We start from the raw sequence: 55,162 nt of genomic DNA, 5'->3' as shown, positions 1-55,162 counted from the left end.
CTTCCTGCTGGTGTTCGCCGTGCCGGCCGCGGTGGCCGGCCTGGTGTGTTGGAAATTCGGGCGCTGAGCGCCTGAGGGGGGTGGGGTGCCGGGCCGCGTGCCCGGATGCCCCCACGCCCCCGGCCGCGTCATGCGGCGCGGGCACAATCCGCGGATGCTCATGTATCCGCAGATCAATCCCATCGCCCTGCAGCTCGGGCCGATCGCCATCCACTGGTACGGCCTGACCTACCTGGCGGCCTTCGCGCTGTTCTATTTCCTCGGCACGCTGCGGCTGAAGCACGAGCCCTACCGCAGCCTCGTGGGTGCCGGGGCCTGGCAGCGCAAGGACATCGAGGACATCCTGTTCCTCGGCGTGGTCGGCGTCATCGTCGGCGGGCGGCTCGGCTACTGCCTGTTCTACCGGCCCGAGTTCTACCTGTTCAATCCGCTCGAGATCTTCAAGGTCTGGGAGGGCGGCATGAGCTTCCATGGCGGCATGCTCGGCGTGATCGCGGCCATGGTCTGGTTCGCGCGTTCGCGCGCGCGGCCGTTCTGGCAGGTGATGGACTTCGTCGCGCCCTGCGTGCCCACCGGCCTCGCGGCGGGGCGCGTGGGCAACTTCATCAACGGCGAACTCTGGGGCCGCTTCAGCAGCCCCGACCTGCCCTGGGGCATGGTGTTCCCGCAGAGCGGCTCGATGCTGCCGCGCCATCCCTCGCAGGTCTACCAGTTCCTGCTCGAGGGGCTGCTGCTGTTCGTGCTGCTGTGGCTCTACGCGCGCAAGCCGCGCAAGCAGGCCCAGGTGTCGGCCGCCTTCCTGGTCGGCTACGGCATCTTCCGTTTCATCGCCGAGTTCTTCCGCGAGCCCGACAAGATCTTTGCCCACCCGGGCAACGAGCTGGGCCTGCGCGCCCTCGACCTGAGCCAGGGCCAATGGCTCTGCGTGCCGATGATCCTGGGCGGCATCGCGCTGTGGGTCTGGGCCTCGCGCCGCGAGCAGGCCGTGCCGGTTTCGAGCAAGGCCTGACGCCGCACCGGGCGCCGGGGAGGGCGGGGCACCACCGTCCGGTCCCTCACCCGCTGCTCCCCCTGCGTGCCGCACTGCCGGCCACGCAACCTATCGTCTGACCAGGGTAAGTCCGGAGCCCCGCGTTTCGCGCGCGGCCCTTGCGCTGCTTCGCTTCCAGGCTCAGAATTACGCGTAATTACAGGAAATTACGCGTTCGAACCCGCCATGCGCCTGGTCCACAACTCCCTGCACGACGAAGTCGCCACCACGCTGCGCGAGCAGATCTTCGACGGCACCCTGGCGCCCGGCAGCTTCGTCGACGAGGTCGCGCTGTGCGAGCGGCTGTCGATCTCGCGCACGCCGCTGCGCGAGGCGCTCAAGGTGCTCACGGCCGAAGGCCTGCTGCGCCATGAGCCGCGCCGCGGCTGCTTCGTGCGCGAGGTGACCGAGCGCGACCTCGACGAGATCTTCCCGGTCATCGCGCTGCTCGAGGGCCGCTGCGCCTTCGAGGCGGCGCGCAACGCCAGCGATGCCGAGCTGCACGAGCTCGACGCCCTGCACGAGCGCTTGGTGCGCCACGCCAAGGCCAAGCGCATCAACGACTACTACGCCACCAACCACCTGATCCACGAGGCCATCATCCAGCTGGCCGACAACAAGTGGCTGGCCCAGGTGATCGGCGACCTGCGCAAGATCCTCAAGCTCGCGCGCCAGCAGCAGCTGCATGCGCCGGGGCGGCTCGAGCAGAGCCTGTCGGAGCATCTCGCGGTGTTCGCGGCGCTCAAGGCGCGCGACAGCGAAGGCGCCGACGCCGCGATGCGCACCCACATGACGCGCCAGCGCGAGGCGCTGCGCGAGGTGATGCGCAACCAGCAGAAATCGCGGGTCATGCCATGAAGCGCGCCGCCACCTCTTTCTCGTCTTTTTCTTTCTGCATGGGAGTGCATCCACGATGAGTGCGACCGAATGGTTCCAGGCGCGATTGCGCACGGGCGACAAGAACGAACGCAAGGTGCCGGTGGCCTCCGACGCGCCGGCCAAGGGCGCCGCCAAGTCCGCGCCCAAGCCCAGCGCCCGCACCACCGCCGAACGGCTCGAGGCCACCCTGCGCAAGGCCGACGAGGCACTGTCGCCGCGCGCGCTGCGCCGCGTATTGGCCGCGATGCAGTCGGTGATCGACCCGCGCGTGAGCGAGGTCGAGGGCGGCCGCCGCGCCCATGCCATCGCGGTCGAATACGCGGCAGCCACGCCCGAGGAACGGCGCGATTTCTGGGCCCTGATGAGCGAGCATTTCGCCGCCGACGCACAGAAGCTCAAGACCGCGCGCGACCAGCACCAGGCCGCCGTCGGCACGCCCGACGAGGGCCAGGCCGAGCTCAAGCTGCGCCGCGCGCTGGTGTCGCCGCGCATGCGCCTCCTGCAGCGCTTCGCGGTCGAGCCCGCGGGCATGCGCTTTCTGGTCGACCTGCGCGCCGAGCTGCTGCCCGGCCTCAAGGGCGACCGCCGCCTGCTCGCGCTCGACGCCGAGCTCGAGCAGTTGTTCTCGACCTGGTTCGACGTCGCCTTCCTCGAGCTGCGCCGCATCGACTGGAACTCGCCGGCCTCGCTGATCGAGAAGCTGATCCGCTACGAGGCGGTGCACGACATCAAGAGCTGGAACGACGTGAAGAACCGGCTCGACGACAGCGACCGCCGCTGCTACGGCTTCTTCCATCCGCGGCTGCCCAACGAGCCGCTGATCTTCGTCGAGGTGGCGCTGGTCGACCGCGTCAGCGACGGCATCACGCCGCTGCTCGACGAGGCCGCCGTGCCGGTGCCGCCGGCGCGCGCCACCACCGCGATCTTCTATTCGATCAGCAACACGCAGAACGGCCTGCGCGGCGTGAGCTTCGGCGACTCGCTGATCAAGCGCGTGGTCGAAACCCTGCAGGACGAATTGCCGCGGCTCAAGACCTTCGCCACGCTGTCGCCGATCCCGGGCTTTCGCACCTGGCTCGCGAAGAACGCGCCCGACATGGTCGCGCGCCTCGACGAGAAGCGCGCCGCCGAGATCGGCCGGCTCGTGGGCTCGCTGCCGCCCACGGCCGACCGGCTGCTGGCCGCGGTCGATGCCGCCGCGAGCCTGGACCCCAAGTCGCCGCTGCGCCATTGGCTGCTGCAGTGTGCGGCCGAATACCTGGGCCGCTCGCTGGTCGACGGCACGCCGGCCGACCCGGTCGCGCGCTTCCACCTGGGCAACGGCGCGCGCGTCGAGCGCCTCAACTGGGCCGGCGATCCGTCGCCCAAGGGACAGAAGCAGTCCTATGGCCTCATGGTGAACTACCTATACGATCTCAAGCGTCTCGACCGGCACCGCGACTGGCTCGCGCAAGGCAAGGTGGCCGTGTCGGGGGACGTCGAAAGTCTGTTTTTCAAAAAAGGCTGATCGGGCCTCAAGCCCGGCGCACACAGCGCCGGCCGTCGCATCCGCGGCGATCCACAACGACAGGAGATGAGACAGATGAACCAGAGTTTTCAGCGGCGCGACGTGTTGCGCCTGGCGGCTGCGGGCGCGGCGGTTCTTTGCGGCGGCGCCGCGACCGCGCAGAGCAACTGGCCGACCAAGCCGGTCAACATGATCGTGCCGTTCCCGGCCGGCGGCGGCACCGACGCCTTCGCGCGCCCGCTGTCGGGCCAGTTCTCCAAGCTCACGAGCCAGACCCTGGTGATCGACAACCGCGGCGGCGCGGGCGGCACGCTGGGCGCGAGCATCGCGTCCAAGGCGCCGGCCGACGGCTACACGCTGTTCATGGGCGCGGTGCACCATGCGATCGCGCCCTCGATCTATCCCAAGCTCGACTACGACATCGAGAAGGACTTCGTGCCGCTGATGCTGCTGGCCAACGTGCCGCAGGTGGTGGTGGTCAATCCCAAGCGCGTGCCCGCCACGACCATCCAGGAATTCATCGCGCTGGTGAAGCGCAGCCCCGGCAAGTTCAACTACGGCTCGGCCGGCGCGGGCACCTCGCACCACCTGGCGGGCGAGCTGTTCAAGATCCAGACCGGCACCTTCATCACCCACATCCCGTACCGCGGCGCGGGCCCGGCGCTGGCCGACCTGATCTCGGGCAACGTCGACCTGATGTTCGACGGCCTCGGCTCCTCGGCGCAGCACATCAAGAGCGGCCGCATCAAGGCGCTGATGGTCGCGGGCGCCAAGCGCAACCCGGCCTTCCCCGACGTGCCCTGCGCGGCCGAGGTGGGCCTGCCCGACTACACCGTGACCACCTGGTACGGCCTCTGGACGCCCAAGGGCACGCCGGCCGACGTGCAGGCCAAGGTGGTCGAGGACATGAAGAAATCGCTCGCGAGCGACGAGCTCAAGGCCATCTGGGCGCAGAACGGCTCCGAAATTCCGAACCTGACCATGGCCGCGTACGGCGGCTTCGTCAATTCGGAGATCAAGCGCTGGGCCGCCGTGGTCAAGGCCTCGGGCGCCAAGCTCGAATGAGCGCGGGCAGCGTCAGCCTGCGCCGCGAGGGCGCGCTCGCGTTCCTCACGCTGTCGAACCCGGCGCGCCTGAACGCGATGACGCGCGCGATGTGGCGCGAGCTGCGCGCGCTGGTGGCCGGCCTCGGCGCCGACCCGGCGCTGCGCTGCGTGATCGTGCGCGGGGAGGGCGGCGCCTTCTGCGCGGGCGGCGACATCTCCGAATACCCGTCGTTCCGCTTCGAGGCCGCGAGCCTGCGCGAATTCCACGAGAACGAGGTCTGGGCCGCGCTGCAGGCGCTGCTCGACTGCCCGCTGCCGCTGGTCGCGCAGATCGAGGGCGCCTGCATGGGCGCGGGCATCGAGATCGCGAGCTGCTGCGACATCCGCCTCGCGGGCGCGTCGTCGAAGTTCGGCGCGCCGATCGCGAAGCTCGGCTTTCCGATGGCGCCGCGCGAGGCCGCGCTGGTGCATGGCGCCATCGGCGACACGCTGGCGCGCGACATGCTGCTGGCCGCCGGCGTGCACGACGCCACGCGGCTCTACCAAGCGGGCTTCCTGCTGTCGGTGCTGCCCGATGCCGAGGTGGCCGTCGCGGCCGAAGCGCATGCGGCGCGCATCGCGCGGCTCGCGCCGCAGACCGCGCGCATGCACAAGCGCACCTTCGCCGTGCTGCACCATGCCGTCACCGGCGCCAACACCGCGCCGCCCGAGGTGGAGCCGGTCGCCGCGCTGGTCGCCACCGCCTACGACTACGCCGACTCGGCCGAGCACCGCGAAGGTATCGCCGCCTTCCTCGCCAAGCGCGCGCCCGATTTCTGACCCGCCATTCGTTTTCCGCCTCCTGTGAAGTCCGACCGATGAAGAAGACCGCCAACGCCAACCTGTTCGCCGCCCTGCGCGCGGCCTTTCCCTCCGACCTCGATGCCATCGCGGTCGAGACCGACAACGGCCTCGCGTACTCGTGGCGCGACCTCGACCGCGCGAGCGCGATGATCGCCAACCTGCTCGATGCGCTGAAGCTCGAGAAGGGCGCGCGCATCGCGGTGCAGGTCGAGAAGTCGGTCGAGGCGATGCTGCTGTACCTCGCGACCCTGCGCGCGGGCTATGTGTTCCTGCCGCTCAACACCGCCTACCAGAGCGCCGAGATCGAGTACTTCATCGGCAACGCCGAGCCCGCCGTGGTGGTCTGCACCAGCCGCAACGCGGCCTGGGTGGCGCCGCTGGCCACGGCCGCCGGCACCCGCCACGTGTTCACGCTCGACGACGACCGCAGCGGCACCCTGCTCGAGGTCGCGGCCAGCTGCAGCGACGTGCACAAGCCGGCCACGAAGTCGGCCGACGACCTGGCCGCGATCCTCTACACCAGCGGCACCACCGGCCGCAGCAAGGGCGCGATGCTCACGCACGGCAACCTGCTGTCGAATGCCGAGGTGCTCAAGGACTACTGGGGCTGGACCGAGGGCGATGTGCTGATCCACGCGCTGCCGATCTTCCACGTGCACGGCCTGTTCGTGGCGCTGCACGGCGCGCTGCTCAACGGCAGCAAGATCCTCTGGTTCTCCAAGTTCGATCCCAAGCGCATCGCCGCGAAGCTGCCCGAGGCCACCGTGTTCATGGGCGTGCCCACGCTCTACGTGCGCCTGCTGGCCGAGCCTGGCCTCACGCGCGAGGCGGTGCGCAACATGCGGCTGTTCGTCGCGGGTTCGGCGCCGCTGCTGATCGAGACCTTCGACGAGTGGCGCGAGCGCACCGGCCACACCATCCTCGAGCGCTACGGCATGAGCGAGACCATCATGCTGACCTCGAACCCCTACCGTCCCGAGCAGGGCGAGCGCCGCGGCGGCACCGTCGGCTTCGCGCTGCCGGGCGTGCAGCTGCGCGTGCGCGACGACCAGGGCCGCGACTGCACCACCGACGAGATCGGCGGCATCGAGGTCAGCGGTCCCAACGTGTTCGCGGGCTACTGGCGCATGCCCGAGAAGACCAAGGAGGAGTTCACGGCCGACGGTTTCTTCAAGACCGGCGACGTCGGCAAGATCGACGGCCGTGGCTACATCACCATCGTCGGGCGCAGCAAGGACCTGATCATCAGCGGCGGCTACAACGTCTATCCGGCCGAGATCGAGGGCTACATCAACGAGATGGCCGGCGTGGCCGAGAGCGCGGTGGTCGGCGTGCCGCACCCCGACTTCGGCGAGGTCGGCGTGGCGATCGTCATCGCCAAGCCCGGCGCCACGCTCGATGGCGACGCGATCGTGGCCGAGCTCAAGGCGAAGCTCGCGAACTTCAAGATCCCCAAGCGCTGCTTCATCGTGCCGGAGCTGCCGCGCAACACCATGGGCAAGGTGCAGAAGGCGCTGCTGCGCGGCGAGCACAAGGGCTTGTTCGCCTAGTTCTTCTAGGCTTCGGGCGCGTCCTTCGCGCGCCTGAACACGATGTCCTCCACCATCGGCTCGAAGGGCACCGCGATGCGGTCGATGCGGCCCGCGCGGTCGTAGAGAAAGCTCAGCGCGAGGTTGTCGGGGTGGAACACCGTCGGCCGGTCCGGCGTGACGAACATGTCGTAGTGCCAGTGCGTGAGCGCGCCGGCGGCGCCGCGCCAGTGCCAGGCGAGGTGGTCGCCCTCGTGCGCGATCTCGATGCAGCCGTAGGCCGGATGCTCGTAGCGGCCCGCGTATTCCTCGAGTGCATGGCTGGGCTGCGTGCCGGCGCGGCGCCGGTCCGTGCGCGCCTTCTCGTCGACCCGCTGCTGCACCAGGTCGGCGCGGCGCTTCGTGAGCAGCCGCTGGAACCAGTCGACCGGCTCGCGGCCCGCGATGCGGTCGAGCGCCGCGAAGGTGAGGATCGAGGGCACGGCGCCCGGCGCGCGGTTGGTCAGCACCGCCACGCCTGCGCGGCGCGAGGGCACCACGGTCATCAGCGTGGCCCAACCGAACCACGAGCCCGAATGCGCGAGCGTGCGGTCGCCGCGGTAGTTCTCGCAGAACAGGCCCAGGCCGTAGTGCGAATCGCCGATCTCCGCATGCTCGGAGCGCGACATCCAGGCGCGCGGCATGCCCATCTCGCGCACCGTCTTGGCCGACAGCAGCGGTGTGTCGCCCACGCGGCCTTCGTCGAGCAGGCAGCGCATCCACTTCGCGAGATCGGCGGCGCTGGCATTGAGCCCGCCGCCCGCGGCCGTCGGCACCGGCCACAGCTGCGCCGGCACGGGATCGCCCTCGACCATGGTGTGCGGGCGGGCCGCATCGGCGGCCGCCACCAGCGCGTCGATGCCGAAGCCATAGTGCGTGAAGCCCAGCGGTTTGAGCAGCCGCTCGGTGACGAAGTCCTGCCAGCCCTGTCCGCTGAGGCGCTCGATCACGATGCCCGCGACCATGTAGCCGAGGTTCGAGTACTGGAAGGCCTCGCGCAGTTCGCGGCTCGGCACCAGGTGGCGCAGCAGCGGCAGCATCTGCGCGCTCGTCAGGTCGGCCGGCATGTGCAGCCAGTCGTGGCGCGGCAGGCCGCTGAGGTGGCTCAGCAGGTCGCGCACCGTGAGCTGCGCGGTCGCCACCGCATCGTGCAGCCGGAACTCAGGGATGACCTCGCGCACCGGCCGGCTCCAGGCGAGCCGGCCCTCGTCGACCAGCAGGCCGAGTCCGGCCGCGGTGAACGACTTGGTGATCGAGCACAGCAGGAATTGCGTGTCGGCGGTCACGGGCTCGTTGCCGCGCAGGTCGCGCACGCCATAGCCCTTCAGCAGCGAGACCTCGCCATCTTCGATCACCGCGAGCGCGAGCCCCGGGATCTTCCATTCCTTCATCGAGCTTTCGACGAGGCTTTCGAATTCGCGCCACATGATCGGGGTCCTAGGGTTCGGGGCGCGAATCCTAAGGCATCCGTCATGCGGCGCTCTCAACCCATGCCGTTCATCAGTCCCGTGCGCGCATGGCAGTTGATGTATTCGTAGCGCTGTTCGTCGGCCTTGAGCACCGACACCTCGTGGTACACGCGCAGTTGCAGCTGGAAGTTCAGCGCCTGCACGTAACGCATGAAGCTGCCGAAGATCGCCACGTGGGTCGGATGCGATTCGGCCCAGCGCTCCATGTCGGCCAGCGAGCGCCAGAAGCTCAGTCCGAAGGACTTCTGCAGCGGCGCGCCGCGCGCATCGAGATGCTGCATGTAGCGGTTGCTGTAGCAGCCGATCGCCAGGCCCTGGTCGCGCAGGAAGTCCATGCCTTCGCGCAGCACCGGCTCCATCTCCTCGAGATAGAGCGTGCGCTCCTGGCCGGTGGTGTCGGTCCATTCCTGGCCCGAGCGGATCATCGCGACGTGTTCATGGCCCGCGATGCGCACGCGCCGGCCCGGCGCGGGCGCGTCGCCGATCGCCGCGCGCGTGCCCGAGGGCGACATCGCATCGGTCTGCGACAGCGGGATGCGGTCGCGCATCGATCCCCAGTAGCCATGCTCCTGCAGCTCGCCGCTCACGCCGCCCATGGCCACGCCGATGCCCTCGAGCCGGTCGGGCGTGTTGAACATGGTCTCGAAGTGCTGCACGCGCGGCGACACGATCTCGCGGAAGTAGCCCAGGCCCTCTTGCAGCCGCTCGTCCGACTGCCACCAGTCGTCGATCTCGGGCGTGGCGCTCCAGCGCGCGAAGGCCGCCGGATCGGTCCAGTAGGCGATCGCGATCATGTTGTCGTGCCCGTCGGCATCGACATAGTGCGTGAGGTCGTGGTGCAGCGGGCCGTCGGGCCGCGCGAAGTCGCGCGCGATGCGCATCAGCGCGGCGCAGGCGCGGCCCTGCTGCTCCGCGCCGAGCGACTGCACGCCGAAGTAGCCCATCACCACCTGCGTGACCGCGCGGTCGGCGCGCGCCGACCAGACGGGGTAGGGCGGTGTGTAGTCGTCCTCCACGCGGCGGGTGCGCGTGCGCGGGCACTTCAGGTGCTCGTCGATGGCGGATTCCATGGCGCGGCTCCTTCGTGCGCGCTCAGGCCTCGACCGGCTCGGCCGCGTTGCCTTCGGGCACGGGCGTGAGCTGCACCACCACGGGCTCGCGGCGCGTCTTGTTGAGCAGCAGCTGCGTGACGTCGGGCCGCGAGTAGTGGCCGCTCGGATCGGCCGCGGCCTTCGCGAGCGAGATCATCCCGAGGTCGATGTCGGCGATCACCAGGCCTTCCTCGGTTTCGGGCAGCGGCGTGCCGAGCGCGGAGCCGTCGGGTCCGTAGATGCGCGCATGGCCGCCGCCCACGCCCAGCATCTGCTGCTTGCCGGCGTCGGTGCACATCAGCTCGCTCATCGCCTTCGACACCGTGGCGCAGGGCGCGAGCACGAAGCAGCCGCCCTCGACCGCATAGACTTGGCTCGCGGCATTGTTGACCTCGGCACCCAGCGCGTTGGCCGCGCCGCGGTAGAGCGAGAAGCTGGGCCAGGCCGCGCAGTGGATCTGCTCGTTCTGCGAGTACATCGCGTACTTGCTCAGCGGCTGCAGGTGCTCCCAGCAGCACAGCGAGCCGATGTTGCCGATGGCGGTCGGCACCACGTGCAGGTCGGCGCCGTCGCCTTCGCCGAACACCGTGCGCTCCACGTGCGTGGGCTTGAGCTTGCGGCGCGTCTGCGCCACCTGGCCCTGGTCGTCGATCAGCGCCTGCGCGATGTAGAGGCTGCCCGCGGCCTTCTCGCTGAAGCCGAACGAGAGCCAGATCGAATGCTGGCGCGCGGCCGCCTGCAGGCGCTCGAACTCCACCGAGCCGATCACCAGCGAGTTGTCGTGGTAGCGCTGCACGAACTGCATGCCCCAGGCCGGCGAGTCGAGCCAGATCCACCAGGGGTAGCCGGGGATCCAGGTCTCGGGAAAGGCAATCAGCTTCACGCCCTGCGCGGCGGCCTGCGCCATCAGGGCGATGGTCTTGTCGATGGTGCCGTCGAGGTCGAGGAACACGGGCGCGGCCTGCACGGCGGCGACGCGGAGCTTGGGATGAACGGTGGTGGGCATGGCGGGGCCTTTCGGTGGAGAACGTGGATTCGCCGCGGGGCCGTGGCGCGGGTTTGCGCGGTGGCATGCGGGTTGCTTGAAGCGTAAATTCGCCGCCTGCGAACGCCTTGACCGCAACTTGCACCGTTCTTGTTCCTGTGTCGCATGCCCCGCCGTCTCCCTCCCTCGAGGTCCCACCGATGAACACGCTGCTCAGCACCGATGCCGTTGCGCGCTCGCAGCGGCTGGCCTATTGGACCGACATGATCTGCAACGTCTATGTGCAGCTCGGTTGCGATCCGGTGCGGCCCGACGAGTCCGAGGACTTCGAGGGCAGCATCCGCCAGCACACGCTGCCGGGCCTCGACGTGTCGGTGGTGCGCTCGGGCCCGCAGAAAGTGCTGCGCACCTCGGGCCACATCGCGCGCTCGGGCGACGACTACTTCCTCGTGAGCATCCAGGCCCAGGGCCGCGGCGTGGTGCGCCAGGACGGGCGCGACGCGGTGCTCGAGGCCGGCGACTTCGCGCTCTACGACAGCACGCGGCCCTACCAGCTGCTGTTCGACGACCGCTTCGAGCAGATCGTGCTCAAGCTGCCCGGCGACCGGCTGCGCAGCGAGCTGCGCGAGACGCAGGCGCTCACGGCCACCACCGTGTCGGGCCGCCAGGGCGCGGGCCACCTGCTGCTGGGCATGATCCGCACCCTGCGCGAGGACATCGAGACGCTGCAGCCGGCCTCGGCGCTCGCGGTGGCCAATGGCGTGCAGAACATCCTGGTGGCGGGGCTGCAGACCCTGCCGGCGGCCAGCGCGCCCTCGCTCAGCAGCCTCACGGCCTACCACCTCGCGCGCGTGAAGCGGCGCATCGAGGAACAGCTCGGCGATCCCGCGCTGTCGGTGGGCAGCCTCGCGGCCGAGCTCGGCGTGTCGGCCAGCCAGATCCACCGCGTCTTCAAGAGCGAGCCGCTGACGCCCGCGCAGTACATCTGGGAGCGGCGGCTCGAGGCCTGCAGCCGCGACCTGCTCGAGCCGCGTCTCGCGGGCCGGCCCGTGGCCGAGATCGCCTATGGCCGCGGCTTCAACGACGCGGCGCATTTCAGCCGCGCGTTCAAGGAGCGCTTCGGCTGCTCGCCGCGCGAGTGGCGGCAGCAGCGCGTGCAGTAGACCCTACTGCTGGACCAGCAGCACCGAGATGTCGGTCTCGGCCACCACCTTGGTCGCCACCGAACCCATCAGCGCGCGGCCGAACAGGCCATGGCCGTGCGTGCCGAGCACGATCAGCTCGGCCTGCGCGGCAGCGGCCGCCTTCAGGATCTCCTCGGCCACGTGGCCGTGGCGCGCGTCGATGCGGAAGTTCGACACGCCGTTGTCGGCGAAGTATTGCTTCACCGGGTCGACCACCTTGGCGCTTTCCTCGGCGTAGTAGTCGGCGACCGCCTCCTTGCTGAGGTGGCGCGCCACGTTGGCCGAGATGCCGGTGCAGACATGGACCACCACGAGCTCGTGGCCATCCACGAACATGTTGCGATGGGCGATCAGGTAGGCGAGGGCCTTCTGGGTGAAGGCGCTGCCGTCGGCGGCGATGAGGATTTTCATGCGTCCGTTATAGGACCCGCACCGGGCCGCCGCAACGAAGTCAACACCGTTTGCGGGTGCTTGCGGCTCAGGCCGCCTGCCGCGCGCGCCGCAGGTGGGCGCGCAGCGCGGCATCGAAGCGCTCGGGCTGGTCGATGTTCGGCAGGTGGCCCGCGTCGGGAACGATCTCCAGAGAGGCGCCGGGAATCTCGGCCTGCAGCTCGCGCATCGCATCGGGCAGGCCGCCGTCGTTGGCGCCCGCGATCAAGGTCGTGGGCATGCGGATGCCGCGCGCGGCCGCGCGGTGGTCGAGTTGCTGGATCGCGCGCGCGCAGCCGACCATGCCCTCGCGCGACGTGCCGGCCGCGGCCGCATGCAGGGCCTGCGCCTCGGCGGGATGGGCCTCGATGAAGCCGCGGCCCAGCCAGCGCTCGATGGTCGGGCCCGCGAGCGCTTCGCAGCCCTGGGCCTCGACGAGCGCGATGCGTTCGTCCCAGGGCTGCGCGAAGGCCGCGGGCGCGTCGGCGCGGCAGTCGCACAGGCACAGGCTGGCCAGGCGCTCGGGATGCCGTTCGGCCAGCGCGAAGCCGCACATGCCGCCGAGCGAGAGCCCGATGTAGTGCGCCGCGCGGATGTCGAGCGCATCGAGGACCTCGACCACGTCGCGCGCCAGGTCGCCCATGCGCCAGGGCAGTGATGGCGGTGAGGGCGCCTCCGACCGGCCATGGCCGCGCGTGTCGGGCCGCAGCACGCGCCAGCCCTCGGCGGCCAGCCACCCGGCCTGGCGGTGCCACAGCACCGACGAAGACAGGATCGCGTGCGCGAGCAGCACCACGGGGCCGTCCGCGGGGCCGTCGATATGGACCGCGACACGGCAGGCCGCGCTCGGCAGGAAGAGGTGCTGGGTGGTCGTCATGAGGGCGCCAGTCTCGGCGCTTTCCCCAGGCTCCACCACCGAGTAAAACTGAAGCCCGTTGAGAAAAACGCAACCCGCTTGCACCCATCGCGGCCTACAGTCGCCCCGCCATGTCGAGAAAACTTCCACCCCTGAACGCGATCCGCGCCTTCGAGGCCGCGGGCCGGCACGTGAGCTTCACGCGCGCCGCGGAAGAGCTGAGCGTGACCAACGGCGCCATCAGCCGCCAGGTCGCGCTGCTCGAGGAATGGCTGGGCGTGCCGCTGTTCCGGCGCACCTCCTCGCAGCTTGCGCTGACCGAGGCCGGGCGCCTCTACCTCGCGGAGTTGACGGCCACGCTCGACCGCGTGGCGGTGGCCTCGATGCAGCTGCGCGAGCAGGCGGTGCCGACGGCGCTGCGCATCAACGCGCCGCCGACCTTCACCATGCGCTGGCTGCTCTCGCGCCTGCCGGCCTTCCAGCGCAGACGGCCCGAGGTCGACCTGCGGCTCACCACCTTGCTGGCGCCGGTCAACTTCGACGAGGGCCGCTACGACATCGCGATCGCGGGCGCGCTCGAGCCGCCGCCGCATTGCGTGTCGCGGCCCTTCATGAGCGAGCTGATCCTGCCGGTGTGCCATGTCGACCTGCTCGACGGTGGCCGGCTGCGCGAGCCGCGCGACCTGGCCGCGCACACGCTCGTGAGCTTCGCCACCGAGCCCTATGCCTGGGAGGACTGGCTCGCGGCGGCCGGCGTGGCCGGGCTCAAGCCCGGCGGCGCGATCCGCTTCGAGCAGATGTACTTCGCGCTGCAGGCCGCGATCGACGGGTTGGGCCTGGCGCTGGTGCCGCTGTTCCTCGCCTTCGACGACATCATCGCGGGCCGGCTGTGCGCGCCTTTCGGCGTGCTGGCCGCCAAGCAGCGGCGCTACTTCGCGAGCACGGCCCATGCCGACCCGGTGACCGAGAGCTTCTGCGAATGGCTGGTGCGCGAGGGCAGCGACACCGAGGCCTCGATGCAGCAATGGCTGCGCTCGCAGGCCCCGTCGTCCTGAGCGCGCCGCTCAGTCCATCTGCACGCCACTGCGGCGCACCAGCTCGCCCCAGCTCTTGAACTCGCTGGCGACGTAGGCCGCGGCTTCCTCGGGGCTGGCGCTGTAGCGCGGCAGCGCGCCGATGCTGCGCATGCGCCGCTCCACCTCGGGCTTGCGCATCGCCTTGGCGATCGCGTCATGGGTCGAGGCCACCAGCGTCTTCGAGGTGCCGACCGGGTAGAGCAGCATCAGCCAGGTCGAGGCACGGAAGTCGGCGAAGCCCTGCTCGATCAGCGTGGGCACGGCCAGCGGCGCGTCGAGCCGGCTCGCGGTGGCCGCGCCGAGCGCGCGCAGCTTGCCGCCCTGCACGAAGGCCTGCACGCCGGCCGCGGTCTCGAGCGCCAGCGAGACATTGCCCGCGACCACGTCGGTCAGGCCCGGCGCGCTGCCCTTGTAGGGCACGTGCACGATGTCGATGCCCGCGCGCCGCTTGAGCTCCTCCATCGCGAGGTGCGACACCGTGCCGTTGCCCGAGGAGGCATTGGTGAGCTTGCCCGGGTTGGCCTTGGCATAGGCCACCAGCCCCTGCGCGTCGGTGAAGGGCAGCGAGGGATGGCACACCAGCACGAAGGGCAGGTCGCCGACCAGGCCCACCGCCTCGTAGTCCTTGAGCGAGTCGTAGGGCACGCTGCGGTAGAGGTGCGGGTTGGTGGCCACGGCCGACATGTGCGTGAGCATCATCACCGAGCCGTCGTTGGGCGACTTCGCGAGCTGGCCCATCGCGATGCTGCCGCCCTGGCCGGGCTTGTTGTCGACGATGTAGTTCTCGCCCGTCACGGCCTGCATCTTCTCGGCCATCAGCCGCGCCACGATGTCGGTGGCCTGGCCCGGCGGAAAGCCCACGAGGATCTTCGTGACCTTGCCGCGTGACGCGGCCGGCTGCGCGAGCGCCGGCGTGCCCATCGACGCGGCCGCGAGCGCGAGCAGCGCGCGGCGGCTCAGCATTGCCTGGTTGTCCATTGCGTTGTCTCCGATGTTTTTTAAAGGGCGAAGCTTCAGGCGAGCTTCATCTCCTTGAGCACCTCGCGCGCGTTGCGCAGGCTGTCGAGCGCCGCGGGCACGCCGCAGTAGATGGCGACCTGCAGGAACACTTCCTGCAGCTCGGTGGGCGTGATGCCGTTGTTGATCGCGCCGCGCACATGCAGCCGCAGCTCGTGCGGCCGGTTGAGCGCGCTGATCATGCCGAGGTTCAGCAGGCTGCGGCTGCGCCGGTCCAGGCCCGGGCGGTTCCAGATCTCGTCCCAGCAGTACTCGGTGGTGAGCTGCTGCATCGGCCAGCTGAAGTCGTCGGCCTCGGCGATCGACTTCTCGACATACTCGGCACCGAGCACCGCCTTGCGCGTGGCAAGCCCGCGCTGGAACTTCGCCGAGGTGTGGGTCTTGTCTGCCATGTCGTCGCTCCCTTCAGGCCACGGCCGGCTCGGCCAGCGGCGTGTTCCAGGCGTCGTAGGCATAGACCCAGTCGGAGTCCTGCGGATCGCGCAGCCAGGTGTTGGTGCGCGAGGTCAGCTGGACCTTCGAAGTGCGCGGCTTGCGCGTGGCCTCGAAGCGCTGGAAGGCCTCGGCCACGCCGTCGCGGTCGGTGCCCTGGAGGCAGCGCGAGAGCACCGCCGCATCCTCGATCGCCATCGCCGCGCCCTGCGCCATGTAGGGCGTCATCGGGTGGCAGGCATCGCCGAGCAGCGTGATGTTGCCTTCGCTCCAGCGCGGCAGCGGGTCGCGGTCGACCAGCGCCCACTTGTGGACCTCGGGGCAGGACTGCAGCACATGGCGCACCTGCGGATGGAAGTCGGCGAAGGCCTCGCGCAGCGCATGGATGTCGCCCTTGGTGGACCACGACTCGAGCCGGAAGCCGGGCTCGGGCTGGCTGGTCACGAAGTAGACCTCGCTGCGGTCGGGCTTGACGTAGTAGATGACGATGTGGCGGTCCTTGCCCCACCACTTGGTGCACTGGTCGATCTCCTGGCCGCCGAGCAGCGCCGCCGAGAAGGTGGTGCGGTAGGCGATGCGGCCCGTGAAGTTGGGCTCGGACCTGCCGAACAGCTGGTCCTTCACCAGCGAGTGCACGCCGTCGGCCGCCACCACCGCGTCGGCATGCACGGTGGCGCCGTTGGCGAAGCGCAGCTCGACGCCGCCGTCGCCCTGCGAGAAGCCCGCGAGCTTGTGGCCGCGGCGGATGAATTCGTCGGGCACCGCGCTGTGCAGCGCGGCATGCAGGTCGCCGCGGTGCGCGAGCAGGTAGGGCGCGCCGAACTTCCGCTCGGCGGTCTCGCCGAAGATCATGTCGAAGCGCACCTCGCCGGTGTAGGCGTCCTTGTTGTTCCACGAGCGCGGGTAGAAGGCCTCGGCGCGCATGCGCGCCTCGAGGCCCAGGCCGCGCAGCACCTGCATCGCGTTGCAGCCGATCTGGATGCCCGCGCCCAGGCGGGTGAATTTCTCGGCCTGTTCGTAGACCATGACGTCGATGCCGACGCGGCGCAGCGCCGCGGCCGTGGCCAGGCCCCCCATGCCGGCGCCGATGATGGCGACCGAAAGTCTCTTGCTCATGTCCGTTCCTCGTGTGGTTGGCGTGAACGGAATGGTCCGGCTTTCGGCCGGTGCGAACCATCGAGATTTGCTGGCGCTGGTTGAGAAAAACTGCGGCGCGCGCAAGCGCACGACGCGCCGGCCGGGCGCGTCGTGACATCGAGAAAAGGGAGACGGAAGAGGTCGGAAGAGAGCCGCGCAATCAGCCGCGCAGACCCTTCCAGAGCATGTAGGCCGCGAGCAGGTACAGGATGCTCGCGAACACGCGCTTGAGCTTCTTCACCGGCAGGTTGTGCGCGGCTCTGGCGCCCAGCGGCGCGGTCAGCACGCTGCACACGGCGATCACCGCGAGCGCGGGCAGCCAGATATAGCCGAAGGAGCCGGCCGGCAGGCCCTGCACCGTCTGGCCGCTGATCACGTAGCCGGCCACGTTGGCCACCGCGATCGGGAAGCCCAGCGCGGCGCTGGTGGCGACCGCGTTGTGGATCGAGATGTTGCACCAGGTCATGAAGGGCACGCTGATGAAGCCGCCGCCCGCGCCGACCAGGCCCGAGACCAGGCCGATGGCGCCACCGGCGCCGAGCTGGCCCACGGTGCCCGGCATCTGGCGCGTGGGCTTGGGCTTGCGGTCGAGGAACATCTGCGTGGCCGAGAAGCCCACGAACAGCGCGAACACGATCGCCAGCGCCGTGCCCTTGAGCAGCGCGAAGATGCCGAGGCTGCCCACGAGGCTGCCGATCACGATGCCGGGCGCGAGGCGCTTGACGATGTCCCAGCGCACCGCGCCGCGCTTGTGGTGCGCGCGCACGCTCGACACCGAGGTGAAGATGATGGTGGCCATCGAGGTCGCGATCGCCATCTTCACCGCGAGGTCGGCCGGCACGCCGCGGTGGCCCATGATGATCGTGATGAACGGCACCATCACCATGCCGCCGCCGATGCCGAGCAGGCCCGCGAGAAAACCGGTGCCGAGGCCGAGGGCGACCAGTTCGGCGATCAGGAGGGGGTCGAGCAGGCTGGTCACGTTCACGCCACGGACTTTCGGGTAAGGCAAGGGCGCCGTGCAACGATGGCAACGGGCCTCGGTTCGAGGGACAGAGGGAGGGGGGTGGGCCGCAATGCTATCTGAAACGTAGCTGCGGCCCGGCGCGCACGGTCGCGCAGCAGCCAGGATCGGATGTATCGAGGCGGATACAGCGTGGGTTCTTGGGGCGATCCCGCCATGCCGGGGACCGCCGATGTTCGATGCGCATTCAGCGCAGCGAAGAGGAATAGGTGTCTGCGAATGGGCGTCAGACTCGCATCCTGAACCGGGGTTCAGGTGGGCGAGGGCAGCAAGACTTCGGGTTCATCTGACGCGAGATGATCACACCCGTCGAGCGATATACCAAGCCCGGCTCCGTAGAGCATTGGAACAAGGACATATAAAGCCCAACGCGCACCGCAGACAGGAACGATTTTACGCCTTCGCGCTGGGGCGGCTCCCGGTTTTTTTGGTGGAATCCCTGCGGCGCGGGCAGGTTTGCATCGAAGTTCTTGCAGTGCGCGCCGATCTCTGCGAATGAGAGAAAGAAAGCGCGCTGATGCTCGGATCAGCTCAGAGCAGATGACCGTCGCCGGCCAGTGCCTGGTCGAGCTTGTGGATCAGTTGCGTGGCCTTCGGATCGACCGCGCCGTCGTCGGCGGGTGCCGCGGCCGGGGCCGTGGTCGGTTCGGCGGGCGGCGCGGCCTTCGCCGTGGCTTCCTGCGCCGCGAGATCGAAGGCCAGGTTCAGCGAGGCCAGCACCGCGATGCGATCGCGCGCCTTGACCTTGCCCGCGTCGCGTATCTTGCACATGGCCGCATCCACGCGTTCGACCGCATCGCGCAATTGCGCTTCGCCGCCATCGGGACAGCCGAGCAGATAGCTCTGGCCCATGATCTGAACTTCGATCTGCTTCATGCGGGGGAATCTTCGGAGGGAGGTACGGCCGGCAGCTGCTCGAGCAGCGCATCGAGCCGCGTGCGCGCCGCCGCGAGCCGCGACTTGAGTGCATCGCGCTCGCGCGTCAGCGCATCGACCTGTTCCTGCAGCAGCGCATTCGTGCGCTGCACCTCTTCGTGACGCAAGAGCAGGCGTTCCACGCGCTCGGCGATCTGGTCGATGGGGCTGGAGGCGGGCATGGTGCGCGATTGTAGTTTCCCGTGAAAGCGGCGGTCCTCCGGGGCACCCGCCGCGCCTGGCACGGCATTCTGCGGCCTGCGCGCCGCGCCATCAAACTTCGCTGAGCCGCACGTAGGTGGCGAGCAACGCGCTCTTGGCCGCCACGCCTAGCAGCACCGGGTTCGCCGCGCTCTCGATCACCGGCAGCCGCTCGCCCAGGTGCTCGAGGAAGCGCTGCAGCGCCTCGCCCAGGCTGGTGTCGGCGGTGATCGGCGCGATGGCCTGCGACAGCAGGTCCGCCGCGCGCACTTCGGCCGCGGCCGTGCCGAGCGCCGAGAGGGGCACCACGCCGAGGTAGCGCTGCTGCGCATCGACCACGTAGAGGTACTTCACCGGGTGCTGCAGGAACAGCCGGCTCATCGCCTCGCGATCGGCCTCGGGGCCGACCACCGTCTGCGCCGGCTGCACCAGGTCTCGGATGTGCAGCGCGCGCAGCCGCAACTGCTCGTCCTGCTGCTCGCGCCGGCGCAGCGTGATCTCGTACATCGAGCCCGCATTGGCCGAGCGCGCGACGAAATAGGCGATCACGCCGGCCAGCATCAGCGGCAGCATCACCTGGTAGTTGAGCGTCATCTCGAAGATCATGAGGATCGCCATCAGCGGCGCCTGCGTCGCGCCCGCGAGAAAGGCGCCCATGCCCACCACCGCGTAGGCCGAGGGCGCCGACACCGCATGCGGCCACAGCGCCTGCGCGGCATGGCCGAACAGCGCGCCCACCATGCAGCCGAAGAACAGCGCGGGCGTGAACACGCCGCCCACCGCGCCCGAGCCGGCCGTGGCCAGCGTGGCGACCAGCTTGGCCGCGAGCACCATCGCGATCAGGGTCCAGGTCCAGGGCGTGTGCAGCACCGCGTTGACCACGCTGTAGCCATTGCCCCAGACCTCGGGCCAGGGCACCGACACCAGCCCCATCGCGAGCCCGCCGAGCGCGAGCCGCCACGGCAGCGCGAACGGCAGCCGCGCGAACAGCGCCCGGCTGCCCTGCAGCGCGCGCAGGAAGCCCGCGGCCGCGAAGCCCAGCAGCACGCCGAGCAGCGCGAACAGCGGGATCTCGGCGCCATGCAGCTCGGGGAACACCGGCATCTGGTAGGGCGGCTGGTAGCCGGGCAGGGCGCGCATCACGATGTTGGCGACCACCGCCGCGATCAGGATCGGGCCCACGCTCTCCATCACGATCGAGCCGAGCACGATCTCGGCGACGAAGAAGGCGCCCGCGATCGGCGCGTTGTACGCGGCCGTGAGGCCGGCCGCCGCGCCGCAGGCCACCAGCAGCCGCAGCCGCTCGACCGGGAAGCGGAACACCCGGCCCAGCAGCGAGGCGGCCAATGCGGCGAGCTGCACCATCGAGCCCTCGCGGCCGATCGAGCCGCCGGTGCCGATGCTCACGAGCGAGGAGGCGCTGCGCACCAGCGTCTGCGTGACCGGGATGCGGCCGTCGCCGAGCACGATCGCTTCCATGTAGTCGGAGGTGGCGCTGCGCACCGCGACGCGCTTCGCGAGCACGAGCAGCCCGCCGGCCACCAGGCCGCCCGCGGCGGGGAAGGCGATGCGCGCCCACCACGGCAGCGCGCGCGCCATCGCGACCAGGCTGTCGCCGGGGCCGAGCACCAGGTGCTCGAAGCCGCGCAGCGTGGCGCGGAACAGTTCGGTCGCGAGCGTGCCGAGCAGGCCGGCGACGATGGACCACAGCAGCATCGACTGCCAGCCCGAGACGCCGAACAGGCGTTGCAGGGCGGAGCGCAGGCGCAGCAGCAGCGAGGAGCGCAGGGTCATGCGGGGCGGTGGTGATGGCATCCCATAGCCTGTCGATGTTAGTGCGCGGGACGCGGCGAACGTCGGGCGCACGCAACTTTCGACTTAAAGCGCGTGGCGCAGCGCCTAGAATCTCGCCCGTTGGTGCCTGCGGCGTGGTTCACGCGCCGCGGTTCAACGGGAAGCAGGAGTGAAGGGACCGGCCGCGCGCCGGCACCGAAGCCGCCTGCGCTGCCCCCGCAACGGTCAAGCAGACGGCGCCGCAAGGCGCCACCCTCTCCACACGAGCCACTGGGCGCCCTGAAACAGGCGCCTGGGAAGGCGGCGAGGGCCGGTCTGCCAGCCCGGATACCGGCCAACAAGGCGGTTCGCGCATGCCCTTCGCTTCGTCGATGCATGCACGAGCCAATGGCGCCCCGGGCGCCGGCGGGGAGGCCGGCAAGGGGCATAGACGTTCGTTCGCTCATTCCATGATTTCCTGCGTTTCCTTCTCGCGCCGTTCGCGCGCTCGCGTTTCTGCGTCCTCCTTGCGCGCGCGCCTGGCCGGCCTGCCGCTGGCCCTGGTGCCGGCCTTCGGCGGCCTGCTGCTGGCCCAGCTGCCATCGGTCGCTTCGGCACAGCAACAGCCCGGCGTGCTCGGCGAGACGGTGGTCACCGCCACCCGCACCGCGCAGCCGCTGTCGGACCTGGTGGCCGATGTCTCGGTGATCGACCGCGAGACCATCGAGCGCAGCGGATCCACCGGCGTGGCCGACGTGCTCGCGCGCCAGGCCGGTATCCAGATCGTGCGCAACGGCGGCGTGGGCAACTCGACCAGCGTCTACATCCGCGGCGCCGAGACGCGCTTCACCGCCGTCTACATCGACGGCGTGCGCGTGGACTCGCAGGCCACCGGCGGCGCGGCCTGGGAAAGCATCCCGCTGGCGCAGATCGACCGCATCGAGGTGCTGCGCGGCCCGGCCGCCGCGGTCTACGGGTCCGACGCCATCGGCGGCGTGATCCAGCTGTTCACCAAGCGCGGCGAGGAGGGCGTGTCGCCCTCGATCGGCGTGGGCTTCGGCAGCCATGGTCTTTCGCGCACCGAGGCCGCGATCAGCGGCAAGGCCAATGCCTTCGACTATTCGTTCGGCGTGGCCCACGAGGAGAGCCGCGGCTTCAACATCCAGCCGCTCGAGAAGCGCACCTTGCCCAAGGACGGCTTCACCAGCCCCGATCGCGACGGCTACAACACCACCTCGGGCAATGTGCGCCTGGGCTGGCAGATCGCGCCCGGCCAGCGCCTCGAGGCCACCGCGCTGTCGAGCGACACGCAGGCGCGCTACGACGCCGCCAAGTCCGGCAGCAAGCCGCCGGCCTACTACCTCGACGACCAGAGCCGCAACCGGCTGCGTACCGGCGGCCTGACCTGGTCGGCGCAGTGGAACGAGGTCTACAGCACGCGGCTGCAGGTGACCGATTCGCAGTCGGTCTACAGCACCATGCCCTCGTACTACCGCACCGAGACCCGGCTGCGCGGCTACCTGTTCCAGAACGAGCTGCGCTTCGGCCCGCACCTGGTGACGGCCGCGCTCGAGCGCCGCGAGGACCGGCTCGAGAACGCGCCCACCAGCAGCACCGACAAGGGCCTGGCGCGCAAGCGTTCGCAGGATGCCGTCTCGCTCGGCTACGGCTTCGTGCAGGGCCCGCATTCGCTGCAGCTCAACGTGCGCCACGACGACGACAGCGAGTTCGGCGGCAAGACCACCGGCAGCGCCGCCTACGGCTTCGCGATCACGCCGAAGCTGCGCGTGACCGCGTCGGCCGGCACGGCCTTCCGCGCCCCCACGCTCTACCAGCGCTTCAGCGAATACGGCAAGCCCGACCTGCAGCCCGAGTCGAGCCGCAACGTCGAGCTCGGCCTCAAGTACACCGACGGCCCGACCAACGCGGGCATCGTGGTCTACCGCAACCAGGTGCGCAACCTGATCGTGTTCGACTCGACCGCCAAGGGCTGCGCCTCGTCCTTCGGCTGCTACGGCAGCACCGCGCGGGCGCGCTACGAGGGCGTGACGCTCTCGGCCGGCCACCGCATCGGCGACGTCACGCTGCGCGCCTCGCTCGACTTCCAGGACCCGCGCGACCTGGCGACCGACAAGCTGCTTGCGCGCCGCGCCAAGCGCTATGCCACGCTGGGCGCCGACTGGCGCCTCGGCGGCTGGACGCTGGGCGCCGAGGTGCAGACCTCGAGCCAGCGCTACGACGACGCGGCCAACACGCGCACGCTCGGCGGCTACACGCTGCTGAACCTCGTGGCCAGCACGAAGATCGTGCGCGACGTCGACCTGGTCGCGCGCATCGACAATGCGGGCGACAAGGACTACATGCTCGCGCGCGGCTACGTCACCGGTGGCCGCAACGCGTACGTCGGATTGAAGTGGACGCCCCAGTAAGCCAACACCTGCCTGATCGCGCGGCGAGCTGCGCCGCCGTGCTCGTGGCCGCGCCCGCCTCCGGGCAGGGCAAGACCACCGTGGCCGCCGCGCTCGCGCGGCTGCATGCGCGCCAGGGCCGGCGCGTGCGCGCCTTCAAGTGCGGACCCGACTTCCTCGACCCGCACTGGCTGCGGCTCGCCACCGGCGCGCCCGTGCATTCGCTCGACCTGTGGATGACCGGCGAGGCCGACTGCCGCGCGCGGCTGCATGCGGCCGCGGCCGAGTCGGACCTGCTGATCGTCGAGGGCGTGATGGGCCTGTTCGACGGCACGCCGAGCGCGGCCGACCTGGCGCAGCGCTTCGGCCTGCCGGTGCTGGCCGTGATCGACGCCCATGCGATGGCCGGCACCTTCGGTGCGCTGGCGCATGGGCTGCAAAGCTTCAGGCCCGGGCTGCCCTGGGCCGGCGTGCTGGCCAATCGCGTGGCCGGCGAGCGCCATGCCGACATGCTGCGTGGCGCCTTGCGCGAACCTGCGGACTGGCTCGGCGCCTTGCCGCGCGACGCGGGCTTCTCGCTGCCCGAACGGCACCTGGGCCTGGTGGCGGCGCACGAACTCGGCGACGCGGCCGAGCGGCTCGATCGCGTGGCCGATGCGCTGGCTGGCACGCCGCTGGGGTCGCTGCAACTGCCGCAGGTGCGCTTCGAAGCGCCGCCGGCCGGCGAGCTCGCACCGATCGCGCCGCTGCTCGCGGGCCGCACCATCGGCATCGCGCGCGACGCGGCCTTCTCGTTCATCTACCCGGCCAACCTCGACACGCTGAACGCGCTCGGCGCCAGGCTGGCCTTCTTCTCGCCGCTGGCCGGCGAGGCGCTGCCGGACTGCGATGCGCTGTGGCTGCCCGGCGGCTATCCCGAGCTGCATGCCGCCACGCTCGCGCGGCGTTCGGACCTGCGCGACGCGCTCGCCGCCCATGCGGCCGCGGGCCGGCCGATCTGGGCCGAATGCGGCGGGATGATGGCGCTGTTCGACGAAATCGCGGTGCCCGGAGACGGAGGTGACGTCGAGGTGCATGCGCTGTGGGGCCTGCTGCCCGGGCGCGTCACGCTGCAGAAGCGGCTCGCCGGGCTCGGCCCGCAGGCGCTCGCGCTGGGCGCGCACACGCTGCGCGGCCATACCTTCCACTATTCGCGCTGCGAGACACCGCTGGTGCCGGCAGCCCATTCGCGCCGCCCGCAAGGCATGGCCGGCGGCGAGGCGCTCTACGTGCGCGGCCCCGTGCGCGCGAGCTACTTCCACGCCTGGTTCGCCTCCAGTCCCGAAGCCACCGCGCGGCTGTTCGATGCCGCGCCGCTCGAAACCGGGGCACCGGTTGCCCAGGAGCATCGCGTTGACGCCTGAACACGAATTCATCCTCGGCGGCCAGAAGAGCGGCAAGTCGCGCCGCGCCGAGCAGCGCGCCGCCGACTGGCTCGCGGCCGCGCCGAAGCAGCGCCGCGCGGTGCTGATCGCCACCGCGCAGGCCTACGACGACGAGATGCGCGAGCGCATCGTGCGCCACCAGGCCGACCGCGCCGAGCGCGTGCCCAGCCTGCGCACCATCGAGGAACCGGTCGAGCTGGCGCGCGCCATCGTGACCCAGAGCACGCCCGAATCGCTGGTGCTGGTCGACTGCCTCACGATGTGGCTCACGAACCTGCTGATGCCGCTGCGCGGCGAGGGCGCGCGGCCGGTCTCGCGCACGCCGACCGCGCACATCAACCTGCTGCTGGGCGCGCTGCGCGATGCGCGCGGTCCCGTGGTGCTGGTGGGCAACGAGATCGGCCTGGGCGTGATCCCGCTGGGCCGCGAGACGCGCGCCTTCGTCGATGCGCTGGGGCGGCTCAACCAGGACGTGGCCGGTGTCTGCCACCGCGTCACCTTGATGGCCGCGGGCCTGCCGCTGACCCTGAAGGAGCCGGGCCGATGAAAGGCTTTCTCGTCGCCGCGATGGCGGCACTGGCACTCGCCACGGGCCTGTGGTCGCCGCCCGCGAGCGCGCTCGAAGTTGTCGACGAACGCGGCGTGGCCGTCGAGCTGCCGCAGCCGCCGCAGCGCATCGTGACCCTGCTGCCCTCGCTGACCGAATCGGTCTGCGCGCTCGGTGCCTGCGCGCGGCTGGTCGGCGTCGACCGCTATTCGAATTCGCCGGCCCCGGTGCGCGGCCTGCCGCAACTCGGTGGCGGCATCGACCCCAACGTCGAGGCCGTGGTGGCGCTCAAGCCCGACGTGGTGCTGCTCGCCAAGTCCTCGCGCGTGACCGAGCGACTCGAGGCGCTGGGCCTCAAGGTGCTGGTGCTCGAACCGAAGAACCATGCCGACGTGCGCCGCGTGCTCGGCAAGCTCGACCAGGTGCTCGGCACCCACGAGGCTCCGGCGGTCTGGCGCGCCATCGATGCCGCGGTGTCGGCCGCGGCGCAGTCGCTGCCGGCCGCCGCGCGCGGCGTGCGCGTGTACTTCGAGGTCAACAGCGGCCCGTATGCGGCCGGCGAGTCCTCCTTCATCGGCGAGACGCTGACGCGGCTGGGCGCCAGGAACATCGTGCCGGCGGCGCTCGGCCCCTTTCCCAAGCTCAACCCCGAATACGTGGTGCGTGCCAATCCCGACCTGATCATGGTCAGCGTGCGCAGCGCGCAGGGCCTCGAGCAGCGCCCGGGCTGGGGCACCATGCGCGCGGTGCGCGAGGGGCGCATCTGCCGCTTCACGGCCGAGCAGTCCGACGTGCTGGTGCGCCCCGGTCCGCGCATGGACGAGGCGGCACGGCTGATGGCGCAGTGCCTGGGCGACAAGGCAGACAAGGGAGGCGCGCGCTGATGCCCGCGGGCCACCTGCGCCGCGTGGTGCTGTTCGGCCTCGCGCTGCTGATGCTCGGCGCCGCCTTGCTGTTGCTCGGCCTGGGCATCGGCAGCACCGGCTTCGAGAGCTTCCTGTCGGCGCGCCACGACCCGGTCGCGCTGCAGATCGTCTGGGACATCCGGCTGCCGCGCACCCTCGGCGCCTGGCTCGCGGGCGCGCTGCTCGGGCTGGCCGGCGCGGTGGCGCAGGGGCTGTTCCGCAATCCGCTGGCCGATCCCTTCCTGCTCGGCAGCGCCTCGGGCGCCTCGCTGGGCGTGGCGCTGGCGCTGCTGTTCTTCGGCGGCTCGGCCGCCAGTGCGCAGTGGGTGGTGCGGCTGGGCCTCACGGGCGCGGCCTTCCTCGGCTCGATGGCGGCCGTGATGCTCACGCTGCTGCTCGCGCGCGGCGTGCAACAGACCCTGCGGCTGCTGCTCGCGGGCGTGATCGTGGGCGTGGTGCTGGGCGCGATGAAGGACCTGATCACCATCGCTTCGGCCGACATCCTGCAGGCGATCCAGGGCTTCACGCTCGGCAACACCGGCCTGGTCGGCTGGAGCGCCTGCGCGGTGATGGCGCTGGCCTGCGCGCTGTGCCTGCTGCTGGCCTGGGCGCTGGCGCCGGTGCTCGACGGCCTCGCTCTCGGCGAGGCCACCGCGCGCAGCCTGGGCCTGCCGCTGGGCGCGATGCGCGCCGCGCTGGTGGTGGTGCTGGCGCTGGCCACCGGCGCCGCGGTGGCGCAGACCGGCCTGATCGCCTTCGTCGGCCTGGCCGCGCCGCACCTGGTGCGCTCTGTCGTCAAGACCACGCATGCGCGGCTGATCGTGCTGTCGGCCGCGATGGGCGGGCTGCTGCTGATGGCGGCCGACCTGCTGGCGCGCTGGCTGATCGCGCCGCAGGAGCTGCCGGTGGGCGTGCTCACCGCGGTGCTGGGCGGCAGCTACCTGCTGTGGCTGATGCACCGGCGCACCGCGAGGGGCACGGCCTCATGACGGCCGCCACCGCCCAGGCGCTCGAGGTGCGCGGCGTGAGCGCGGCGCTCGGCGGGACCGAGGTGCTGCACGGCATCGACCTCGCGATCGGCGCCGCGCGCTGGACCAGCATCGTCGGCCCCAACGGCGCCGGCAAGTCGACCCTGCTCAAGGTGCTGGCGGGCCTGCTCGCGCACGGCGGCGAGCTGCGGCTGTTCGGCGAGCCCGCGGCGAAGCTGCCGGCGCGCCAGCGCGCGCGTCGCCTCTCGTGGCTGGGCCAGGGCGTGGCGGGCGAGGGCGCGGCAGACGACCTGCTGGTCTACGACGTCGCGATGCTCGGCCGCCTGCCGCACCAGCGCTGGCTGGCCGCGCCCGACGCGGCCGACCGTGCCGCCGTGGAGCGCGCGCTGCGCGCCACCCAGGCCTGGGACTGGCGTGAGCGGCCGCTGGGCCAGCTCTCGGGCGGCGAGCGCCAGCGCGTGCTGCTGGCACGCGCGCTCGCGGTCGAGGCCGAGCTGCTGCTGATGGACGAGCCGCTCGCCAACCTCGACCCGCCGCACCAGGCCGACTGGATGCAGACCGTGCGCGCGCTGGTCGCCGCGGGCCGCACCGTGGTCAGCGTGCTGCACGAACTGCCCATGGCGCTGGCGGCCGACGAACTCGTGGTGATGGACCAGGGCCGCGTGGTGCACCACGGCGGCAGCAGCGATCCCGCGACGCATGCGGCGCTCGAGCAGGTGTTCGATCACCGGATTCGCGTGCACCGCGTGGCCGAGCAGTGGATTGCGTTGCCGCGCTGAATGCGCATTCGACAGCCTTGAAAGAGACCCTCCCATGCAGATAGAAACCCCACCCAGCGAGAAGCCCTACGAAAAGCCCGAAGGCGAACGCCGCGGCATCGTCATCGTCAACACCGGCGACGGCAAGGGCAAGAGCACCGCGGCCTTCGGGCTGGCGCTGCGCGCGCATGGCCGCGGCAAGGCCGTGAAGATCTACCAGTTCATGAAGGTGCCGAGCGCGCGTTTCGGCGAGCACCGCATGTTCGAGCAGATCGGCATCCCGATCGAGGGCCTGGGCGACGGCTTCAGCTGGAAGAGCCAGGACCTCGAGCGCTCGGCACAGCTCGCGCGCGACGGCTGGGAGAAGGCGAAGGCCGCGATCCTCTCGGGCGAGTACTTCCTCGTGGTGCTCGACGAGATCACCTACCCGCTGATCTACGGTTGGCTGCCGCTCGAGGGCGTGCTCGAGACCCTGCGCGCGCGGCCGAAACATGTGCACGTGGCGCTCACGGGCCGCCGCTGCCCGCCCGAACTCATCGAGCTCGCCGATACCGTGACCGAGATGACGCTGGTCAAGCACGCGTTCAAGGCCGGCATCCCGGCGCAGCGCGGCATCGAGGATTGAACCGGATGAGCCAGGCGTTCGCGGCCGAGGAGGCGAGGGCGGTCTACCGCGCCATCCACGAGCGGCGCGACATGCGGCATTTCGCGGGCGGCGAGGTCGCGCCCGAGTTGCTGCGCCGGCTGCTCGAGGCGGCCCACCATGCGCCCAGCGTCGGCTTCATGCAGCCCTGGCGCTTCATCCGCATCCGCGACGCGGCCCTGCGCACGCGTCTGCATGCAACGGTCGAGCGCGAACGCGTGCTGACGGCGCGCGCGCTCGGCGAGCGCGAGGACGCCTTCATGCGCCTGAAGGTCGAGGGTCTGCTCGACGCGGCCGAGCTGCTCGCGGTGACGCTGGCCGACGGCCGCGAGCACCATGTGTTCGGCCGCCGCACCCTGCCGCAGATGGACCTGGCCTCGGCCGCCTGCGCGATCCAGAACCTCTGGCTGGCCGCGCGCGCCGAGGGGCTGGGCATGGGCTGGGTCTCGCTGTTCGATCCGGCCGAGGTGGCGGCGCTGCTGGGCCTGCCGGCCGGCGCCGAGACTATCGCGCTGCTGTGCCTCGGGCCAGTGCACGGCTTCTACGAGGAGCCGATGCTGCAGCGCGAGCGCTGGGCACAGCGCGCACCGCTGTCATCGCTGGTGTTCGACGAGGCCTGGGGCCGGCCCTCGGACCTGTTCGATCCCGATCCTTCTTCGCCTGACCTGGAGTCCGCCTGATGCTGGCCTTCGATACCGTCCTGTTCGAGCTCGCGCGCCTGTTCCTCTGGCCGGTGACGCTGGGCGTGCTGCTGTCCTTCGTCTATGCCGTGTGGTGCCTCGGTGCCTTCGGCGTTGAATACCTGCAGCGGCGGCGCGACCCGTCGCGCGCGCTGGTGCTGGCGCGGCATGCGCAGGCCAGCCAGGAGCAGATGGAGCTGGCCGTGCTCAAGGAGCTCGAGGGCGTGCGGCTGTGCAGCCGCGTGGCGCCGATGCTGGGCCTGATCGCCACCATGATCCCGATGGGCCCCGCGCTGGTGGCCGTGGCCTCGGGCGAATCGCAGGGCGTGGCGCAGAGCCTCGCGCCGGCCTTCGCGAGCGTGATCGTCGCGCTGGCCTCGGCCTCGATCGCCTTCGTGGTCTACACCGTGCGCCGGCGCTGGCTGATGCGCGAACTGGTGATGCTGCTCGACGCGCGGGACCGGCTCTCATGAGCAAGCGGCAGTTCTCCATCCTGAGCAGCCTGGACGGCGACGACGACGATCCGGTGCTCTCGACCATCAACCTGATCGACGTCTTCATGGTCGTGATCGGCATGCTGATGATCGCGGTCATCAACAACCCGATGAACCCCTTCGCGCAGGACAAGGTCACGGTGATCCGCAACGAGGGCCAGCCCAACATGGAGATCGTGACGCGCGAGGGCCGCAAGATCACGCGCTTCAAGGCCAGCGGCGCGACCGGCGAGGGCGACGGCGAGCGCGCGGGCACGGCCTGGCGTCTCAAGGACGGGACCATGGTCTACGTGCCGGCCGACGCGGTGCCGGTGCAGGGCGGCAAGTGAGCCTGTTGCGGCGCTGGGTCGCGCTGTGGCTACTGGCATGGCTGGCGGCGCTGCCGGCCTGGGCGCAGCAGCAAGCAAGCGGCCCGGTCGTGGTGCTCGCGACCTCGCTGGTATCGCCCGCGCGCGTGGCGCGGCTGCAGGCCGCGGCGCAGCAGGCGGGGTTGCCGTTGCAGGTGCTGTCGGCCACGCGGGATTCGCCCGAAGCGCTGTCGGCCGCGCTCGAGGACGCGCGGCTGCTGGTGATCGATGCGCCGCACCTGAGCGTGGCGCAGGCCGCGGCGGCGCGCTTCGGCGACGCGATCGCGCGCAGCGCGGCGCCCTATGTGCTGGTCGGCGAGTTCGCGCTGGTCGCCCGAGGCCAGCTCACGGCCGCGCCGCCGCTCGCGGCCGAGCGTGGCGTCGACGCGGCCTGGGCGCAGCGGCTGCGTGCCTACTGGCGCTTCGCGGGCAGCGCGAACCTCTCGGCGTCGATGCAGGCGCTCGCCAGGGTCGGCGTGTCCGATGGGCTGCCCGAACCCGTGGCGACGCCGCTCGCGGGCTTCTATCACCCGGGGTGGCCGCGCATCGAGACCGGCATCGAGGCGGTCGAACGGTTGCCAGGCAAGAGCGGCACGGTGGCGATCGCGGTCAATGCCGCCACCGTGACCGGCGAAGACACGGCCTGGCTCGACCAGGCGATCGCCGCGCTCGCGCAGCGCGGCCTGCGTGCCTATGCCTTCTACGGTCCGCGCCAGCAGAAGGACCTCTACACGCGCATGACCCAGGCCGAGGGCGGCCGCCGCGTGGCCGACCTGATCGTGAATGCCGCGCTGGTCTTCACGCCCAACGAGCGCAAGGCCGAGCTCGAGCGCATCGGCGTGCCGGTGCTGCAGACCCTGCCATCGCTGGCCATGGATGCGGCGCAGTGGGCGCAGAGCAAGGACGGCCTGGCTCAGTCCGACATCGCGGCCTACTACAGCCCGAGCGAACTGGCCGGCATGACCGACCCGATGCTCGTGAGCGCGCGCGATGCCGCGAGCGGCAGCCTGCAGCCGCTGCCCGCACAGATCGACGCGGTCGCCGACAAGGCCGCGGCGCTGCTGCGGCTGCAGCGCACGAGCGCGGACCAGCGCCGGGTCGCGATGCTGGTCTACAACTACCCGCCGGGCGAGGCCAATTTCGGCGCCTCCTTCCTCAACGTGCCGCGCAGCGTCAGCCGCATGATCGCGGCGATGCAGGCGGCCGGCTACCGCACCGAGGCGCCCGCGCCCGAGGCGCTGATCGCGCAGGTGCAGGCCACGCTCAAGGCGTCCTACCCGGCACCGGGAACCGACGAACTGCAGCCGCTGCTCGCGCAGGGCCTGGCCGACACGCTGCCGCTCGCGCGCTACCTCGCATGGTTCCGCGCGCTGCCCGTCGAGACGCAGCAGCGCATCGAGGCCTATTGGGGCGCGCCCGAAAGCTCGACCCAACTGCGCACGGTGGACGGCGCGCCGGCCTTCGTGATTCCGCGCGTGCGCTTCGGCAACGTGGTGGTGCTGCGCCAGCCGCCGCGCTTCGAACCCGGCACGAGGGTGATGGACAAGGCGCAGCAGGTCTACCACCGCTCGGCGGTGCCGCTGGGCCATGCCTACCTCGCCACCTACCTCTGGCTGCGCACGCAGTTCGGCGCCTCGGCCGTGGTGCACGTGGGCACGCACGGCACGGTCGAATGGTCGGCCGGCAAGGAGCGCGGGCTGTCGGTGCAGGACGATCCGCTGCTGGTGCTCGGCGACCTGCCCAACGTCTATCCCTATGTGATGGACAACCTCGGCGAGGCCACCACCGCCAAGCGCCGCGGCCGAGCGACCATGGTCAGCCATTCGACGCCGATGTTCTCGCCGGCCGGCCTGCGCCCGGGCCTCGCGCAGATGCACGAGCGCATGCACGACTGGGAGACGCTCGCGCCCGGCCCGGTCAAGGCCGCGCTCGAACGGCAGCTGCTGGCCGACTTCGTGGCCCGGCACTACGACCGCGACCTGGCCTGGACACCCGCGCGCATCCGCGCCGACTTCGCGGGCTTCGTGGCGGTGCTGCATCCCTACCTGGACGAACTCGCGCAGACCGCGCAGCCGCTGGGCCTCGCGACCTTCGGCGAGGCGCCCGATGCCCGGCGCCGGCGCGCCACGCTGCTGCAGATCGTCGGCAAGCCGCTGGCGACCGCGCTCGGCGAGGACCTCGACGAGACCTTCCTGCGCGAGCCGGCCGACATGGCCGATTCGCCGCTGGGGCGCTGGGTGGCGCGGGTGCTGGACGATGCCGCCTTCGACGGTGCGACCACCGCGCCCGCGCAGGCCGAGACCCTGCGCGCGCTGGCCACGCGCGTGCGCCAGCTCGACGCGACGCTCGCGCGCAACGAGGAGATCGAGGGCCTGCTGACGGCGCTCGATGGCCGCTACCTGCGCGCGAGCTATGGCGGTGATCCGGTGCGCAATCCCGACAGCCTGCCGACCGGCCGCAACCTCTACGGCTTCGATCCCAGCCGCGTGCCCACGCGCGCGGCCTGGGACACCGGCGTGGCCGCCATGGACGCCTGGATCGCGGCCTATGCGCAGTCCCACGGCGGCAAGGCGCCCGAGAAGATCGCGTTCACGCTCTGGGCCGGCGAAGCCTCGCGCCACCAGGGCGTGCTCGAGAGCCAGGCCTTCCATGCGATGGGCGTGCGGCCGCGCTGGGACGAGGCCGGGCGCATGAACGGCATCGAGGTGCTGCCCGCCGCGGCGTTGAAGCGGCCGCGCATCGATGTGCTGGTCAGCGTGACGGGCTCGTACCGCGACCAGTTCCCGCACGTGATGCGCTGGCTCGACGAGGCGGTGCGGCAGGTGGCGGCGCTGCGCGAGCCCGCTGGCGCCAACGCGGTCGCGCGCCACAGCGAGGCGCTGGCGCGGCGGCTGCGGGCCGAAGGTGCGTCGGAGGCGGAGGCCGCGCGCTGGTCGACCGCGCGCGTGTTCTCGAACGAGCAGGGCAGCTATGGCGCCGGGCTCGAGGAGGCCGCGCTCGCGAGCGAGCTCTGGCGCTCGCAGCGTCGCGGCGGCGGCGACGCGCAGATGGCGGGCCTGTTCATCGACCGCATGGGCCATGCCTATGGCCAGGGCCTCGAGGGCGCCGCGCGGCCCGGCGCCTTCGCGGGCAATCTCGCGCAGGTCGATGCGGCGCTGATGGCGCGCAGCTCCAACCTCTATGGCGTGCTGACCAACGACGATCCGTTCCAGTACCTCGGTGGCATCGCGCAGGCGGTGCGCCATCTCACGGGCAAGGACCCGGCGCTCTATGTGCAGAACCTGCGCGACACCGGCGCGGTGCGCACCGACACCGCCGCCGGCGCGATCGCGCGCGAGATGCAGACGCGCTACCTGCATCCGCAATGGATCGCGGCGCAGCAGGCCGAGGGCTACAGCGGCGCGCTGCAGGTGCTGAAGACCGCGCAGTTCCTCTGGGGCTGGCAGGTGACCGCGCCGGCCACGGTGCGGCCCGACCAGTGGCAGTCGCTGCACGATACCTATGTGCGCGACCGCGAGCGGCTCGGCACCCGCGCCTGGCTCGAAGGCGCGAACCGCGCGGCCTTCGCGCAGACGCTGGAACGCATGCTCGATGCGGTGCGCCTGAACTACTGGTCGCCCGATGCCGCGACGCGGCGCGAGCTCGCGCAGGCCTATGCGCAGGCGGCGCAGGCCAGCGGGCTGCGCGAGCGCAACCTGGCGGTGGAGCGCTTCGCGCGCGCAGCGATGACCGCGCCGCCGAAGCCGGTCGTGGTGCCGGTGGAAGTGCAGGGCGCCACGGCCCCGGCCACGCAGGCCGAATCGCCGGCACCGAGTGACACCCGGCAAGGCGAGGCGGCCGCGACCCAACCCGTGCGCGGGCTGCGGCTCGAACCGCAGCCCGAGCCCGTGCCCGCGCCGCGCAGCGCTTCGGTGGTGCGCACGCTCTGGGCGCTGTTCGGCATGGCTGCGCTGCTCGCGCTCGGCGCGCTGACCCAGTGGCACCGGCACCGCCGGCCGCGGCCGGTCCACTGATTCGGGACAATCGAGCCATGCCGGCCATCGATTTCACCGCTCCCGTGCTGGCCATGCTGGCCGCGCTGTGGATCGCGCTCGCGGTCGACCTCTGGCTCGGCGAGCCGCCCGCGCGCTGGCATCCGGTGGTGTGGATCGGGCGCTACCTGGGCTGGGCCGGCGCGCGCATCGCGCCCCCGTTCGGCGCGGCCTCCGGCAAGGCAGGGCGCGCCTTCGTGCTCGGCGCCATCGCCTGGTGCGCGGGGGCGCTGGCCGTGCTCGCGATCGCCGTCGCGCTGCAGGCCGCGCTGCAGCAGGCGCTGCCGGCCTGGGCCTTCGCGCTGCTGCTGGGACTGGTGCTCAAGCCGCTGTTCGCCTGGCGCATGCTGCGCGACGAGGTGCTCGCGGTCGAGGCCGCGCTCGGCGAGTCGCTGGAGGCGGGCCGGATGCGGCTCGCGCGGCTCGTGAGCCGCGATGTCTCGCAGCTCGGCGAGCGCGAGGTGCGCGAGAGCGCGATCGAATCGCTGGCCGAGAACCTCAACGATTCGCTGGTGGCGCCGGTGTTCTGGTTCCTGCTGTTGGGCCTGCCGGGTGCGGCGCTCTACCGCTTCGCCAACACGGCCGATGCGATGTGGGGCTATCGCGGCGAACGCGGCGGCCGCGACTGGACCTGGGCCGGCAAATGGGCCGCGCGCGCCGACGACCTGCTGTCGTGGCTGCCCGCGCGGCTCACGGTGCTGCTGCTCGCGCTGGCGGCCGGGCGCTGGCCGCGCGGCCTCGCGCGCGAGGCGCGACGCACGCCATCGCCCAACAGCGGCTGGCCGATGGCCGCGATGGCGCTGCTGCTCGGCGTGCGGCTGGCCAAGCCCGCGGTCTATGCGCTCAACGCCGAGGGCCGGTCCGCGATGCCCGCCGACACCGCGCGTGCCGCCCGCTTCGGGCAGCGCGCCGTGCTGCTGCTGGCGCTGGCCGCCTGGCTGCCGGTCGTTCTCCTGTTCATGGCGGTGCGATGAGCGAGCTCGACTTCACCCCGACCCACGGCGGCCCCGATGCCCTTGGCGCGCCCGCGCACGATTTCTCGACCAATGCCAATGCCTGCGGCCCGTGCCCCGAGGCGCTGGCGCAAGTGCGCGCGGCCGACGCGACGCGCTATCCCGATCCGGCTTACACGGCCCTGCGCGCGCGGCTCGCGGCGCTGCATGGCGTGGAGCCCTGGCGCATCGTGATCGCGGCCGGCGCGAGCGAGTTCATCCGTCGCATCACCGCCTGGGTGGCGCAGGAGGACCGCGGCGCGCACGGCGAGGTCGTGCTGCCGGCCACCTCCTATGGCGACTACGCGGCCGCCGCGCGCGCCTGGGGCCTGCAGGTGGTGCGCGCGCCGCAGGCGGCGCGCCGGCCGCGGCTCGCGTGGTGCTGCGATCCGTCGGCGCCGCAGGGGCAGGCGCAGCCCGGCCTGGCCGCATCGATCGCCGCGCTGCCCGAGGATGTGTCCTGCGCGCTCGACCGCGCCTACGAACCGTTGCGGCTCGAAGGCGAGCAGGCGCTGGCGCCCGCGCGGCTCGACCGGCTCTGGCAGATGTGGTCGCCCAACAAGGCGCTGGGCATGACGGGCGTGCGCGCGGCCTATGCGATCGCGCCGACGGATGGTCAGGAGGCGGTGGGCGCGCTGCTGCGCCTGGGTTCATCGTGGCCCGTGGGCGCGCATGGCGTGGCGATGCTGTCGGCCTGGGCCGAGCCCGCGGTGCAGGCCTGGGTGCGCGACAGCCTGGCCACGCTGCGCGAATGGAAGGCCGCGCAGCTCGCGCTGTGCGCGCGCATGGGCTGGCAGACCACGCCCAGCGTGGCGAACTACCACCTCGCACAACCGATGACGACGGACTTCGCGGGCCTGCTGGCCGGCTTGCGCGCCGAGGGCATCAAGCTGCGCGACTGCGCGTCCTTCGGCCTGCCGGGCCAGGTGCGCATGGGCGTGCTGCCGCCCGCGAGCCAAGCCGCGCTGCACGCCGCATGGCGGCGCCTGGCGGGTGCAAACTAGCCGACAAGAACGACCACGAGGACCTTGCCATGCTCTACGCCATCACCACGCTCTTTCTCTGCCAGCTCGCCGGCGAACTGCTGGTGCAGTGGCTGAGCCTGCCGGTGCCCGGCCCGCTGCTGGGCATGCTGTTCCTGTTCGCGGGTCTGCTGTGGCGCGGTGGCGTGCCCGAGAGCCTGGGCGAGACCTCGGGCCATCTGCTGCGCAACCTGATGCTGCTGTTCATCCCGGCCGTGACCGGCGTGATGCTGCATTTCGAACGCGTGGGCCGCGAGTGGCTGCCGTTCCTGGCCGCGGGCATCCTGGGCGCGGCCTTCACCATGACGGTGACCGCGCTCACCTTGCGCTGGATGATCCGCATCACCGGCAAGAACGCCCAATGAGCGCGCCCGCGAAGCTGTCCGAGATCTGGGTCTTCCTGGCCCAGTCGCCGCTGCTGTGGCTCGCGCTCACGCTGCTGGCCTACCTGGGCGCGCTGTGGCTGCACCGGCGCAGCGGCGCCAACCCGGTGGTCAATCCGGTGCTGGTGTCGGTGATCGTGATCGTCGTCGTGCTGCTGGCGACGCGCACGCCCTACGACACCTACTTCGAAGGCGCGAAGTTCGTGCACTTCCTGATCGGGCCGGCCACGGTGGCGCTCGCGGTGCCGCTCTACAGCCAGGTGGCGCGGCTGCGCCGGCTGTGGCTGCCGATCGGCGTGGCGCTGCTCGCGGGCTCGGTGGCGGCCATCGTGTCGGCCGTGGGCATCGCGTGGGCGCTCGGCGGCTCGCACGAGCTGCTGATGTCGCTGGCGCCGAAGTCGGCCACCATGCCGATCGCGATGGGCGTGTCGGAAAAGATCGGCGGCCTACCTTCGCTGTCGGCGGTCGCGGCCGCGATCACCGGCATCGCGGGCGCGATCATGGCCACGGGCCTGTTGAACCTGCTGCGCATCAAGGAGCCCGCGGTGCGCGGCTTCGCGGTCGGCATCACGGCGCATGGCATCGGCACCGCGCGCGCGATCCAGGTCAACGAGACCGCGGGCGCGTTCTCGGCGCTCGCGATGGGGCTCAACGGCATCGCGACGGCCTTGCTGGTGCCGCTGGTGGTGCGCTGGCTCGGGGCCTGAGGGCAGGGATCGTTCGGGCTGAGGCTGGCCTGTCCTGAGCTGGTCGAAGGGCGAAGCCTTGCGCGGCGCTTCGACAGGCTCAGCGTGAACGGGTGGGGGATCTCAGGTCGCGGCGCGCTCCTGCAGCACCAGCGAGATCTCGACCGCACCGCCTCCCGGCAGCGAGGCCACGCCGACCGTGGTGCGCGCGGGCAGCGGCTGGTCGGGGAACACCTGGCGCAGCAGCTCGCTCGCGGCATTCATCACCCGCACGTGCTGCGTGAAGCCGGGGCCGGCCTGCAGGTAGCCGGTGAGGGCGACGATCTTCTGCACCCGGTCGAGGCCGCCGAGCTCGGTGCGCGCGGCACGCAGCAGCGCGATGGCGGCGGCGACCGCGGCCCGTTCGCCGAGGGCGATGCCCGCGTCGCTGTCGTCGATAGTGCCCGCGATCACCACGCCGTTCTCGCGCCCGACCACGCCGCTCGAATGCAGCAGCTCGCCGGCGCGCGCGAAGCTCGCATAGCGGCCCGCGGGGCGCGCGGCGGGCGAGGCATCGTGGCCCGCCTGGGCGGCGAGTGCCTCCAGGCGCCGGTCGGCATCAGTCATGCGGCACCTCGTCCATCGCCTGCGCGTCGCCGCGCAGCCAGCAGCCTTCGGCGGCATCGGCCTGCGCGGGCAGCCGCACCTGGATCGCCGACGGCGAGCCCATGGCCTCGCCCTGGCGCACCGTGACCAGCGTGCCGTCCGCGCCGACCAGCGACATCTCGCGCAGGCCCCAGGCCAGCGCGGCGGCGGCGATGCCGGTGGCCGCGTCCTCGGGATAGCCGGAGGAGCGCGGGAACTGGCGCGCGCTGACCTCGGTGCCCTGCGCGTCGGCATTCGATGCGAAGGGATAGAGCCCGGTCGAGCCGAGCCGGTCGCACAGCGCCTCGACGCGCGCGAAGTCGGGCCGCAGGCCGTGCAGCAGTTCGAGGCTCTCGAGCCGCACCAGCGTCTTCACGCGGCTGGTGGCGGCGTTGAGCACGGGCGCGACGATCCGCACGAGGTCGATGCCCAGGCACTGCGCGATCTCGCGCACCAGCGCCGCGTCGACCGCGGCGATGGTGGCGCTGGGCTGGCTGATCTCGACCGCGCCGTCGACGAAGCGGCCGTGCACCGTGCCGCTGAGCGTCTGCACCGCGATCGGTTCGCCGTTCCAGCGACCGCGCTCGTGCAGCAGCCACAGGGCGCCAAGCGTGGCATGGCCGCACATCTCCATCTCGTGGCGCGGCACGAAGTAGCGCATGCGCAGGCGGTGCCGGGCGGCATCGTCGGGCGCGAGCACGAACACCGACTCGTGCCCGCTCTCGCGGGTGCGGGCCTGCATGTCCTCGGTGGACATGGCATCGGCATCGAGCCAGACCGGGGCCGGGTTGCCGCCGACGCGGGTGCCGGGGCGGGGGAAGACGCGAACGAGCTGCATGGTCATCTCAGTCCGCCTTCGCGTTGACCGAGCGCGCGATGCCGCCCCACAGCGCAATGTCGGCGCGCACGCGCTGGCCGAACTGCTCGGGCGACCAGCTCGCGGGCGAGACGCCCTTGGCCATCATGTCGGCGCGCAGGTTGCGGTCCTGCAGCGCCTTGTCGAGCGCGGCGCGCAGCCGCTCCACCACCGGTTTGGGCGTGGCCGCGGGTGCCATTAGCCCATACCAGAGCTCGGGCATGAAGTCCTTGATGCCCGCGGCCTCGAAGCTCGGCAGTTCTGGAAAAACCGCCGAGGGCTGGCTGATCGCGAGCGCGCGCATGCGGCCGGCGCGCACCTGGGGCGCGAGCGCGGTGGGGTTGTCGAACAGCGCCTGGATCTGGCCGGCCATCAGGTCGGTCTGCGCGGGCGCGGCGCCGCGGTAGGGAATGTGGGTCATCTCGATGCCGGTGCGCTGCTTGAACAGCTCGCCGGCGAGGTGGCTCGCGGTGCCGTTGCCGATGCTGCCGTAGTTGAGCGTGCCGGGCTTCGCCTTGGCGTCGCGGATGAATTCGGCGAGGTTCTTCGCGGGCAGGGTGGGCGCCACCACCAGCACGAAGGGCGTGGTGCCCAGCGTGCCCACGGGCGCGAGGTCGGCCAGCGGGTCGTAGGGCAGCTTGGGGTAGACGGCTTGCGCCGAGGCGATGGTCGTGGTGGTGGCGGCCACCAGCGTGTAGCCATCGGGCGCGGCCTTGGAGGCATAGCCCGTGCCCACCGTGCCGCCGGCGCCCGCGCGGTTGTCGATGATCACCGGCACGCCGAGCTCGGCCTGCAGCCTGACCTGCACCGCGCGGAAGATCACGTCGGTGCCGCCGCCGGCCGGGAAGGGCACGACGATGGTGATCGGCTTGGCGGGATAGGTGTCGGCGGCGGCCGCGGCACCGCAGGCGGCGGCGAGCAGGGCGGCGGCGGCCATCAGGGCGAGGCGCCGTGGCGGGCGGAGGCTGGCGGTCATGGAGGTCCTTGGCGGAGCGGGTGGAGGAGGGGCCTAGTCTTCCCGTCGGTGCCCATCCGCGTGCCTCCGTTCGCGACGCCGGCGCGCACGATCGCGACATCGGCCGCGCGATTGACCACACAATCGGCCCATGCCGTCCCCCGCCGCCCCCTCCGGACCGCGCATCTCCGCGTTCGCCGACCGCCTGGCCCACAAGGCGACGCCGGTGGCGAGCACGCTCGACGGCTACGCCACCACGCCGCATGCGCACGATTGCGACATGCTGTTCGTGCCGCTGGCGGGGCGCTTCGACGTGATCGATCCGCGCGGCGACGCGCTGCAGTCCTCGCCCGGCCACTTCCTCTGGTTCGCGGCCGGCGCCGCCCATGCCACCAGTGCGATGACGCTGCGCCAGACGCACCTCGCGGTCTATGTCGATTCGGAGTTCTGGGACACGGCGCTGCGCGCGCACGGCATCGCGAAGCCGGCCCAGGGCCTGCGCGCGGGCAGCGGCGCGCTGAACCTGCTGTCGCACCGGCTGCTCGATATGGCCGGCACGCCCTCCGCACCCGAACCCTCGATGGCGCACGTGGCCCACTGCGGCGCGCTGGTGATGGAGGCGGCGCGGCTCATGGCCAACCCGCTGGTGCATCCCGACGGCCGCGGCACGCCCGGCGCGGTGATCGCCGCGCTGCTGGCCAGCGACATCGAGGCCGAGCTCGCGGCGCCGCTGCCGCTCGAGGCCTTCGCGCCACGCCACCGGCTCTCGCGCCGGCAGGTCGAGCGGCTGTTCCGCGCGGCCTACGGGCTGTCGCCGCTCGAGTTCCAGCAGCAGCGGCGGCTCGAGCGCGCGCGTCATCTGCTGCAGAACACCGACGAATCGGTGCTGTCGGTGGCGCAGCAGGTCGGCTGGGCCTCGGGGGCCTATCTCACGCGCATGCTGGGCAAGGCCTGGGCGACGACGGCGGGCGAGCTGCGCGCGCGGCGGCCGCCGGCCTAGAAGAAGCAGTCGAGGGTCGGAAAGCGGTCCGTGCCCTCGATGCAATCCCACAGGTAGATCGCGAAGCCGGGGTCGCCGGTCCACAGCGAATAGCGCCGGTGGCCGTGCGCGGCCAGGTCGGCCTCGGTCTGCGCGATGCCGTGCATGGCGAAGGCGCGCGCCCGGTCCAGCCAGGCGGCGTCGCCGAAGCGGCGGTGCAGCTTGAGGAAGGCATAGCCGTTGCCGCCGGTGCCGTGGCACAGGTTCGCGCCCTTGTTCAGCGGGCCGGCCTGCCAGGTGGTCTCGCCGGCGGCCAGCAGCAGCTCGTCGAGCGTGTCGCCCGGAAAGTCCGCGAGGCAGATCACGAAGCCCGGCGCGCCATGGCACATCTGCACGAGTTTCGGCCGCGAGGCATCGGGCAGCGGGAACAGGCGCGGGCGCCAGTTCGCCTGCGCGCCCTCGCGGTCGGCGGTGCGTTGCACGGTGTTGGCGATGCAGTCGCGCCAGGCGTTCCATTCGGCGTCGTCGAGCAGGTGGCGGCCATGGATCAACGGCACCGCGGTGGCGACGAAGCCGTGCACCGCGTCGATGTAGGTCGAGCGCTGGCCATAGAGCTGCTGGGTCCAGAAGTGGCAGCCGAAGTCCTCGGACCATTCGAGCTGCGACCACAGCCGCCGCGCGGTGTCGCGGTAGATATGAGCCCAGCGCTGCTCGCCGGTGCGCTCGTGCATGAACAGCGCCGCGAGCATGGTGCCGGGCGTGCCCCACATCAGCTCGAGGGTTGGGTCGCCGAGGTGGCCGCCGCACAGCCGGGCGAGTTCGTCGGCGATGGCGGCCGAGGGCTGGAGCCGGTGCTCGAGCAGCCGGATGCCGGTGTCGCCCATCAGGTAGGCCGCGAAGCCGGCGTCGGCGGGGCGGCCCATGGCCGCGCGGTTGGCGGCGATCAGGCCCGGCACGACCGGCGCGTAGTCGCGCGCCAGCCGCGCGGCGCCGCGGTCCTGCAGATGGTGCAGCGCCCAGATCACGCCGCTGGCGCCCCAGTACAGCAGGTACTGCGGGGCGGGGTCCGGCGCGTCGCCCGGATGCATGGGCCACAGCCCCTCGGGCGTGAAGCGCGACTCGGTGTCGCGCACGATGCGCTCGATGGCTTCGCGCGCGCGGGCCTCGTCCCAGGCGTCGGCCCGCAGGGGCTCGTGGCGCTCGGGCGAGAACAGCATGGCGCTCAGCGCCGCTGCAACCGCGGCGTCTTCGCGAACAGCTCGGCGGCCCAGTCCACGAAGGCGCGGACCTTGGCGCTCAGGTGGCGGTTGGGCGGGTAGACCACGTGGATCGGCAACGGGTCGCGGTGCCAGTCGGACAGCACCTCGATCAGCTCGCCGCTCTCGAGGTGCGGCTCGGCCATGAAGGTGATGCACTGCGAGATGCCGAAGCCGCCGAGCACGGCCGCCATGTGGGCGTTGCTCTCGTTGACCGACACCCGGTAGGGGCCGTTGAGCTCGATGTGCTCGTCGCCCTTCTTGAACTCGTGCGGGTAGACGCGTCGCGTGGTGCCCGAGAAGTAGCTCACCACGTGGTGCCGCTTCTCGATGTCGTTCGGATGCTGCGGCGCACCATAGCGCTTGATGTAGGCCGGCGAGGCCACGGTCACGAAGTGCAGGGTGCCGATGCGCCGCGCCACCAGCGACTGGTCGGCGAGGTCGCCGGCGCGGATCACGCAGTCGACGTTGTCGCTGATCAGGTCCACCGTGCGGTCGCTGACCCCGAGATCGACCTGGATCCCGGGATAGCGGTCGCAGAAGGTGGCCAGCGCCGGCAGGATCACCAGCCGCGCGACCGAGGTGCCGACGTCGATGCGCAGCCGGCCCGTGGGGCTGGACTGCGCATTCGTCATGCTGGCTTCCATGTCGTCGAAGTCGTTGAGCAGCCGCGCCGCCCGCTCGAAGTACGCGGCGCCGTCCGGCGTGACCGTCACCCGGCGGGTGGTACGGTTCAGCAACTTCACGCGCAGCCGCGATTCCAGGGCCTGGATCTGCTTGGTGACGGTGCCCTTGGGCAGGGCGAGCGAGTCCGCCGCGCGGGTGAAGGTGCCGGCTTCCACGACGCGGACGAAGATCCGCATGGCCTGGATCTGATCCATCGAATGCCTGTTCTTGAGACCCGGCCCTCGCCGGGGGGTGCGGATTCTCACACAAGGCCATAACCCTTTGGTGACCCGGTCCGATTGTTCGTAGTTTGGAAACAGAGTAGGGCTTGCATCCCTGTTTAACGCGACAGTCGGCGCCTTATATTTCAACCATCGCCCATTTCCCGAGGTCGTCCCCATGTCACCCCGTCCATCGTCCCGCTCCGCCGAAGCAGTCGCGCTCGCCGCGGTGCAAGGCGCGGAAGCCGATCTGTCGATCGAGCTGCCCGGCCGCGATCCGGTGGGCGCCCGTGTCTACGGCCAGCGCCCCAAGGGAGAAACCGTGCCGTTGGTGCTGCACTTCCATGGCGGCACCTTCATCTGCGGCGGGCTCGACAACGGCCGCAACGTGGCGCGCCTCCTGGCCGGCGCCGGTGCGGTGGTGGTCTCGCTCGACTACCCGCTGGCCCCCGAGTCGCCGTTTCCCGAGCCGATCGAGGTCGGCTACGCGGCGCTTGAATGGCTCTACAAGCAGCGCGTCAAGCTCGGCGGCCGCGGCGCCCAGGTCTACCTGGCCGGCGAGGAAGCCGGCGGCAACCTGGCGGCGGCGGTGGCGCTGATCTCGCGCGACCGCGCCCATCCGCCGCTGGCGGGCCAGATCCTGCTGTCGCCGATGCTCGATCCCTGCGCCGGCACCGCGTCGCTGCGCAAGGCGACCAACGACTCGCCCGAGTGCCGCTGGGCCACGGGCTGGGAGAAGTACCTGAGCTGCCCGTCGAACGCCACCCACCCCTATGCGGTGCCCAGCGGTTCGCTGCGCCTCTCGTCGCTGGCCCCGGCCCTGGTGCTGGTGGGCGAGGACGACGCGATGCGCGACGAGGCGCTGACCTTCGCGGGCCGGCTGCGCTCGGCCGGCATCGAGGTCACGAGCGCGGTGCTGAGCAACGCGGCCGAATGGCCCAAGGCGCTCTACGACGCCGAGTGCATGGGCTGCAAGGTCTGCGAAGCGACCGTGCAGCAGCACTTCCGCGAGTTCTTCGCCGCGACCACACCGCCCCAAGGGGCGACACCGAAGCCCAGTTAGCCAGCGACGTCAGCCAGATAGCCAGCCGCTAGCGCGGTGAGGTCGGTCGCCAACGCGGCGACGGCCCCGCCGATACGGCCGAGCCACCGGGGGCACCCGGTGCGGCCGGCCTTTTTCCGAAATCTCCGTTTTTCTTGGTGCGAGGGCGCCAGGACGGACTGTTGCATCCCGAAAAGTCATCCGAGTCATTTGAGTCATCTGAGAGAAGGACGAATCACCATGTCGAACAACAAGCCAACGTTTTCCTCCGCGGCCCGCAAGGGCCTGTGGCCCGCCGTGACCGGCGTCACCGCCTTGCTGGCGGTGGCCGCCGCGGTGCTGGGCATGCACAGCTTCAAGGCCGAGGCCAACGCGCCGGCCGCGGGCGCGCCGCAAGCCATCCCGGTCTCGGTCGCGGCGGTGGCGCCGAGCGAGATCAACGCCTGGGACGAGTTCTCGGGCCGCCTCGAGGCGGTCGAACGCGTCGACGTGCGCTCCCGCGTCGCGGGTGCCGTGCAGTCGCTGCACTTCCGCGAAGGCGCGCTGGTCAAGCAGGGCGACCTGCTGGTGACCATCGACCCCGCGCCGTACGCGGCCGAGGTCGAGCGCGCCGAGGCGCAGGTGGCGTCGGCGCAGGCCCGCCAGTCCTTCAGCCGCAGCGAGCAGGAGCGCGCCAAGCGCCTGTGGGACGAACAGGCGATCGCCCAGCGCGAATACGACGAGCGCGTGAACGCCGGCCGCGAAGCCGAAGCCAACCTGCGCGCGGCCCAGGCCTCGCTGCAGTCGGCACGCCTGAACCTGGGCTACACCCAGGTACGGGCCCCGGTCTCGGGCCGCATTGGCAAGATCGAGGTCACGGTGGGCAACCTGGTGGCGGCCGGTCCCGGCGCCCCGGTGCTGACCACGCTGGTCTCGGTGAGCCCGATCTACGCGAGCTTCGATGCCGACGAGCAGGTGATCACGCGGGCCCTGAAGGACCTGCCGACCGGCTCCAGCGCGCGCGGCCAGATCGAATCGATCCCGGTGCAGATGGGCACGGCCGGCCTGGAGGGCACGCCCTTCGTCGGCAAGCTGCAGCTGATCGACAACCAGGTCGACGCCCGCAGCGGCACGGTGCGCGTGCGCGCCTCCTTCGACAACAAGGACGGCGCCCTGATCCCCGGCCAGTTCGCCCGCATCCGCATGGGCCAGGCCCGCAACGACACCGCGCTGCTGGTCAGCGAACGCGCCATCGGCACCGACCAGAACAAGAAGTTCGTGATGGTCGTGGGCGAGGACAACAAGGCGGTCTACCGCGAAGTCGCGCTCGGCGCCTCGATCAACGGCCTGCGCGTCGTGAGCAAGGGCCTGAAGGCGGGCGACCGCGTGGTGGTCAACGGCCTGCAGCACATCCGCCCGGGTGCGCTGGTGGCGCCGCAGACCGTGACCATGGACGCCAAGGCCGACGGCAAGGCGCAACAACCGACGGAACAAGTGGCGCAGGCCGCGAAGTCCTGAACGACACCGGGCCCCGCGCGCCAGCCTGAGCACAGGCCGGCGCGCCGGGAAACCCGGGACACCGACAACGGCGACAGCGGCAACGGCCGGCTCGCCAGCGTTACTCGAAGTTCCTTGATGGGAGCCACCTGGATGCCGCTCGTCTTTTTCGAAGCGGCGTGGATCGCGCTGTCCGCGCGATGGAGCCAACGAAATGAATCTCTCTAAATTCTTCATCGACCGGCCGATCTTTGCCGGCGTGCTGTCGCTCTTGATGCTGATAGCCGGCCTGATCGCGCTGCGCGGTCTGCCGATCTCCGAGTACCCGGAAGTCGCGCCTCCTTCGGTGGTGGTGCGCGCCCAGTACCCGGGTGCCAACCCCAAGGTGATCGCCGAGACCGTGGCAACCCCGCTGGAGGAGCAGATCAACGGCGTCGAGGGCATGCTCTACATGGGCAGCCAGGCGACCACCGACGGCGTGCTGACACTCACCGTCACGTTCCGCCTCGGCACCGATCCCGACAAGGCACAGCAGCTGGTGCAGAACCGCGTCTCGCAAGCCGAGCCGCGCCTGCCCGAGGAAGTGCGCCGGCTCGGCATCACCACGGTGAAGAGCGCGCCCGACCTCACGATGGTGGTCCACCTCGTGTCGCCCAACGGCCGCTACGACATCAACTACCTGCGCAACTACGCGGTGCTGAACGTGAAGGACCCGCTGGCGCGCATCGAAGGCGTGGGCCAGGTCCAGATCTTCGGCGGCGGCGACTACTCGATGCGCGTCTGGCTCGACCCGCAGAAGGTGGCGCAGCGCGGCCTCTCGGCCTCCGACGTGGTGGCAGCCATCCGCGGCCAGAACGTGCAGGCCGCGGCCGGCGTGGTCGGCGCTTCGCCGGGCCTGTCGGGCGTGGACATGCAGCTCTCGATCAATGCGCAAGGGCGCCTGCAGAGCGAGGAAGAGTTCGGCGACATCATCGTCAAGAGCGGCACCGACGGCGCCGTGACCCGGCTGCGCGACATCGGCCGCCTGGAGATGGGCGCCGCCGACTACTCGCTGCGCTCGCTGCTGAACAACGATCCGGCCGTCGGCATGGGCGTGTTCCAGGCACCCGGCTCGAATGCGCTCGACATCTCGTCGAACGTGCGCAAGACGATGACCGAGCTCAACAAGAACATGCCGGAAGGCCTGGAATACCGCATCGCCTATGACCCGACGCAGTTCGTGCGCGCGTCCATCGAATCGGTGATCCACACGCTGCTCGAAGCCATCATGCTGGTGGTGCTGGTCGTGATCCTGTTCCTGCAGACCTGGCGCGCGTCGATCATTCCGCTGCTGGCCGTGCCGGTGTCGGTGATCGGTACCTTCGCGGTGCTGCACGTGCTCGGTTTCTCGATCAACGCGCTGAGCCTGTTCGGGCTGGTGCTGGCGATCGGCATCGTGGTGGACGACGCCATCGTGGTGGTGGAGAACGTCGAGCGCAACATCGAGGCGGGGCTCACGCCGCGTGAGGCGACCTACCGCGCGATGCGCGAAGTGTCCGGGCCCATCATCGCGATCGCGCTGGTGCTGGTGGCCGTGTTCGTGCCGCTGGCCTTCATCAGCGGCCTCACGGGCCAGTTCTACCGCCAGTTCGCGGTGACCATCGCGATCTCGACCGTGATCTCGGCGATCAACTCGCTGACCCTGTCGCCCGCGCTCGCCGCCTTGCTGCTGCGCGGCCATGACCAGCCCAAGGACGCGCTGACGCGCGGCATGGACAAGGCCTTCGGCTGGCTGTTCCGCGGCTTCAACAAGTTCTTCCATCGCGGTTCCGAGGCCTACAGCGGCGGCGTCAAGCGCGTGATCTCGCGCAAGACGCTGATGCTGGTGATCTACCTCGCGCTGGTCGGCGTGACCTTCGGCCTGTTCAAGGCCGTGCCCAGCGGCTTCGTGCCGGCGCAGGACAAGCAGTACCTGATCGGTTTCGCGCAGCTGCCCGACGGCGCCACGCTCGACCGCACCGACGAAGTGATCCAGCGCATGGGCGAGATCATGAAGAAGAACCCGAACGTGGAAGACGCCATCGCCTTCCCGGGCCTGTCGATCAACGGCTTCACCAACAGCTCGAACTCGGGCATCGTGTTCGCGACGCTCAAGCCCTTCGACCAGCGCAAGCGCGCTGACCAGAGCGGTGGTGCGGTGGCGGGCCAGCTCAACGGCGCCTTCTCGAGCATCCAGGATGCGTTCATCGTGATGTTCCCGCCGCCGCCGGTGGCGGGCCTGGGCACCACGGGCGGCTTCAAGCTGCAGATCGAGGACCGCGCCTCGGTCGGCTACGACCAGATGGACGTGGCGGTCAAGGCCTTCATGGCCAAGGCCTATGCCGCGCCCGAACTCACGGGCATGTTCACGAGCTGGCAGGTCAACGTGCCGCAGCTGTACGCCGACATTGACCGCACCAAGGCGCGCCAGCTCGGCGTGCCGGTGACGGACATCTTCGACACGATGCAGATCTACCTCGGCAGCCTCTACGCCAACGACTTCAACAAGTTCGGCCGCACGTACTCCGTGCGCGTCCAGGCCGATGCGCCTTACCGCGCCCGTGCCGAAGACGTGGGCCTGCTGAAGGTGCGCTCGACCTCGGGCGAGATGGTGCCGCTGGCCGCGCTGATGAAGGTCAACTCGACCTTCGGTCCGGAACGCGCCATGCGCTACAACGGCTACCTGGCCGCCGACATCAACGGCGGCCCGGCCCCCGGCTACTCGTCGGGCCAGGCGCAGGACGCGATCACCAAGATCGCGGCCGAGACGCTGCCCAAGGGCGTGAGCTTCGAGTGGACCGAGCTGACCTACCAGGAGATCCTGGCCGGCAATTCCGCCTTCCTGGTGTTCCCGCTGGCGATCCTGCTGGTGTTCCTGGTGCTGGCCGCTCAATACGAGAGCCTGACGCTGCCGATCGCGATCATCCTGATCGTGCCGATGGGCATCATGGCCGCGATGGCGGGCGTGTGGATCTCGGGGGGCGACAACAACGTCTTCACGCAGATCGGGCTGATCGTGCTGGTGGGGCTCAGTGCGAAGAACGCGATCCTGATCGTGGAGTTCGCCCGCGAGCTCGAGTTCGCGGGACGCACGCCGATCCAGGCCGCGATCGAAGCCAGCCGCCTGCGTCTGCGCCCGATCCTGATGACCTCGCTGGCCTTCGTCATGGGCGTGCTGCCCCTGGTGCTGTCGACCGGCGCGGGCTCGGAGATGCGCAAGGCGATGGGCGTGGCGGTGTTCGCCGGGATGATCGGTGTGACGGCCTTCGGCCTGTTCCTGACGCCGGTGTTCTACGTGCTGATGCGCCGCATCGCGGGCAACCGGCCGCTGAAGCTGCACGGCGAAGTGCCGCATGGCGAGGACTTCGTGTCGGCCGACCATCCGGCGCCGGCCTCGGGCGGCTCGCACGGCGGATCGGGCGGTGGCCATGGCGGCGGCCTGCATCCGGTGCCGGCCTCGCCGCGGACCTCGCATGAATGACGAACGAACCACAGAACAAGAAGGAAGCTCGATCATGAACTTCAAGCTCTCATCCCTCTCGGCGCCGCTGCGCGCGGCCGTGCTGCCCCTGGTGGCGGCCCTGGCCCTGGCCGGCTGCGCGAGCGTGCCCTCGGGCCTGCCCGAGACCCCGGCCGCGGCCCAGTTCAAGGAGCAGGGCGCCACGCCGCCCGCCGGCTGGACCCGCGCCGTGCCTTCCGAGGGCGCCGCGCGCGGCGCCTGGTGGCAGGCCTTCAACGATCCGGTCCTGAACGAGCTCATCGCCAAGGCCGAGGTCAGCAACAACAACATCCAGGGCGCGGCCGCGCGGCTGGCCGAGGCCCGCGCCATCGCGCGCAGCGTCAACGCCGACCGGCTGCCGCAGGTGGGCCTGAGCGCCGGCGCCAACCGCGGCGCCGGCCTCGACAAGACCACGGCCAGCACCTCGCCGGCCACCATGACCAATGCCGGCGCCACCTTCTCGTACGAGCTCGACCTGTTCGGCCGCCTCTCGCGCGCCAGCGACGCGGCGCGGCTCGACGCGGCCGGCCGCGAGGCGCTGCTGCAGAGCACGCGGCTGGCGGTGCAGGCCGAGGTGGCGCAGACCTACCTCACGCTGCGCGCCCTCGATGCCGAGCGCGTGCTGGTGCGCGAGCAGGTCGAGGCCTACCGCGACACGCTGCGCCTGTCGCAGCGCCGCCAGCAGGCCGGCGACATCGCCGAGCTCGACGTGGCGCGGGTGCAGACCGAGGTCTCGTCGACCGAGTCGGACGCGCTGGCGATCGATCGCCAGCGGGCCCAGGTCGAGCATGCGCTCGCGGTGCTGGTGGGCGATTCGGCCTCGAGCTTCGGCGTGCGTCCGGCCGACTGGACCACCGCGCTGCCCGCGATCCCGCCCGGCGTGCCGGCCACGGTGCTGACGCGCCGGCCCGACGTGTCGGCCGCGCAGAACGCGGTGTTCGCGGCCCAGTCGCGCGTGGGCGTGGCGCAGGCCGCGTGGTTCCCGGACATCTCGCTGACCGGCGCGGCCGGCTATGCCTCGCCCGAGGTCGGCGACCTGTTCAAGTGGTCGGCCCGCTCGTGGGGCGTGGGCGCGCTGCTGTCGCTGCCGATCTTCGACGGCGGCCGCCGCGAGGCCGGGCTGCAGAGCGCCAATGCGCAGCTCGACGGCGCGCTGGCCAGCTACCGCAACCAGGTGCTGGTGGCCTTCCAGGAGGTCGAGGACCAGCTGTCGTCGATCCGCATCCTGCAGGAGCAGTCGGGCGTGCAGGCCACGGCCGTGGCCTCGGCCGCGCGCGCGACCAGCCTGTCGGACACGCGCTACCGCAACGGCTACATCAGCCAGCTCGACCTGCTCGACGCGCGCCGCAGCGAGCTGCGCAACCGGCGCCAGGCGCTGCAGGTGAAGTCGGCGCAGTACCAGGCGGCCGTGGGGCTGATCCGCGCGATCGGCGGCGGCTGGGAAGTGCCGGGCGCGGTGGCCTCGGGCGACGGCGCCCCGCGCGGCCCGCAAAGCTGAGCGCGCTTCGCGTCGTCCCTACGCGCCCCGCTTCGGCCAGCGGTGGCGCGTGCCGCCCGAACGGCGGTCGGCCTTCTCGGGCACCATGCCCTGGGCGCTGAGCGCGCCGCCGCGCTGCTCGAGCCGCTGCAGGCACTGCAGCAGGATCTCGATGTGCGCGGGTTCCATGCCGTCGAGCAGGCCGGTGTTGAGGTCGGCGATGCGCGGGAACAGCTCGTCGTAGAGCTGCCGGCCCGCGGGGCTCAGCCGCACATGCACCTCGCGCCGGTCCTCGGCGTCGCGGCGCCGCTCCACCAGCTGCTTCTCGACCAGGCTGCGCAGCCCGCGCGAGGTGCGCACGCGGTCCAGGTTCAATTGCTCCGACAGTGCCGAGGGCGTGATCTCGCCGGTCTGCGCGAGCGTGCCGATCATTCCCCATTCGCGGCGCGTGATGCCGAAGCCGCCCTCGACCAGCCGCGTGGCCATGCCGGCACCGGCGCGCGCCGCGCGCGAGAGCCGGTAGAGCAGCAGGTCGTCGAGGGAGCGGGGCGCGAGCAGCGCGGCCGCGTCGGGAAAGGCTTGCAGGGAAGAAGAACTCACGGAGGGCGCGGGATGTGGCGGCGCCGCCGCGGCGCCCGATGATGGATTAGATCAACTATTTGTTACCTGCATATAAACAGCGTAACAAAAGCCGGCCACCAGCCGCCGGCGTGAGGAGATCCCCCCGTGCCCTTTTTTCCCTCCCGGCGACGACTCGCCGCCTGCTGCCTCGCGCTCGCGATCGGCGGTGTCCTGGCGCCCGCGCAGGCGCAGAACCTCGAGAGCCCGCTCACGCTGGTCGTCGGCTATGCGCCCGGCGGCAGCACCGACCGCATCGCGCGGCTGATCGCAGAACGGCTCGGCCCCAAGCTCGGCGTGGCGGTCACGGTCGAGAACCGCGCGGGCGAGGGCGGCCGGCTCGCGGCCAAGCAGCTGCGGCGCGCACCCGCGACCGAGAACGTGCTGATGCTCGGCAACCCGGCCGTGATGGTGGTGGCGCCGCTGGTGTTCAAGGACGCGGGCTACGACCCCGACAAGGACTTCGTGCCCGTCACGCAGGTCAGCAGCTACGACTTCGCGCTGGCCGTGGGGCAGAAGCTGCAGCTCGACCGCGCCATGTTCCTCGTGGGCCGGCTCTGGGCCCATCCCGAGGAGGCGATCTTCGGCGTGCCGGCCACCGGCAGCCTGCCGCACTTCTTCGGCCTGATGGTGGGCGATGCGCTGAGCGTGCAGCCGCAGATCAAGGGCTATGGCGGATCGGCGCCGCTGGCTGCCGACCTGACCGGCGGCTCGCTGCCGATCGCCATCGACACGCTGGACTCGCTCTATGCGCAGCACGTGGCCGGCAAGATCCGCATCCTGGCCGTGTCGGGCAAGAAGCGCGCGAGCTTCGCGCCCTCGCTGCCGACCTTCCGCGAGGCCGGCATGAAGATCGATGCCGACGGCTGGAACACCTTCTTCGCGCCGAGCAGCATGCCGCCGGCCAAAGTTCAGCTGCTGGCCGCGAAGATTCGCGAGGTGATGCAGGACCCGGGGCTGCAGAAGGCGGCCGATGCGCTCTACATCACGCCGGTGGTCAGCAGCAATGCCGAGACGGTGCAGATGCTCAAGGCCTACCGGCAGCAGTGGGAGCCGGTGGTGCGGCGCTCGGGCTTCGCGCCCTGAGCGCGCGCATTCAGGCGTCCGGATCGGACGGCCGCGCGGCGCTGATCTTCTGCAGCTCCGCCACGCCCATCACCAGCGCATTCGAGTAGCTGGCCTCGGCGCGCGCCGCGCGGCGGTAGACGCGGTAGTCGAGCACGTCGGCCTCGCCGCTGTCCAGCGCCTCGAGCAGGACCCAGTGGAAGCGGTCCGGTTCGGGTTCTTCGACGGTGAGGGCCAGGTCGTTGAGGGCGGGCATGGGGCGGGTTCGCGGGGCGTTGTGACGGAGAAGCCCTGTATACGGAGGATTCGCCGAACCGGATGCAGCCCGTGGGTTCGCCGGCCCGGTTGCGTGACGGAAGCCGCATTCCGGCGTTGCGTTTCGGGCACCCGCGCGCGCTCAACGACAATCCCGCCATGAATTTCCAGGCAGCGGCGGCGCCGGCGAGCGCGCGAGAGCACACCGGCGGGGCGCGTTGCGTGATGGTGCTGGGCACGACCAGCGGGGCCGGCAAGAGCTGGATCGCGACCGCGCTATGCCGCTGGTATGCGCGCCAGGGCCTCAAGGTGGCGCCCTACAAGGCGCAGAACATGAGCAACAACGCGCGCGTGGTCGAGGGCGGCGAGATCGGCAGCGCCCAGTACTTCCAGGCGCTCGCGGCCCGGGCGCGGCCCGAGGTGCGCATGAACCCGCTGCTGCTCAAGCCCGAGCGCGACACCCACAGCCAGGTGGTGCTGATGGGCCAGGTCGACGAGACCCTGTCGGCGCTGCCGTGGCGCGGCCGCAGCGAGCGCGTGTGGCCGCAGCTCGCGCGCGCGCTCGACGAGCTGCGCGCCGAGAACGACGTGGTCGTGATCGAGGGCGCCGGCTCGCCGGCCGAGATCAACCTGATGGCCAGCGACATCGTCAACCTGCGCATCGCGCGTCATGCCCGGGCGCGCTGCCTGCTGGCCACCGACATCGACCGCGGCGGCGCCTTCGCCCATCTCTACGGCACCTGGGCGCTGCTGCCCGAGGCCGACCGCGCGCTGCTCGCGGGCTTCGTGCTCAACAAGTTCAGGGGCGATGCCTCGCTGCTCGCGCCCGCGCCCGAGCAGCTGCGCGAGATGACCGGCGTGCCCGTGGTCGCGACCCTGCCGATGTGGTGGCAGCACGGCCTGCCCGAGGAGGACGGCGTGTTCGACGACCGCAGCCGGTCCTCGGGCGCCGTGACGCGCACCGTGGCCGTCATCGCCTATCCGCGCATCAGCAACCTCGACGAATTCCAGCCGCTGAAGAACGTGCCCGGCGTGCGCCTGGTCTGGGCCCGCGCACCGGCAGACGTGGCCGGCGCCGACTGGATCGTGCTGCCCGGCTCCAAGCACACCAGCGGCGACCTGGCCTGGCTGCGCGCGCAGGGGCTCGACCGCGCGGTCGCCGAGCATGCGGCGCGCGGCGGCGTGGTGCTCGGCGTCTGCGGCGGGCTGCAGATGCTCGGCGAGGCGCTGGTCGATCCGCACGGCATCGACGGCAACGCGCCCGGGCTGGGCCTGCTGCCGCTGGTGACGGTGTTCGAGCGCGACAAGACCGTGCGCCGCCGCGAGGCCGCCTTCGGCACGCTGGCGGGCGCCTGGGCCGCGCTGTCGAACGTGGCGGTGGCCGGCTACGAGATCCACCACGGCCAGACCGCGGCCCATCCGCAGATGGCCGGCGACGGCGGCGCGGTGATGCCCGAGGGGCTGGCCTGGCAGAACGCGCGCGGCAACGTGCTCGGCCTCTACCTGCACGGGCTGTTCGAGGACCCCGCGGCGCTGCAGGCGCTGTTCGGCGTCGCGGCGCCCACGCTCGACGCCACCTTCGACGGCCTGGCCGACTTCATCGACAACCACTTCGACGCCGGCGTGCTCGCCGGTCTGATTGCATGACCCACGACGACCTTCTTCCCGCGGTGCCCGACATCGCCGACGCCGCGCTCGCGGCCCGGCTGCAGGCCGTGCTCGACAACAAGACCAAACCGCTGGGCGCGCTCGGCCGGCTCGAGGCGCTGGCGCTGCGCCTGGGCACGATCCTCGGCACCGAGTCGCCGGCGCTCGAGGCGCCGCAGATGCTGGTCTGCGCGGCCGACCACGGACTGGCGGCGCGCGGTGTCTCGGCCTATCCGAGCGACGTGACCTGGCAGATGGTCGAGAACTTCCTGGCCGGCGGTGCCGCCGTCAGCGTGCTCGCGCGCCAGCACGGCCTGGCGCTGACCGTGGCCGACTGCGGCGTGCGGCGCGACTTCCAGCCGCGGCCCGGCCTGGTGCAGCGGCGCATCGCGGCGGGCACCGCCGACGCCTCGGCCGGTCCGGCGATGAGCGCCGCGCAGTGTGCGCAGGCCATCGCCAACGGGCGCGAGATCGTGCGCGCGCTGCCGGGCAATGCGCTGCTGCTCGGCGAGATGGGCATCGGCAACAGCTCGGCCGCCGCGCTGCTGCTGGCGCGCCTGGCCGACATCGACATCGACCGCTGCACCGGCGCCGGCACCGGGCTCGACGCCGACGGGCTGGCGCGCAAGCGCGCCGTGCTGCGCGAGGTGCTGGCGTTGCATGCGGGCGCCACAGCGCCGCTCGACGCGCTGGCCGTGCTCGGCGGCTTCGAGATCGCGACCCTGGTCGGCGCGGTGGTGCAGGCGGCCGAGGAACGGCGCGTGATCGTGCTTGACGGCTTCATCGCGAGCGCCGCCGTGCTGGTGGCGCAGGCGCTGCGCCCGCATGTGGCGCAGCGCTGCGTGGCGGCCCACGTCTCGGCCGAACCGGGCCATGCGCTGCTGCTCGAGCGGCTGCGGCTCGAGCCGCTGCTGAACCTGGGCCTGCGCCTGGGCGAGGGCTCGGGCGGCGCGCTGGCCTGGCCGCTGCTCGAATCGGCCTGCCGCATCGTGCGCGAGATGGCGAGCTTCGAATCGGCCGGCGTCTCGCGCAAGGACGCCTGAGCCAGATGAGCGGCCTGCGGCACTTCCTGCTCGCGCTGCAGTTCTTCACCCGCGTGCCGGTCACGGGCCGGCTCGCAGCCTGGGTCGGCTACAGCCCGCAGATGCTGCGCGCGAGCGCGGCGCACCTGCCGGGCATCGGGTGGCTGGCCGGCGGCGTGGCGGCGCTGGTGTTCGTGGGCGTGGCGATGGGACTGCCGGGCCTGGCGGGCGCGTTCGCGGCGGCGGTGCTGAGCACGGTCGCGACCGTGATGCTGACCGGCGCCTTCCACGAGGACGGCCTGGCCGACGTGGCCGATGGCCTGGGCGGCTCGGCCGATCGAGCGCGCGCGCTCGAGATCATGAAGGACTCGCGCATCGGTGCCTTCGGCGCGATCGCGCTGGTGCTGGCGCTGGGCCTCAAGTGCGCGCTGATCGCGGTGCTGGCCGGCGGCGGGTTGCACGCGGTGGCCGCGGCCATCGTCGGCGCGCATGTGCTGTCGCGGCTCGCGCCGCTCGCTTTGATCCGCTGGCTGCCCTATGTGGGCGACAGCGGCGCGAGCAAGGCCAAGCCGCTGGCCGATGCGATCAGCGGCGGCGCGCTCGCGATCGGCGTGCTGTGGACGCTGCCCGCGCTGGCGTTGCTGGCGCTGTCGCACGGCGCGGCCCATGCGCTGGCGGCGCTGCTCGCGGCGGCGTTGGCGGCGCTGTGGATGGC

52 protein-coding genes and 1 riboswitch (2 of these 53 only partly in view) are annotated in these 55,162 nt (G+C 71.3%); of the genes, 33 read left to right on the top strand and 19 right to left on the bottom strand.

Translation table 11 applies throughout. The features are described 5' to 3' along the window. The 7 genes from BM109_RS09725 to BM109_RS09695 form a co-directional block, all read left to right on the top strand. Positions 1-67 carry the 3' end of a hypothetical protein gene (locus BM109_RS09725; RefSeq protein ID WP_093342384.1) on the top strand. It extends 203 nt beyond the left edge of the window, so 67 of the gene's 270 nt are visible here — the last part of the coding sequence; its start codon lies off the left edge, out of view; the stop codon is at positions 65-67. An 87-nt stretch (positions 68-154) separates the two neighbouring features. Continuing rightward, entirely contained in the window at positions 155-1,009 is an 855-nt protein-coding gene (gene lgt, locus BM109_RS09720) for a prolipoprotein diacylglyceryl transferase (RefSeq protein WP_093342382.1), read from the top strand. Between the two features lie 207 nt (positions 1,010-1,216). After that, complete coding sequence (locus BM109_RS09715; RefSeq protein ID WP_093342380.1) at positions 1,217-1,888, top strand: GntR family transcriptional regulator; 672 nt, start codon at positions 1,217-1,219, stop codon at positions 1,886-1,888. Between the two features lie 55 nt (positions 1,889-1,943). Then, the gene (locus BM109_RS09710) at positions 1,944-3,416 is read left to right on the top strand and encodes a malonyl-CoA decarboxylase (protein ID WP_093342378.1); all 1,473 of its coding nucleotides are present in this window, start codon (positions 1,944-1,946) and stop codon (positions 3,414-3,416) included. Positions 3,417-3,491: 75 nt separating this feature from the next. After that, entirely contained in the window at positions 3,492-4,481 is a 990-nt protein-coding gene (locus BM109_RS09705) for a Bug family tripartite tricarboxylate transporter substrate binding protein (protein WP_093342376.1), read from the top strand. Next, entirely contained in the window at positions 4,478-5,281 is an 804-nt protein-coding gene (locus tag BM109_RS09700; RefSeq protein ID WP_093342374.1) for an enoyl-CoA hydratase/isomerase family protein, read from the top strand. Before BM109_RS09705 ends, BM109_RS09700 begins: the two co-directional genes overlap by 4 nt. Before the next feature lie 38 nt (positions 5,282-5,319). Then, complete coding sequence (locus BM109_RS09695) at positions 5,320-6,855, top strand: malonate--CoA ligase (protein ID WP_093342372.1); 1,536 nt, start codon at positions 5,320-5,322, stop codon at positions 6,853-6,855. 5 nt (positions 6,856-6,860) lie between these two features. Here the strand turns inward: BM109_RS09695 and BM109_RS09690 are convergent, their stop codons facing one another. Genes BM109_RS09690 through BM109_RS09680 form a run of 3 tightly spaced genes read right to left on the bottom strand, consistent with a single transcriptional unit; the run spans position 6,861 to position 10,439 of the window. After that, positions 6,861-8,300, bottom strand: a complete 1,440-nt coding sequence (locus BM109_RS09690; protein ID WP_093342370.1) for a serine hydrolase — start codon at positions 8,298-8,300, stop codon at positions 6,861-6,863. Positions 8,301-8,356: 56 nt separating this feature from the next. Continuing rightward, entirely contained in the window at positions 8,357-9,412 is a 1,056-nt protein-coding gene (locus BM109_RS09685) for a phenylacetaldoxime dehydratase family protein (protein ID WP_093342368.1), read from the bottom strand. Between the two features lie 22 nt (positions 9,413-9,434). Further along, positions 9,435-10,439 carry a carbon-nitrogen hydrolase family protein gene (locus BM109_RS09680; protein ID WP_093342366.1) on the bottom strand — a complete coding sequence of 335 codons (1,005 nt, stop codon included), beginning with the start codon at positions 10,437-10,439 and terminating at the stop codon, positions 9,435-9,437. A gap of 179 nt (positions 10,440-10,618) precedes the next feature. On the opposite strand from BM109_RS09680, the gene BM109_RS09675 reads away from it, so the two are divergent. Next, entirely contained in the window at positions 10,619-11,581 is a 963-nt protein-coding gene (locus BM109_RS09675; protein ID WP_093342364.1) for an AraC-like ligand-binding domain-containing protein, read from the top strand. A gap of 3 nt (positions 11,582-11,584) precedes the next feature. Here the strand turns inward: BM109_RS09675 and BM109_RS09670 are convergent, their stop codons facing one another. Further along, positions 11,585-12,013 (bottom strand): universal stress protein, encoded by a 429-nt coding sequence (locus BM109_RS09670; RefSeq protein WP_093342362.1) that lies wholly within the window; start codon positions 12,011-12,013, stop codon positions 11,585-11,587. 67 nt (positions 12,014-12,080) lie between these two features. Beyond that, positions 12,081-12,908 carry an alpha/beta fold hydrolase gene (locus BM109_RS09665; RefSeq protein WP_093342360.1) on the bottom strand — a complete coding sequence of 276 codons (828 nt, stop codon included), beginning with the start codon at positions 12,906-12,908 and terminating at the stop codon, positions 12,081-12,083. Between the two features lie 110 nt (positions 12,909-13,018). Here BM109_RS09665 and BM109_RS09660 point away from each other — a divergent pair, with 110 nt between their 5' ends. After that, the gene (locus BM109_RS09660) at positions 13,019-13,942 is read left to right on the top strand and encodes a LysR substrate-binding domain-containing protein (protein WP_093342358.1); all 924 of its coding nucleotides are present in this window, start codon (positions 13,019-13,021) and stop codon (positions 13,940-13,942) included. A 9-nt stretch (positions 13,943-13,951) separates the two neighbouring features. Here the strand turns inward: BM109_RS09660 and BM109_RS09655 are convergent, their stop codons facing one another. From BM109_RS09655 to BM109_RS09625, 7 genes are all read right to left on the bottom strand, one after another. After that, complete coding sequence (locus BM109_RS09655; protein WP_093342357.1) at positions 13,952-14,941, bottom strand: Bug family tripartite tricarboxylate transporter substrate binding protein; 990 nt, start codon at positions 14,939-14,941, stop codon at positions 13,952-13,954. Positions 14,942-14,976: 35 nt separating this feature from the next. Then, positions 14,977-15,372 carry a carboxymuconolactone decarboxylase family protein gene (locus tag BM109_RS09650; protein WP_093342355.1) on the bottom strand — a complete coding sequence of 132 codons (396 nt, stop codon included), beginning with the start codon at positions 15,370-15,372 and terminating at the stop codon, positions 14,977-14,979. 13 nt (positions 15,373-15,385) lie between these two features. After that, the gene (locus BM109_RS09645) at positions 15,386-16,528 is read right to left on the bottom strand and encodes an FAD-dependent monooxygenase (RefSeq protein ID WP_057594565.1); all 1,143 of its coding nucleotides are present in this window, start codon (positions 16,526-16,528) and stop codon (positions 15,386-15,388) included. A 181-nt stretch (positions 16,529-16,709) separates the two neighbouring features. After that, on the bottom strand, positions 16,710-17,531 hold the full coding sequence (locus BM109_RS09640; protein WP_093342503.1) for a sulfite exporter TauE/SafE family protein: 822 nt from the start codon (positions 17,529-17,531) through the stop codon (positions 16,710-16,712). A gap of 573 nt (positions 17,532-18,104) precedes the next feature. After that, entirely contained in the window at positions 18,105-18,449 is a 345-nt protein-coding gene (locus tag BM109_RS09635; RefSeq protein ID WP_093342354.1) for a cell division protein ZapA, read from the bottom strand. Then, positions 18,446-18,670: a hypothetical protein gene (locus tag BM109_RS09630; protein WP_057594567.1), complete on the bottom strand. Its 225-nt coding sequence runs from the start codon at positions 18,668-18,670 to the stop codon at positions 18,446-18,448. The genes BM109_RS09635 and BM109_RS09630 overlap by 4 nt, the downstream gene beginning before the upstream one ends. 91 nt (positions 18,671-18,761) lie before the next feature. Beyond that, positions 18,762-20,483 carry a ClcB-like voltage-gated chloride channel protein gene (locus BM109_RS09625; protein WP_093342352.1) on the bottom strand — a complete coding sequence of 574 codons (1,722 nt, stop codon included), beginning with the start codon at positions 20,481-20,483 and terminating at the stop codon, positions 18,762-18,764. Between the two features lie 104 nt (positions 20,484-20,587). Then, positions 20,588-20,837, top strand: a riboswitch (cobalamin riboswitch). Between the two features lie 95 nt (positions 20,838-20,932). Here BM109_RS09625 and BM109_RS09620 point away from each other — a divergent pair. From BM109_RS09620 to BM109_RS09550, 15 genes are read left to right on the top strand one after another with little or no spacing between them, the layout of a single operon-like run. Then, the gene (locus BM109_RS09620; protein ID WP_093342351.1) at positions 20,933-22,891 is read left to right on the top strand and encodes a TonB-dependent receptor domain-containing protein; all 1,959 of its coding nucleotides are present in this window, start codon (positions 20,933-20,935) and stop codon (positions 22,889-22,891) included. Positions 22,892-22,929: 38 nt separating this feature from the next. Further along, positions 22,930-24,273 carry a cobyrinic acid a,c-diamide synthase CobB gene (locus BM109_RS09615; protein WP_177239291.1) on the top strand — a complete coding sequence of 448 codons (1,344 nt, stop codon included), beginning with the start codon at positions 22,930-22,932 and terminating at the stop codon, positions 24,271-24,273. Next, complete coding sequence (locus BM109_RS09610) at positions 24,215-24,841, top strand: bifunctional adenosylcobinamide kinase/adenosylcobinamide-phosphate guanylyltransferase (protein WP_093342349.1); 627 nt, start codon at positions 24,215-24,217, stop codon at positions 24,839-24,841. The genes BM109_RS09615 and BM109_RS09610 overlap by 59 nt, the downstream gene beginning before the upstream one ends. Positions 24,842-24,861: 20 nt before the next feature. After that, complete coding sequence (locus BM109_RS09605) at positions 24,862-25,725, top strand: ABC transporter substrate-binding protein (protein WP_371268794.1); 864 nt, start codon at positions 24,862-24,864, stop codon at positions 25,723-25,725. Beyond that, positions 25,725-26,735, top strand: a complete 1,011-nt coding sequence (locus tag BM109_RS09600) for a FecCD family ABC transporter permease (protein WP_093342346.1) — start codon at positions 25,725-25,727, stop codon at positions 26,733-26,735. The genes BM109_RS09605 and BM109_RS09600 overlap by 1 nt, the downstream gene beginning before the upstream one ends. Then, on the top strand, positions 26,732-27,514 hold the full coding sequence (locus BM109_RS09595) for an ABC transporter ATP-binding protein (RefSeq protein ID WP_093342344.1): 783 nt from the start codon (positions 26,732-26,734) through the stop codon (positions 27,512-27,514). Before BM109_RS09600 ends, BM109_RS09595 begins: the two co-directional genes overlap by 4 nt. Positions 27,515-27,548: 34 nt before the next feature. Beyond that, on the top strand, positions 27,549-28,118 hold the full coding sequence (gene cobO / locus BM109_RS09590; RefSeq protein WP_093342343.1) for a cob(I)yrinic acid a,c-diamide adenosyltransferase: 570 nt from the start codon (positions 27,549-27,551) through the stop codon (positions 28,116-28,118). A 5-nt stretch (positions 28,119-28,123) separates the two neighbouring features. Beyond that, positions 28,124-28,816, top strand: a complete 693-nt coding sequence (gene bluB, locus BM109_RS09585; RefSeq protein ID WP_093342341.1) for a 5,6-dimethylbenzimidazole synthase — start codon at positions 28,124-28,126, stop codon at positions 28,814-28,816. Next, positions 28,816-29,289 (top strand): MotA/TolQ/ExbB proton channel family protein, encoded by a 474-nt coding sequence (locus BM109_RS09580; RefSeq protein ID WP_093342339.1) that lies wholly within the window; start codon positions 28,816-28,818, stop codon positions 29,287-29,289. The genes bluB and BM109_RS09580 overlap by 1 nt, the downstream gene beginning before the upstream one ends. After that, positions 29,286-29,639 (top strand): DUF2149 domain-containing protein, encoded by a 354-nt coding sequence (locus BM109_RS09575; RefSeq protein ID WP_093342337.1) that lies wholly within the window; start codon positions 29,286-29,288, stop codon positions 29,637-29,639. Before BM109_RS09580 ends, BM109_RS09575 begins: the two co-directional genes overlap by 4 nt. After that, positions 29,636-33,670, top strand: a complete 4,035-nt coding sequence (gene cobN / locus BM109_RS09570) for a cobaltochelatase subunit CobN (RefSeq protein ID WP_256222457.1) — start codon at positions 29,636-29,638, stop codon at positions 33,668-33,670. Before BM109_RS09575 ends, cobN begins: the two co-directional genes overlap by 4 nt. Positions 33,671-33,687: 17 nt before the next feature. Beyond that, positions 33,688-34,662: an adenosylcobinamide-phosphate synthase CbiB gene (gene cbiB / locus BM109_RS09565; protein ID WP_093342336.1), complete on the top strand. Its 975-nt coding sequence runs from the start codon at positions 33,688-33,690 to the stop codon at positions 34,660-34,662. After that, positions 34,659-35,684, top strand: a complete 1,026-nt coding sequence (locus BM109_RS09560) for an aminotransferase class I/II-fold pyridoxal phosphate-dependent enzyme (RefSeq protein WP_093342334.1) — start codon at positions 34,659-34,661, stop codon at positions 35,682-35,684. Before cbiB ends, BM109_RS09560 begins: the two co-directional genes overlap by 4 nt. Positions 35,685-35,713: 29 nt before the next feature. Continuing rightward, on the top strand, positions 35,714-36,067 hold the full coding sequence (locus BM109_RS09555; protein WP_093342333.1) for a CidA/LrgA family protein: 354 nt from the start codon (positions 35,714-35,716) through the stop codon (positions 36,065-36,067). Then, the gene (locus BM109_RS09550) at positions 36,064-36,792 is read left to right on the top strand and encodes an LrgB family protein (RefSeq protein ID WP_093342331.1); all 729 of its coding nucleotides are present in this window, start codon (positions 36,064-36,066) and stop codon (positions 36,790-36,792) included. Before BM109_RS09555 ends, BM109_RS09550 begins: the two co-directional genes overlap by 4 nt. A 102-nt stretch (positions 36,793-36,894) precedes the next feature. Here the strand turns inward: BM109_RS09550 and BM109_RS09545 are convergent, their stop codons facing one another. Genes BM109_RS09545 through BM109_RS09535 form a run of 3 tightly spaced genes read right to left on the bottom strand, consistent with a single transcriptional unit; the run spans position 36,895 to position 39,227 of the window. After that, positions 36,895-37,377 (bottom strand): RidA family protein, encoded by a 483-nt coding sequence (locus tag BM109_RS09545; RefSeq protein WP_177239290.1) that lies wholly within the window; start codon positions 37,375-37,377, stop codon positions 36,895-36,897. Beyond that, positions 37,370-38,233, bottom strand: coding sequence for a PhzF family phenazine biosynthesis protein (locus BM109_RS09540; protein ID WP_256222455.1), 864 nt, complete (start codon positions 38,231-38,233; stop codon positions 37,370-37,372). Before BM109_RS09540 ends, BM109_RS09545 begins: the two co-directional genes overlap by 8 nt. A 7-nt stretch (positions 38,234-38,240) precedes the next feature. Continuing rightward, positions 38,241-39,227 carry a Bug family tripartite tricarboxylate transporter substrate binding protein gene (locus BM109_RS09535; protein WP_093342329.1) on the bottom strand — a complete coding sequence of 329 codons (987 nt, stop codon included), beginning with the start codon at positions 39,225-39,227 and terminating at the stop codon, positions 38,241-38,243. A gap of 130 nt (positions 39,228-39,357) precedes the next feature. Here BM109_RS09535 and BM109_RS09530 point away from each other — a divergent pair, with 130 nt between their 5' ends. Beyond that, positions 39,358-40,206 carry a helix-turn-helix domain-containing protein gene (locus tag BM109_RS09530; RefSeq protein WP_093342327.1) on the top strand — a complete coding sequence of 283 codons (849 nt, stop codon included), beginning with the start codon at positions 39,358-39,360 and terminating at the stop codon, positions 40,204-40,206. Here BM109_RS09530 and BM109_RS09525 read toward each other — a convergent pair. Together BM109_RS09525 and BM109_RS09520 are read right to left on the bottom strand one after the other, a co-directional pair. Continuing rightward, positions 40,203-41,402: a lanthionine synthetase C family protein gene (locus BM109_RS09525; protein WP_093342326.1), complete on the bottom strand. Its 1,200-nt coding sequence runs from the start codon at positions 41,400-41,402 to the stop codon at positions 40,203-40,205. The two genes, BM109_RS09530 and BM109_RS09525, sit on opposite strands and share 4 nt — an antisense overlap. A 5-nt stretch (positions 41,403-41,407) precedes the next feature. Then, complete coding sequence (locus BM109_RS09520) at positions 41,408-42,322, bottom strand: LysR family transcriptional regulator (protein WP_093342324.1); 915 nt, start codon at positions 42,320-42,322, stop codon at positions 41,408-41,410. Positions 42,323-42,506: 184 nt separating this feature from the next. Between BM109_RS09520 and BM109_RS09515 the strand changes: the two genes are divergently transcribed. The 4 genes from BM109_RS09515 to BM109_RS09500 all read left to right on the top strand — a co-directional run bounded on the left by BM109_RS09515 (position 42,507) and on the right by BM109_RS09500 (position 49,861). After that, the gene (locus BM109_RS09515) at positions 42,507-43,391 is read left to right on the top strand and encodes an alpha/beta hydrolase (protein ID WP_093342323.1); all 885 of its coding nucleotides are present in this window, start codon (positions 42,507-42,509) and stop codon (positions 43,389-43,391) included. A 219-nt stretch (positions 43,392-43,610) separates the two neighbouring features. Then, complete coding sequence (locus BM109_RS09510; protein WP_093342321.1) at positions 43,611-44,867, top strand: efflux RND transporter periplasmic adaptor subunit; 1,257 nt, start codon at positions 43,611-43,613, stop codon at positions 44,865-44,867. A 193-nt stretch (positions 44,868-45,060) separates the two neighbouring features. Further along, a complete protein-coding gene (locus tag BM109_RS09505; RefSeq protein ID WP_093342320.1) occupies positions 45,061-48,345 on the top strand; it encodes an efflux RND transporter permease subunit in 3,285 nt (1,094 codons plus the stop codon). A gap of 34 nt (positions 48,346-48,379) precedes the next feature. Further along, complete coding sequence (locus BM109_RS09500; protein ID WP_093342319.1) at positions 48,380-49,861, top strand: efflux transporter outer membrane subunit; 1,482 nt, start codon at positions 48,380-48,382, stop codon at positions 49,859-49,861. Positions 49,862-49,879: 18 nt separating this feature from the next. Here the strand turns inward: BM109_RS09500 and BM109_RS09495 are convergent, their stop codons facing one another. Further along, positions 49,880-50,425: a MarR family winged helix-turn-helix transcriptional regulator gene (locus tag BM109_RS09495; RefSeq protein WP_093342498.1), complete on the bottom strand. Its 546-nt coding sequence runs from the start codon at positions 50,423-50,425 to the stop codon at positions 49,880-49,882. Between the two features lie 141 nt (positions 50,426-50,566). Between BM109_RS09495 and BM109_RS09490 the strand changes: the two genes are divergently transcribed. Then, the gene (locus BM109_RS09490) at positions 50,567-51,544 is read left to right on the top strand and encodes a tripartite tricarboxylate transporter substrate-binding protein (RefSeq protein WP_093342317.1); all 978 of its coding nucleotides are present in this window, start codon (positions 50,567-50,569) and stop codon (positions 51,542-51,544) included. A 10-nt stretch (positions 51,545-51,554) separates the two neighbouring features. Here the strand turns inward: BM109_RS09490 and BM109_RS09485 are convergent, their stop codons facing one another. Beyond that, positions 51,555-51,779 (bottom strand): hypothetical protein, encoded by a 225-nt coding sequence (locus BM109_RS09485; protein ID WP_093342316.1) that lies wholly within the window; start codon positions 51,777-51,779, stop codon positions 51,555-51,557. Between the two features lie 158 nt (positions 51,780-51,937). Here BM109_RS09485 and BM109_RS09480 point away from each other — a divergent pair, with 158 nt between their 5' ends. The 3 genes in view from BM109_RS09480 to BM109_RS09470 are tightly spaced (at most 5 nt apart) and all read left to right on the top strand, a layout consistent with a single transcriptional unit that may run on beyond the window. Further along, the gene (locus BM109_RS09480) at positions 51,938-53,425 is read left to right on the top strand and encodes a cobyric acid synthase (protein ID WP_256222453.1); all 1,488 of its coding nucleotides are present in this window, start codon (positions 51,938-51,940) and stop codon (positions 53,423-53,425) included. Further along, positions 53,422-54,468, top strand: coding sequence for a nicotinate-nucleotide--dimethylbenzimidazole phosphoribosyltransferase (gene cobT, locus BM109_RS09475; RefSeq protein WP_093342315.1), 1,047 nt, complete (start codon positions 53,422-53,424; stop codon positions 54,466-54,468). The genes BM109_RS09480 and cobT overlap by 4 nt, the downstream gene beginning before the upstream one ends. A 5-nt stretch (positions 54,469-54,473) precedes the next feature. Then, positions 54,474-55,162, top strand: partial view of an adenosylcobinamide-GDP ribazoletransferase gene (locus tag BM109_RS09470; protein WP_093342313.1) — the 5' portion only. Its footprint extends 106 nt past the window's final position; the window shows 689 of its 795 coding nt (coding positions 1-689); its start codon is at positions 54,474-54,476; its stop codon lies beyond the right edge, outside the window.

Source organism: Variovorax sp. PDC80 (assembly GCF_900115375.1).
Classification (GTDB): Bacteria; Pseudomonadota; Gammaproteobacteria; order Burkholderiales; family Burkholderiaceae_C; genus Variovorax.
The sequence above is the reverse complement of the archived record's forward strand: the minus strand, read 5'-3'. Positions and strand labels throughout refer to the sequence as shown.

What these genes read in the sequence shown, in the direction of transcription:
- BM109_RS09675 (WP_093342364.1), top strand. Translation starts at nt 10,619, where the DNA reads ATGAACACGCTGCTCAGCACCGATGCCGTTGCGCGCTCGCAGCGGCTG.
- BM109_RS09600 (WP_093342346.1), top strand. Translation starts at nt 25,725, where the DNA reads ATGCCCGCGGGCCACCTGCGCCGCGTGGTGCTGTTCGGCCTCGCGCTG.
- BM109_RS09505 (WP_093342320.1), top strand. Translation starts at nt 45,061, where the DNA reads ATGAATCTCTCTAAATTCTTCATCGACCGGCCGATCTTTGCCGGCGTG.
- BM109_RS09540 (WP_256222455.1), bottom strand. Translation starts at nt 38,233, where the DNA reads ATGCAGCTCGTTCGCGTCTTCCCCCGCCCCGGCACCCGCGTCGGCGGC.
- BM109_RS09580 (WP_093342339.1), top strand. Translation starts at nt 28,816, where the DNA reads ATGCTGGCCTTCGATACCGTCCTGTTCGAGCTCGCGCGCCTGTTCCTC.
- BM109_RS09635 (WP_093342354.1), bottom strand. Translation starts at nt 18,449, where the DNA reads ATGAAGCAGATCGAAGTTCAGATCATGGGCCAGAGCTATCTGCTCGGC.
- BM109_RS09630 (WP_057594567.1), bottom strand. Translation starts at nt 18,670, where the DNA reads ATGCCCGCCTCCAGCCCCATCGACCAGATCGCCGAGCGCGTGGAACGC.
- BM109_RS09700 (WP_093342374.1), top strand. Translation starts at nt 4,478, where the DNA reads ATGAGCGCGGGCAGCGTCAGCCTGCGCCGCGAGGGCGCGCTCGCGTTC.
- BM109_RS09645 (WP_057594565.1), bottom strand. Translation starts at nt 16,528, where the DNA reads ATGAGCAAGAGACTTTCGGTCGCCATCATCGGCGCCGGCATGGGGGGC.
- cobT (WP_093342315.1), top strand. Translation starts at nt 53,422, where the DNA reads ATGACCCACGACGACCTTCTTCCCGCGGTGCCCGACATCGCCGACGCC.
- BM109_RS09685 (WP_093342368.1), bottom strand. Translation starts at nt 9,412, where the DNA reads ATGGAATCCGCCATCGACGAGCACCTGAAGTGCCCGCGCACGCGCACC.
- BM109_RS09620 (WP_093342351.1), top strand. Translation starts at nt 20,933, where the DNA reads ATGATTTCCTGCGTTTCCTTCTCGCGCCGTTCGCGCGCTCGCGTTTCT.
- BM109_RS09575 (WP_093342337.1), top strand. Translation starts at nt 29,286, where the DNA reads ATGAGCAAGCGGCAGTTCTCCATCCTGAGCAGCCTGGACGGCGACGAC.
- BM109_RS09525 (WP_093342326.1), bottom strand. Translation starts at nt 41,402, where the DNA reads ATGCTGTTCTCGCCCGAGCGCCACGAGCCCCTGCGGGCCGACGCCTGG.
- lgt (WP_093342382.1), top strand. Translation starts at nt 155, where the DNA reads ATGCTCATGTATCCGCAGATCAATCCCATCGCCCTGCAGCTCGGGCCG.
- BM109_RS09555 (WP_093342333.1), top strand. Translation starts at nt 35,714, where the DNA reads ATGCTCTACGCCATCACCACGCTCTTTCTCTGCCAGCTCGCCGGCGAA.
- BM109_RS09680 (WP_093342366.1), bottom strand. Translation starts at nt 10,439, where the DNA reads ATGCCCACCACCGTTCATCCCAAGCTCCGCGTCGCCGCCGTGCAGGCC.
- cobO (WP_093342343.1), top strand. Translation starts at nt 27,549, where the DNA reads ATGCAGATAGAAACCCCACCCAGCGAGAAGCCCTACGAAAAGCCCGAA.
- BM109_RS09510 (WP_093342321.1), top strand. Translation starts at nt 43,611, where the DNA reads ATGTCGAACAACAAGCCAACGTTTTCCTCCGCGGCCCGCAAGGGCCTG.
- BM109_RS09480 (WP_256222453.1), top strand. Translation starts at nt 51,938, where the DNA reads ATGAATTTCCAGGCAGCGGCGGCGCCGGCGAGCGCGCGAGAGCACACC.
- BM109_RS09550 (WP_093342331.1), top strand. Translation starts at nt 36,064, where the DNA reads ATGAGCGCGCCCGCGAAGCTGTCCGAGATCTGGGTCTTCCTGGCCCAG.
- BM109_RS09545 (WP_177239290.1), bottom strand. Translation starts at nt 37,377, where the DNA reads ATGACTGATGCCGACCGGCGCCTGGAGGCACTCGCCGCCCAGGCGGGC.
- BM109_RS09560 (WP_093342334.1), top strand. Translation starts at nt 34,659, where the DNA reads ATGAGCGAGCTCGACTTCACCCCGACCCACGGCGGCCCCGATGCCCTT.
- BM109_RS09690 (WP_093342370.1), bottom strand. Translation starts at nt 8,300, where the DNA reads ATGTGGCGCGAATTCGAAAGCCTCGTCGAAAGCTCGATGAAGGAATGG.
- cbiB (WP_093342336.1), top strand. Translation starts at nt 33,688, where the DNA reads ATGCCGGCCATCGATTTCACCGCTCCCGTGCTGGCCATGCTGGCCGCG.
- BM109_RS09500 (WP_093342319.1), top strand. Translation starts at nt 48,380, where the DNA reads ATGAACTTCAAGCTCTCATCCCTCTCGGCGCCGCTGCGCGCGGCCGTG.
- bluB (WP_093342341.1), top strand. Translation starts at nt 28,124, where the DNA reads ATGAGCCAGGCGTTCGCGGCCGAGGAGGCGAGGGCGGTCTACCGCGCC.
- BM109_RS09695 (WP_093342372.1), top strand. Translation starts at nt 5,320, where the DNA reads ATGAAGAAGACCGCCAACGCCAACCTGTTCGCCGCCCTGCGCGCGGCC.
- BM109_RS09535 (WP_093342329.1), bottom strand. Translation starts at nt 39,227, where the DNA reads ATGACCGCCAGCCTCCGCCCGCCACGGCGCCTCGCCCTGATGGCCGCC.
- BM109_RS09655 (WP_093342357.1), bottom strand. Translation starts at nt 14,941, where the DNA reads ATGGACAACCAGGCAATGCTGAGCCGCCGCGCGCTGCTCGCGCTCGCG.
- BM109_RS09660 (WP_093342358.1), top strand. Translation starts at nt 13,019, where the DNA reads ATGTCGAGAAAACTTCCACCCCTGAACGCGATCCGCGCCTTCGAGGCC.
- BM109_RS09670 (WP_093342362.1), bottom strand. Translation starts at nt 12,013, where the DNA reads ATGAAAATCCTCATCGCCGCCGACGGCAGCGCCTTCACCCAGAAGGCC.
- BM109_RS09705 (WP_093342376.1), top strand. Translation starts at nt 3,492, where the DNA reads ATGAACCAGAGTTTTCAGCGGCGCGACGTGTTGCGCCTGGCGGCTGCG.
- BM109_RS09595 (WP_093342344.1), top strand. Translation starts at nt 26,732, where the DNA reads ATGACGGCCGCCACCGCCCAGGCGCTCGAGGTGCGCGGCGTGAGCGCG.
- BM109_RS09610 (WP_093342349.1), top strand. Translation starts at nt 24,215, where the DNA reads ATGCCGCGCCGCTCGAAACCGGGGCACCGGTTGCCCAGGAGCATCGCG.
- BM109_RS09485 (WP_093342316.1), bottom strand. Translation starts at nt 51,779, where the DNA reads ATGCCCGCCCTCAACGACCTGGCCCTCACCGTCGAAGAACCCGAACCG.
- BM109_RS09650 (WP_093342355.1), bottom strand. Translation starts at nt 15,372, where the DNA reads ATGGCAGACAAGACCCACACCTCGGCGAAGTTCCAGCGCGGGCTTGCC.
- BM109_RS09520 (WP_093342324.1), bottom strand. Translation starts at nt 42,322, where the DNA reads ATGGATCAGATCCAGGCCATGCGGATCTTCGTCCGCGTCGTGGAAGCC.
- BM109_RS09710 (WP_093342378.1), top strand. Translation starts at nt 1,944, where the DNA reads ATGAGTGCGACCGAATGGTTCCAGGCGCGATTGCGCACGGGCGACAAG.
- BM109_RS09515 (WP_093342323.1), top strand. Translation starts at nt 42,507, where the DNA reads ATGTCACCCCGTCCATCGTCCCGCTCCGCCGAAGCAGTCGCGCTCGCC.
- BM109_RS09605 (WP_371268794.1), top strand. Translation starts at nt 24,862, where the DNA reads ATGGCGGCACTGGCACTCGCCACGGGCCTGTGGTCGCCGCCCGCGAGC.
- BM109_RS09665 (WP_093342360.1), bottom strand. Translation starts at nt 12,908, where the DNA reads ATGACGACCACCCAGCACCTCTTCCTGCCGAGCGCGGCCTGCCGTGTC.
- BM109_RS09625 (WP_093342352.1), bottom strand. Translation starts at nt 20,483, where the DNA reads ATGACCCTGCGCTCCTCGCTGCTGCTGCGCCTGCGCTCCGCCCTGCAA.
- BM109_RS09530 (WP_093342327.1), top strand. Translation starts at nt 39,358, where the DNA reads ATGCCGTCCCCCGCCGCCCCCTCCGGACCGCGCATCTCCGCGTTCGCC.
- BM109_RS09715 (WP_093342380.1), top strand. Translation starts at nt 1,217, where the DNA reads ATGCGCCTGGTCCACAACTCCCTGCACGACGAAGTCGCCACCACGCTG.